This window comes from Marinomonas sp. MED121 (genome assembly GCF_000153025.1).
GTDB lineage: Bacteria > Pseudomonadota > Gammaproteobacteria > Pseudomonadales > Marinomonadaceae > Marinomonas.
This window is the reverse complement of sequence record NZ_CH672433.1, coordinates 57672-106978: the sequence shown is the minus strand read 5'-3', so window position 1 is coordinate 106978 and position 49307 is coordinate 57672. Positions and strand designations below refer to the sequence as shown.

Here is a 49307-nt window from a genome sequence, read left to right as displayed (position 1 = left end):
TGCTCAATTTGAAGATGCCAATGATGTGATGGTCTGGCTTGGTCCTGCGATAGGTGCGAATGCGTTTGAAGTGGGAGATGAAGTTAAACAGGCTTTTATTTTGCAAGATAAACAGGCTGAAAAAGCCTTTAAAGCCTCAAATAATGAAGGTAAATGGTTGGCAGATATTTATCAGTTAGCTCGACAAAGATTAGCTTCTTTAGGTGTAAGGCATATTTATGGGGGTGAATATTGCACCTATGAGGATGAGTCACACTTTTTCTCCTATCGACGAGATCACCAAACCGGTCGTATGGCCAGTGTGATTTGGATTGAGAGCTAAATTTATATAAAGAGCCGAGAGGCTCTTTTTTATTGGGTGTCAAAAAAATGACACTTAGCAATTGAAATTTAAAAAGCTGGACCTATCTAGAAAATATCAAAGGTATTTTTCGGATAATTAGGACTTTAATATGAGAATCGACCGATTAACCAGTAAATTACAAATCGCCTTATCAGACGCTCAATCTGTTGCGTTAGGCAGAGATCATACTTACATAGATGCGGTGCATTTATTAGTCGCCCTGTTTGATCAGCAAGGTGGCGGCATAAGACCCATTTTGCAGCAAGCTGGTGTACAGGTAGCAAAATTTCGTGACACCCTAAATAGCATTCTTGATAACCTGCCTGAGATGCAGGATCACGATGGTAATATTCAAATGTCACCTGAGCTAGGGCGCTTATTAAACCTAGCAGATAAAGAAGCACAAAAGCGTAAAGACCAATATATTTCATCAGAACTGATTTTATTAGCCATGTTTGATGGTAAAGATGAACTGGCTAAAGCGCTTAAAAAAACCGGTGTGACAAAAGCAGATATTGTCGCAGTGATTGATCAAGTTCGTGGTGGTGAGGGAGTGAATGACCCAAATGCAGAAGAAAGCCGTCAAGCATTAGATAAGTTCACCGTAGATCTAACCGCACGTGCCGCTGAAGGTCAGCTAGACCCAGTGATCGGCCGTGATGATGAAATCCGCCGTACGATTCAGGTATTGCAGCGCCGTCGTAAAAACAACCCAGTTTTGATTGGTGAGCCTGGTGTAGGTAAAACCGCTATTGCTGAGGGATTAGCCCAACGAATCGTCAATGGTGAAGTGCCTGAAGGGTTAAAGAATAAACGTGTTTTATCACTGGACATGGCCGCACTGATTGCCGGTGCTAAATATCGAGGTGAGTTTGAAGAAAGGCTGAAATCCTTATTAACTGAGCTTTCCAAGCAGGAAGGTCAGATCATTTTGTTCATTGATGAAATACATACCATGGTTGGTGCAGGTAAATCTGAAGGCTCCATGGATGCGGGGAATATGCTTAAACCTGCGCTTTCACGTGGTGAACTGCATTGTGTGGGGGCAACAACGCTAGATGAATATCGTCAATTTATAGAAAAAGATGCAGCCCTAGAGCGACGTTTCCAAAAGGTATTAGTAGAAGAGCCGAGTGTTGCTGATACCATTGCTATTCTTCGTGGCTTAAAAGAGCGTTATGAAATTCACCATGGAGTAGATATTACTGATTCGGCGATTATTGCCGCAGCGAAACTATCGCAACGCTATATAACCGACAGACAATTACCTGATAAAGCGATAGACCTTATTGATGAGGCGGGCAGCCGCATTCGTATGGAAATGGATTCTAAGCCCGAGGATATGGATAGGCTTGAGCGTCGTCTTATTCAATTGAAAATTGAAAAAGAAGCCCTGAAAAAAGAAAAGGATAGGGCATCTAAACAGCGACTTTCAAAATTAGAAGCTGATATTGCGATTGCCGAAAAACAGTTTAGTGATCTGGAAGAAATCTGGAACGCTGAGAAAGCACAATTACAAGGTGCGCAAAAGCTCAAAGAAGAATTAGAGTCAGTTCGTCAAGAGATGGAAGAGGCGCGTCGTGACGGTAATTTAGCAAAAATGTCTGAATTACAGTATGGGGTCATACCTATGCTTGAAGCTGAAATCGAAAAAGCCAGTATGGCGGAAGAGCTTGATCAAACTCAGCTACTGAGAAACCGAGTTTCAGAGGAAGAGGTGGCAACCGTTGTGTCTCGTTGGACTGGCATACCGGTGGATAAAATGCTGCAAGGCGAGCGAGAAAAGTTACTGACAATGGAAAATGAGTTACATGCATCAGTGATAGGTCAAGAAGAAGCGGTAACCGCTGTGGCGAATGCCGTACGTCGCTCTCGTTCTGGGCTTGCTGACCCGAATCGTCCAAATGGCTCCTTTCTTTTCCTTGGGCCAACAGGTGTGGGTAAAACTGAGTTATGTAAATCCCTTGCAACCTTCTTGTTTGATACCGAAGCCTCTATGGTGAGAGTCGACATGTCTGAGTTTATGGAGAAACATTCTGTCGCTCGTTTGATTGGCTCGCCTCCTGGTTATGTGGGTTATGAGGAAGGAGGCTATCTAACCGAAGCGGTTAGACGCAGACCTTATTCGGTTCTTTTGTTGGACGAGATAGAAAAAGCGCATCCGGATGTGTTTAATATACTGCTGCAGGTATTGGATGATGGTCGTTTGACTGATGGCCAAGGGCGTACAGTCGACTTTAGGAATACCGTGATAGTGATGACATCTAACCTAGGGTCTGATTTGATTCAGAATTATCGTTCTAATGAGCAATATGAAGAAATCAAACATGATGTTTTAGCGGTTGTTGGTAATCACTTTAGGCCTGAGTTTATTAACCGGATTGATGAAACTGTCGTATTTCATCCGCTTATGCAGAGTCAAATTCATGGTATTGCGCGCATTCAAATGACCCATTTAAATGGACGATTACAAGAAATGGGTATGACATTAGCCTTATCAGAACAAGCCTTGGATCGTCTTGCAGAGGTTGGTTATGACCCTGTTTATGGGGCGAGACCGCTTAAAAGAGCGATCCAGAATTGGTTAGAAAACCCTTTAGCAAATGAGTTGCTGGCAGGTAACTTTGCTGCTGGAGATCATATTCTTGCTGATCTAGATGATGGAAATATTTGCTTTAAAAAACAATAGATTTATTTAGAACGAATAAAGCCACCGCAGTACTTACTGCTGGTGGCTTTTTAGTTAGTTTATTTTCTATAGGGTGATTTGGGTGGCCGCACTGATTTTTTGCTGTTTCATATATTCTTTAAAGCGCATGGTATAACCACAGCTTAAATCTTGTTCAACCTGATTCATCAAGGTATGTTCAGTATGAATTTCTGCTTCATCATTAAAGCTAATAATATCAAAACAACTTGGCTGAAGTAGATGTATTAACTGGTTAAAAATGTTCACACTGTGTTGTTTTATATCAAGGTTTGTTTCAAAGCTAACATAAGAACTTTTTTCCTGAGGTGTGATATGCATGGTGGCATATTTATCCCCGAGAATGGCATTCATCGAATAGCCAAAAGGTTCAAAAACATATTCATCAATAGTAAAGCCAGGTAACAAGGTCTCAAGGCTTAACATGCTGCGAATAGTGCTTGCGTCCTGCCCCTCTTGCCTTAAGTAATCTGCTGTTTTACCTTCTATGTGATACATCAAGAGCTCAAATGTCTTATCAGATTGATTCGGCGTGTAGGGCTTATCAAGGTGATAAATATAGTTGTGATGACTATCAAGATTACCAAGTTGAAATGCCACCCCTTTAAGTCTTTTTTGTAGCCTAGCTATGTCTTGTTCAAATGATGTTATTTGTAGGTGTGACTGATACTCATTTTTACGTTGAAAAATGACGGATTCAATTAATTCTAATTGACCTTCAAAATGATTTTCAAGGTGGTCAAGGAATGCCTGTAAAGAATTGACTAGGGTTGTCGTACCACAGGTCAACATTAAGAAGTGATGATCCCAGACAAACAAGCTAGATTCAGATAAGAGGTAAGCATCACAGTGATCATTAGAAATGCTTGATAGAATTTCAGCGTCACATTGAGCCACTATGTTGGACCAAAAGTTGATACCAAGGCTTCTTAATGAGACAGCATCATGAGACATGACAAGCTCAACTTTTTTCTCTGAACCTTCAAAGAACATAGGACAATCCTCTATATACTGGTGCGCCCTGAAGTCTGGTTTAAGCTGCGAATCGCTGAACCTAATTCGGGGAGGTTTTACTGTTATTTATGAGACCTCTTAGCAATTTTATAATTGCTGAAATTTGAGTGCGGCTATTGTATCCATCTTAATAAAAAGCGAAAGAATAATTTTAATTATGTTTGAAATAATTCAGTTGAACAGGGGGGGAGGACGAAATTGAATGAAGTGAGGTACAAAAAAGAGCCCTTGAGGGCTCTTTGAAAACAGATGGCTTACTATGCGCTAAAAGCCGCCCCTTGAATACCCATAAAAGGAACTTGAGTATGGGGGGTGATTCGCTCGTTGCGAGGCGGTATACCAAAATATTCACGATAGCATTTACTAAAGTGAGGGGTAGAAACAAAACCACAGGCAATACCAATGTCGGTTATAGACATACTGGTTTGAGTGAGCAGTTTTCTAGCACGCACAAGACGAAGTTTTAGATAATAACGAGAAGGCGTGCAATTTAAGTGTTTCTGAAATTGTCGTTCAAGCTGACGTCTGGACATGCTCACAAAACTTGCCAATTCATCTAAAGAGATTGGTTCCTCAAGGTTGGCTTCCATTAATGATACGACTTCCATTAGCTTGGAGTGGCTAGGACCTAAGTAGGTTCTTAATGGGATTCTCTGTAAATCACTTTCGGTACGTATGCGTTCAGACATAAATTCCTCACCAATCGCCGCACTTAATTCGTGACTAAAGTGCTTACGTACCATGTTTAAGAACATATCTAGTGGGGCGGTGCCACCTGCGCAAGTAAAGCGGTCACGATCAAAAGAGAAGAGTTTTAAGTCAGTATAAGCATTAGGGAAGCGTTCGCAGAAAGTTGTCATATACTCCCAATGGACAGTACAACGATAACCATCCATTAAACCTGCCGCAGCAAGAATAAATGCACCGGTACAAATGGCACCCATTGCTGTGCCTTTCTTTTCTTGCTCTCTTAGCCAGTGTAGTAATTGAGGGTCGCAATTTTTTTCAACATTTACTCCTGAACACACTATGATGCCATCAAAGTTTGATAAGTCCTGTCTAAAATCGAGGTCCGCAGCAATCATGATATTGTCACTGGCTTTGGCTGGCTGCCCATCTTGAGTGATGGTAAACCACTCATATACATCATGTCCTAATAAATAGTTAGCCATGCGCATAACTTCAATTGCAGAAGTCATGGGAAGCATAGAAAAGTCTTCTACAAGTACAAAACCATAACGGTATTTCTTGGTTGGTGCTGACGTGCTCATCTCGACTACCTCTATATGTTGGGTGGGTGGGCTTTATAGCCGATCTATCAGCGACAATGACTTTCAGTTTTGATTTAGCGTAATCCTGAATCTGAACTTATGTATTGTTATTTTAAATCAGTCTTATATACAGCCATTTTGTTATTCTAGTGCCCAATTCGTACTGTGCCATGTCGGTTAGGAATACGGGTATTCCAATAACGACAATAAAGCATTCAAAAGCGGCAAAATCTAGCTTTTTAGTAAATTCTTTTTAGATGTATTGCTTCAAGACCTCTGCTTTTTGTCACGAAAACTTCTTTAAAGTCTTATTTTTAAAGGTATAAGTGTCATATTTGAGCAAAAAAACCATAGATTTGTTGTCTAAGGTCAATTGTCATCTAACGTTTATTCTTTATGCGACACTTCAAATAAGCAGGCATAGTCGCAATTTATCTGTCTAAACAGTCGAAATTGAGGTCATTTACCCTGAGAATCATTCTCTATTAGCCTTAATTGTGATGAGAAACCTATATTCGCCTTAACATCAGTAAGCTGTTTTAACTAATTTGGAGAGTTGGAGTATAAAAATGTCGTTTTTGAATAAACGAGTGAGAGCAGCTAAACACATACTCCGTTTTATTCAGACTCAAGCTAATATTTATTGTTAGCTAAATAAGAAAAGCATAAGAAGAAGATAAGAAGAGTAAAGTCGATGAATGATACTTTTTTAAACACAGTAAATACTCAAACATGGGCAAATGGCCGTCACCAAGTAAGGTGTGTAAACCGTATTTGGGAAACACCTGATGTGACTACATTTTGCTTTATGGCAGAACAGCCAATCATGTTCTTCTTCAAGCCAGGTCAGTTTGTGACCTTGGAGCTTATGATTGAAGGTGAGCAGGTAATGCGGAGCTATACCATCGCATCCTCACCTTCTGTGCCTTACAGCTTTTCAATTACAGTCAAACGTGTGCCTGGCGGACAAGTGTCTAACTGGTTACATGACAATCTGACTGAGGGTGATGAACTCGCTGTTCATGGACCTATGGGGGTATTTAACTGTATCGACTACCCTGCTGAAAAAGTGCTTTTATTATCGGGTGGTAGTGGTATCACACCAACTATGTCAATGGCACGTTGGCTTTATGATACTAATACCGGTGTGGATATGGTGTTTTGTCATAGTGCGCGAACACCGACTGATATTATTTTTAGGCGTGAATTGGAGTTAATGGATTCACGCGTTAATAATTTACAAGTTAACTTTATCTGTGAAACTCATGGTATTGGTGAAACTTGGGCGGGTTATCGTGGCTATTTAGATTTATTCAAACTACAGCTAATGGCCCCAGACTTTAAAGAGCGTACTGTTTTCTGTTGTGGACCTGCCCCTTATATGGCGGCGGTGAAGAAGATGCTTAAAGATGCAGACTTCCCGATGGAAAATTACTTTGAAGAAAGCTTTGGCGAGCCGCCAGCCGATGCTGACCTAGACATTCTGACAGAAGCGCAAGAAGAAGCGCTAGAAGATAGATCAGAAGGTGCCATGGTATCTTTTACCAACATAGGTAAAGGCATTAAGGTTAAAGCAGAAGAAACAGTTCATTCTGCCGCTACTCAACTTGGTATTCGTATTCCTAAAGCGTGTGGTATGGGAATTTGTGGAACCTGTCGTGTACTAAAAGTCTCCGGAGAAGTTGAAATGGAGCATAACGGCGGTATTACCGATGATGATGTTGCAGAAGGTTATATCCTTTCATGTTGTTCTAAGCCAAAAACGGACGTCGAAATAGAGGTTTAATTAAAAACTCTGTTTCCTATCGGAAACTTTATGTTCTAATAGGGAAAGTTTTAAACCTTTTCACATACTGGTTCATTTATATGAACTAGTAGGTATCTATCCATGAGGCGTTGTTATGGCAATTAGTTTATTCGATTTATTTAAAGTTGGCATTGGTCCATCCAGTTCTCACACTGTGGGGCCTATGGTGGCAGCTAATCAATTTGTGCATTTCTTAGAAGATGAAGCACTTTTACCTAATGTCACCCGAGTAATGTGTGAACTTTATGGCTCGCTAGGGGCGACAGGTAAAGGTCACGGTACAGGTAAAGCGGTACTGATGGGCCTAGAAGGTGAGCTTCCTGATTCTATAGACCCAGACACTGTTGATCCTAGGGTTGATGCGATTGAATCTAGTCATCAAATTAACTTGAACACTAAGCATAGTGTTGCTTTTGAACCCGCTACAGATTTGATTTATCACAGAATTGATCGTTTAGACTTCCATGCAAATGGTATGACCTTACGTGCTTATGACGATGCTCAAACTTTGATTTGTGAAAAAACCTACTACTCAGTTGGTGGCGGTTTTATTGTCAATGAAAATGATCAAGGTGAGGTTGAACTTGTCGAAGATTCAACTCAGCTTGCCTATGACTTTCACAGTAGTGAGGCCTTGCTGGAGCTATGTGCTGAACATGATTTAAGTATTGCTCAAATCATGCTGGAAAACGAAAAAGCATGGCGCAGTGAAGATGAGATAAAGGCCGGTATTTTAAGTATCTGGCATGTCATGAAAGCTTGCATTGATAAAGGAATTCAGACAGAAGGCATTTTGCCAGGTGGTCTTAAAGTAAAGCGTCGCGCTGCTAGTCTTTATCAAGATTTAAATAAGAAAAATAAGATGGATATGATTACCCCATCTTTAGGCGCTATGGACTGGGTTAATTTATATGCCTTAGCGGTCAATGAAGAAAATGCGGGCGGTGGGCGTATTGTAACAGCACCGACGAATGGAGCTGCTGGCATTATTCCGGCTGTACTTCATTACTATTGGGATTTTTGTCCTCGCTCAAATGAAGAGGGCATTGTCGACTTCTTTTTAACGGCTGCTGCGATTGGGCTTCTATTTAAAGAGAATGCCTCTATCTCTGGTGCCGAAGTAGGTTGCCAAGGTGAAGTCGGATCTGCCTGTGCGATGGCGGCGGCAGGTTTAGCTGCTGCAACCGGTGGTTCTCCAGGTCAAATTGAAAATGCCGCTGAAATTGGTATGGAGCACAACTTGGGACTGACCTGTGATCCTATTGGTGGATTGGTTCAAGTACCTTGTATTGAGCGTAATGCAATGGCCTCAGTTAAGGCAATTAACTCAGCGTCCATGGCACTTCGTGGTGATGGAACACACTATGTATCTCTGGATAAGGTAATTAAAACCATGCGAGATACTGGGCGTGATATGAATGATAAGTACAAAGAAACTTCGCGAGGGGGATTAGCCGTTAACGTGATTGAATGTTGACGACGACTTTCCTTTATTCCTAATAAAGTAGTTATTTAGTGGTTGATGGCAGTGAACAATATGGCAGCAATTTCTAGGGTGGTGATATGAAACGTTATTCAGTGTTTAGTCTTTTTAAGCATGCTCTAAGTCATCATGAAAATTGGCAGAGAGTTTGGCGTAATCCTAAACCGAAACAGGTTTATGATGTTGTCATTGTTGGTGGTGGTGGCCATGGTTTGGCCACAGCTTATTACCTAGCGAAAGAACATGGTATTACTAATGTTGCTGTCGTCGAGAAGGGCTATCTAGGTGGCGGTAATACCGCACGTAATACCACCATTGTTCGCTCTAACTACTTATGGGATGAAGCTGCAAACCTGTATGAACATGCAATGAAGTTATGGGAAGGACTTAGTCAAGACCTTAACTATAATGTGATGTTCTCACAACGCGGTGTATTAAACCTTGGGCATAATCTACAAGATATGCGTGATATCGAGCGTCGCGTAAATGCTAACCGTTTAAATGGTATTGACGGTAATGTGCTCAATGCCGCCCAAGTAAAAGAAATTTGTCCTTTGTTGGATTGCTCAGACAATGCGCGTTACCCAGTGTTAGGTGCGTCTTGGCAACCAAGAGCCGGTGTCGCTCGTCATGATGCCGTTGCTTGGGGATTTGCGCGTGCTGCTGATGCGCTAGGTGTTGATCTCATTCAACAGACAGAAGTGACAGGTATTCGTCGTCATGAAGGGGCTGTTTGTGGTGTTGAAACCAACAATGGTTTTATCGCTGCCAAAAAAGTAGCCTGTGTTGCTTCTGGCAACTCTTCTGAACTTGCTCGTATGGTGGGTTTAGAGCTTCCTCTAGAAAGTCACCCACTACAAGCCTGTGTATCTGAGCCGATCAAACCCATTATTGATACGGTTGTTATGTCGAATGCAGTACATGGTTATATGAGTCAATCAGACAAAGGTGACTTGGTTATTGGTGCGGGTATCGACTCATACAACGGTTATGGCCAACGTGGATCATTCCAAGGTATTGAACATACGTTAGCAGCCATTTGTGAGCTTTTCCCTGATGTTCGTCGTGTCCGTATGAACCGAGCTTGGGGTGGTATTGTTGATACGACACCGGATGCTTGCCCAATTATCAGTAAAACATCTGTGCCGGGTCTGTACTTCAACTGTGGTTGGGGCACCGGTGGTTTTAAAGCAACACCTGGTTCAGGTAATGTTTTTGCCCATACGATTGCACATGATGATCCTCATCCATTGGCAAAAGCCTTCACTATTGATCGCTTTAATTCTGGTTTCTTAATTGACGAACACGGCGCTGCCGGCGTTGCCCACTAGGAGGTATTCTTATGTTGCATATCTTTTGTCCTCATTGTCAAGAATATCGTGAGGAAGATGAATTTCATTATCGTGGACAAGCGCATATTGTGCGTCCTAAAGATCCAGAAGCCTTAACGGATGAAGAGTGGGGAAGCTACCTGTTTTTCAGAAAAAATCCAAAAGGAATTCATCACGAACTTTGGTATCACACCACAGGGTGTCGTCAATTTTTTAATGTTACCCGTGACACGGTTACTTACAAGATTCATGAAAGTTACAAAATAGGTGAGCAGCCTGCAGTTAAAAGTGAGGACGACTTAGCATGAGCCAGAACAAACGCTTAGACAGTGGCGGTCGTATTGACCGTAAAAAAGTCATTAACTTTAGTTTTGACGGCAAATCTTATAAAGGCTTTGACGGGGATACTCTCGCTTCAGCTTTACTTGCTAATGGCGTAGATATTATCGCCCGTAGTTTCAAATATTCTCGACCTCGTGGTATTACAGGTCATGGTAGCGAAGAGCCAAATGGTGTGATTCAGTTGGGCACTGGCGCGTCTACTATTCCTAATGTGAGAGCGACACAGCAAGAACTTTACGCGGGTTTAGTTGCTAATCCTGTTGCCGGTTGGCCAAGTGTCAACTTTGATTTGATGGCTACGCTTGGAAAAGCGGGTGCCATGATGCCACCAGGTTTTTACTACAAAACCTTTATGTACCCACAAAAATTGTGGATGACCTATGAGCACTTTATTCGTAAAGCGGCAGGTTTAGGTAAAGCGCCAACCGCTCCTGACCCAGATACTTACGATAAAGTTAACCATCACTGTGATGTCATGATTGTCGGAGCTGGCCCTGCTGGTCTTTCCGCTGCATTAGCGGCTGCGAAAACCGGTGCGCGAGTTATCATAGCAGATGAGCAAAATGAAATGGGTGGCAGCCTGCTTAGCACGACTCAAATGATTAATGGTGCACCTGCAAGTGCTTGGCTAAAAGATACGATAGAAGCCTTAGAAGATTATTCCAATGTGAATGTATTGCCACGCAGTACGGTAATGGGCTATTACGACCATAACTTCTTAGCTGTCATAGAGCGTCGTACTGATCATCTTGGTGAGATCTCTCCAAGAGGGGCACGTCAACGTATGCATCGTGTCCGTGCGAAACAAGTTATCTTGGCGCCAGGCGCACAAGAGCGACCTTTGATCTTTGCGAACAATGATATTCCTGGGGTGATGTTAGCCTCGTCTATCAGTGTTTATCTAAACCGTTATGCTGTTGCACCAGGTAATGCTTTGGTGGTATCAACTGCCAATGATTCAGGTTATCAAGCAGCAATTGATTGGCATAAAGCAGGTCGTAAAGTAATTGGTATTGCTGATAGTCGTGCGCAATCAAGCGGCGAGCTGGTTGAAGAAGCGAAAAAATTAGGGCTTAAAATCTGGTTCTCACATGCTGTTATTGAAGCAAAAGGTAGCCGTCGTGTTTATGCTGCGACTGTGGCACCTATTAATGCTGAAGGTACGCAAGTAACGGGTGCTAGTCAGAATTATGATTGCGACATTATTGCTACCTCTGGCGGCTGGAGCCCTGTTGTACATTTGAGTTGCCACACAGGTTCTCGTCCAGTATGGAATGACGACATTATTGGTTTCTTACCGGGTAAAACAGTACAGAAACAACATTGCGTTGGTTCGTTAATGGGTCAGCATCAGCTATCTGATAGCTTAGAGCAAGGTTTAGTTATCGGCGCTCAAGCTGCATGTGAGGCTGGGTTTGGTGATGGTTCTAACTCAATTAAAGTACCGAGTGTTGATCTTGTTAAAACAGGGCAAGCTCAGGCGCTCTTCTTAGTACCGCACTCTAAATCAGTAAGCCGTGCACCTAAGCAGTTTGTTGATATGCAAAACGATGTTACTGCGGCGGGTATTGAGTTGGCGACACGTGAAGGCTTCGAGTCGATTGAGCATGTTAAGCGTTATACCGCATTGGGCTTTGGTACTGACCAAGGTAAGTTGGGTAACATTAATGGTATGGCTGTTGCGGCTCAGTCTTTGAATAAGACAATTGCAGAAACAGGGACAACTATCTTCCGTCCTTCTTATACACCAACAACTTTTGGTGCGATTGCAGGACGTGATACAGACAGCTTGTTTGATCCTATTCGTTATACAGCTATGCAGTCTTGGCATGAAGCTAACGGCGCTTTGTTTGAGGATGTGGGCCAATGGAAACGTCCTTGGTACTTCCCTAAGCCTGGTGAAACCATGCAACAAACACTGGATCGTGAATGTTTAGCAACACGTAACAGTGTGGGCATATTGGATGCTTCTACACTTGGTAAGATTGATATCCAAGGTAAAGATGCACGTGAATTCTTAAACCGTGTTTATACCAATGCTTGGAGCAAGTTAGCCGTTGGTAAATGTCGTTATGGCCTTATGCTAAAAGAAGATGGCATGATCATGGATGACGGTGTGACTTCTTGTATTGCCGATGATCATTTCATTCTGACAACCACAACAGGTGGTGCAGCTAATGTACTTGAGTGGCTAGAGCTTTGGCATCAAACAGAGTGGCCTGAACTAGACGTTTATATGACTTCTGTGACAGACCATTGGTCAACCATGACAATCTCAGGCCCTAACTCTCGCAAAGTATTGGCGAAAGTGTGTGATGACATTGATCTTGATAAAGACAGCTTTAAGTTCATGGATTGGCGTAGCGGTACCGTAGCGGGTGTTAAATCTCGTGTCTTTCGTATCAGTTTCACTGGTGAGCTTTCTTACGAGATTAACGTACAAGCAAATCATGGTTTGCATGTCTGGGAAGCTATTATGGAAGCGGGTAAAGAGTTTGATATTACCCCTTATGGTACTGAGACGATGCACGTATTACGTGCGGAAAAAGGCTTTATCATTGTCGGTCAAGACACTGATGGATCAGTAACGCCACAAGATATGGATATGAGCTGGTGTATTGGTAAGAATAAAGAGTTTAGCTTTATCGGTAAGCGTTCCTTTACTCGACCTGATACCGCAAGAACAGATCGTAAACAGTTTGTTGGTCTTAAGCCGAAAGATGCCAATGTGATCTTGCCAGAAGGTGCGCAGGCGGTTCGTGATCCGAATGAAAGTATCCCAATGACCATGGTGGGTCATGTGACTTCAAGTTATTACAGTGCGGTACTTGGCCATAGTTTTGCTTTGGCTGTAATTAAAGATGGGCACAATCGTAAAGGCGAGTCTGTTTACTTCCCATTAGCAGATGGTCGTACGATTGAAGCTGAAATTACTGATTATGTCTTCTATGATGCCAAAGGGGAGAAACAACATGTCTAATGTAAACGCAAAGGTTAGGCCTGATACACCGCTGGCTAATATTCAGTTTCAGTCAGACAAAAAAGGCGGTGTTAAGTTTCAAGAATTAGGTTTTTATGGCCACCTGACGCTACGTGGTAATAGTGGTGATGCTGGATTCGTTTCTTCTGTTGAAGCCGTTTTAGGCTTAAGCCTGCCAGTGAAAGCGCTAAGTTCAGCGAGCAATGCTGATGTTTCTATTCATTGGATCAGTCCAAATGAGTGGCTAATTATCAGTGCGAAAGGTGATGAGGCTGAATTAGAAGCGAGTTTACGCGCTAAGTTAACAGGTCATTTCTCTGTCGTGGATGTTTCTGGAGGCCAAACGGTATTTGAGCTTTCAGGAGATGATGTGATTTCGCTAATGAAGAAAAGCTGCGGTTATGATATTGAAGCTGAATTGCCTCAAGGTAAGACTGTCACAACGCATTTTGCTAAAGCCAGCGTTGTCATGACGCGTGTGGATGAGCATTGCTTCAGGATGGTTGTTAGACGTAGCTTTGCAGATTATGTCTGGCGTTGGATCGAAGATGCGACGCAAGAGTTCGGACTTGTCATTAAACTGTAACAAAAAGTTCATATATTAGTCACACTTTTAAAACATTTGAAAAGTCCCTGACACTATATGATTGATTATAAAGATAATTTTATAGTCTAATTTAAAAAAGGGGCCAATTAGGCTCCTTTTTTTATGTCATATTCACTGTCATATATAGGAATTTTAAAGCTTTTTATCTGTTTTTTCTCAGTGTAGAATTGCCGCGGTTACATTTTCATGACGAATTTGTTTCAGTTCAATGAAAAATGCCAGAGAGCCAATATCGATTGCATGGAGTGCGACCTCATTAGTCGGTCGACAGATATTGTTGCATTAGTCTTTGGTACCAATTAAATCAAATAGAGAAGACCCAGAATGGATCTTGCAAAATCGAATTCTGTAACAAAAACACCATCACTTCTAGGAAGTGATCTTGTACGTTTAATCATTGCTGTTGCCTTTGTTGTGGCAACTGGCTTTTACGCTAGTATGAATGGAGAAAGTATTTCTAATGTCTCTATTCTAGCTATTGCCGCTGCTATTGGTGCTTATATGGCATTGAATATCGGCGCTAATGATGTTGCTAACAATGTTGGCCCAGCAGTAGGCTCACAAGCTCTAAGCATGACTGGCGCTATTTTGATTGCCGCTATTTTTGAAGCATCAGGTGCTTTGATCGCTGGTGGTAGTGTTGTGAGTACCATCAAAAAAGGGATTATTAACCCTAACGCGATTGCAGACAGCGCAACCTTTATTTGGGTCATGATGGCGGCGTTATTAGCTGGCGCAACATGGCTTAACTTAGCAACTTATCTAGGTGCGCCTGTTTCTACAACTCACTCTATTGTGGGTGGTGTATTAGGTGCTGGTATTGCTGCTGGTGGTTGGGACATCGCTAACTGGGGGCAAATGTCTATGATTGCTGCTAGTTGGGTTATTTCACCTGTATTAGGTGGATTGATTGCCGCTTCATTCCTTATTTATATAAAACGATCTGTTACATATCAAAACGATATGATTGCTGCTGCTCGTAAGGTCGTGCCTTTATTGGTTGCTTTGATGGTTTGGGCTTTCTCGACTTACCTAATCATGAAAGGCCTTAAGAAAATCTGGAAAACAGATATTGTTACTGCTGCAATGCTTGGTTTTGCGATTGCAACAGCTGCTTATTTATTTGTTCGTCCGATTGTGGCGAAAGCGTCTGCCAGCCTGAAGAATCATAAAGACAGTGTTAACAGCTTATTTACTATTCCTCTGATTATTTCTGCTGCACTACTCAGTTTTGCACACGGTGCTAACGATGTCGCTAATGCGATTGGGCCTCTGGCTGCTATTAATGATGCCCTTGTCTCTGGTGATATTTCGAGTAAAGCTTCGATTCCTCTATGGATTATGCTTGTAGGTGGTATTGGTATCGCATTTGGTTTAGCGCTTTACGGACCTAAACTAATACGTACCGTAGGCTCTGAAATCACTGAGTTAGATAAGACTCGTGCCTTTTGTATTGCTATGGCCGCTGCTATCACAGTAATTATCGCTTCTCAGCTTGGTTTGCCGGTTAGCTCAACGCACATTGCAGTTGGTGGTATCTTTGGTGTGGGCTTCTTACGTGAATATCTAAAACTATCTTACGCTAAGAAGTTAGAAGAAATCATTGAGCATTCAGAAGATGCAGGACATGATAAAGCTGAAACAGATATCTTTATTGAACGCTTTGAAGCCGCTGATGTAGAAGGTAAACGTGATATTTTACGCGAACTTAAGCAACTTCGCGGTGAGTCACCTATCTCTAAGAAAGAGCGTAAAGGCTTGAAAAAGGCAACTAAGCAAGAGCTAGTAAAGCGCTCTGCTTTGTTTAAGATTGCTGCAGCTTGGATCATTACCGTACCTGCATCAGGCTTTTTAGCCGCTATACTCTTTTATATGTTAGTTGGATTTAACCAAATAAATGGTTAATAGCCCTAAAAGTTAAAAAGAAGGCCAGCATATGCTGGCCTTTTTTGTGACGAATCTAATGGGAATGATATAAACTGAATTAAATTAGACTTACAAGTAAGCGCAAAAACTTAAGATGTCATTGAGTTAAGTTATTTATGGATAACCTGTTAATTGTAATAACTTTTATATTATTTATTTCGATTCTCATTATTGCCAGTCAACTGGCAAGGGTTATTAATGAGCGAAGAAGGGCGCAAATGATTGCGGATTCTCTGTTACAAAAGCGCTGCGATCGAATTGCTGGCGTTCTGCACCTTGTATCAGACCGCTATATGCCAACGCAAACAAAGATGGTTTTAGTTGAGTTTTTGATAAGTGGATTAACACGTCTACAAAAGATCAATAGGATGGATAGCCAAGAAGCCACTCTCTATGAAATGAAGGGGATCATAAGTGCTTTAAAAGAAGGTTCATACCAAGTTAACAAAGAAAGGGTATCCTCTAAAGTACATTTGGAAAAAGTGAATGAAAGTTTAATGGCTTTACCTGCTTTTTTAAAAGGTTTAAGTGCTCAAGGGCAACTTGATAAGGTTATTGCAAAGAGTCAAATGGAGCACATTCGTTTTATGAGGCAATTAGCTGCCACTGATCTACTTTCTTATGTCGCTCAACAGGACATAGATGCAGATAGGCTGAGTCAAGCAAGGGATAAATACCTTAATGGGTTGGCTGGTTTGGAGAAATTTACGGCGATAGAGCAATCTAAGGATGAAATAGAGCTGTTGCAGCATAAGGTCAGTCAGTTGGATCAAAAATTGCATACTAAGATGAAGTCACAAAAAAAAGAACAAACAACGCGATCAGATTCATAAATAGCTTGATCGGTTAACTAGAAGTGGTGAAAAATAAGATTATGGTGTTTTTATTGTCAGTCGTTAGAGGCTACTAATGTCTTCTTTTATTATTATTGGATTATTAGTTGTTGGTATTGGCTTTATTGCTTTTGTTGTTACCTTGCAAATGAAGGAGCAGGCTAGGTTAGAAAAGTTGAGAAAGGTTGCAATGCTTAATAACCAAACGCGTCAGGTGCGTCATTATTTAGATGATTTACCTGCACAGTATCAGCCAAAAGATATGCGTTTATGGCTGTATTCTCGTTTAGTGGGGATTCATGATGAGCTCATTAAACTCGCGCCAGATGAAAAGCTTGCGAAACGACGTCGACATGTTGTTGAAGAAATGGAGAAATTTCAAACAAGTAAGCAAAAGCGTAAAGCGAAAGCCATTAATGATGAATTACTCATTATTAATATCCGACGTTTGTTGGACTCCTTTTTTAGTTTTATTCAGCAATCTAAAGATGCCAAAAAACTTGATTCTGACGCTTGTCATAAATACAGCCAACTTATCAGTTTTTATCGTTATAAATTAAAAGCAGATCATAAGGCCTATCAGGCTAGACAATTCTTCTTAACTGGAAAGCTTCAAGAAGCTGTTGAGATGTATCGTAATGCTGCTGAAGAGTTAGACGAGATAAAAGAAACCCCCGAAGCAAAAGAAGCCATCATGAAATATAACTCAGCGGCAGATGAAATCGAGAGTGATTTGAAACTGCAGCAACAAGAAGCTGAAATGGAAGAGGAAGAGGAAGAAGATCAAGACGGGTTAGATGATGAGTGGAGTAAGTTTATGGAAAATGACGAATTCACTAAGAAAAAGACCTTTTAATATGCCATTTCTTAAGTCGCTAATAGGAAAGCTAGCGACTTAGCTAAATCCCTCACGTAATTTTTGCTAAATCTATTTCTCCCATATTGATTTCTCATTAATCACATGAGATCTTAGCCTGCTAACTTACTTACTCGAGGCGAATATGGAATTTGCATTACTGTCTGTTTTTATCCCTACTTTTTTCTTTGTCTCTTTGACTCCTGGTATGTGTATGACACTTGCTATGACGATGGGGATGACGATTGGGGTTAAGCGAGCTTTATGGATGATGCTAGGTGAGCTTGCAGGTGTCGCTTTGGTTGCCGCGTTAGCGGCTGTGGGTGTTGCTGCTTTATTATTAAATTATCCTAATTTCTTCTTAGCGTTTAAAATACTTGGTGGCCTTTACCTTGCTTATATTGGGATACAAATGTGGCGCTCAAAAGGCAAAATGGCCATTCAACTTGACCAAGAAAAATCACAAGCAAGTCGAAGAGAGTTGGCTATACAAGGTTTTGTAACAGCAATAGCAAATCCTAAAGGTTGGGCATTTTTCGTTGCACTTTTACCGCCATTTTTAAACCCAAATCAGCCTTTAACTGCACAGTTGATGACGCTTATCTGCGTTATTTTGACCTTAGAATTTATTTGCCTACTTATCTATGCAAGTGGCGGAAGAACATTAAGAACGCTTTTACTTCAATCGAGCAATGTTAAAGCAATGAACCGCTTTTCAGGAAGTCTGATGGTGGGGGTGGGTGCTTGGTTAGGCTTTAGTGGCTAGACCACATTATTAAGCTTTATTGATTAGCCTAAGACAATTAATATGTCTTAGGCTTTTTTGTATTTTTCGTACTGGTTTTGCGGTAGGCGCCTTTTTTCTTATAAGGTTTTTTAGTGGGCGAGGGTAAGGCAGAAAACAGTGATACATCCGTTGTTTTTGCCTGCTCAATTAATTGCTTTAAACCTGCTTTAAGCTCAGTCATAAAGCCCGCATACGATCCACTTCCTTGGCAAATATGATTGAGTTCTGCCTCCCACTTTGCCGTCATATCTGGGGTAATTAAGCTTTCAGGTAAGCTGTTGATTAAGGCTTTACCTGTGCTTGTAGATAAAATGCTCTTCCCTTGTCTGATTAAAAAGTTACGCCTAAAAAGCAACTCAATAATGCTAGCTCTAGTTGCCTCTGTGCCTAGGCCATCGGTTTCTTTTAAAATGGCTTTGATATCAGGCTGTTGTACATATCGACTTATGCCTGTCATGGCAGCAAGTAAGCTCGCATCAGTAAAGGCTGGTGGCGGTGTTGTGACTTTGGCAAGGATTTCTCCATGGTGGCAAAATAAGTTATCACCAATCGATACTTGGGGGAGTGGGTGGCTTTCATCATCATCCTGTTTTGCCTTTTTCTCAGGTAAAAGTAACTTCCAACCTGATTCAAGAGGAGTATGCCCTTTACTACGAAATAATCCGCCCGCAATAATGAGTTCAATAAAGGATTCTAAATACTCATAGTGAGGATAAAATTGCATTAAATACTGACGAGCGATGAGCTCATAAAGCTTTTGCTCAGATTGCGATAAACTGGCGATATTGGCCTGTTTGCTGGTTGGAATAATCGCGTGGTGTGCCTGTACTTCTTTATCATTCCAAGCTTTTGAGCGCTGACTTGTATTGGCCTTATTTAGCTTTTCCTGCCATTGAGGTAAGTTATTTTTTAAACTTTTAATAACAGCAGGGGCGTCTCTAAATTGTTCGTTAGGTAAGTAACGGCTGTCTGATCTTGGATAAGTAATCAGTTGATGTTTTTCATACAAGGACTGACACGTGTCTAAGACTTGTTGAGCTGACATGGAAAAGGCTTTAGCAGCATCAATCTGTAAGCTTGAAAGGTTATAGGGAAGAGGAGGCGCTTGACGCTTTTTCTTATATTGGGCTTGGCTTACTTTGGCATCTTGTCCTTTAATGCGCTGTATGACATTTTCTGCAAGGGCTTTATTTTGCACTCTGCCTTCACTGTCCATATGGGGGGCGCATGCGTCACTCGGAATCCATTTGGCTTTAAATTTCTCGTTATTGGGCGTTTCGATATTGGCCAGCACTTGATAGAAATCTTTAGCAATAAAATTCTCTCTTTCTAGATCCCTTTTTACCACTAGCCCTAAAATGGGAGTTTGTACTCTGCCAATAGAAAGCACACCTTGATAACCCCCTTGCTTCCCTTTAATCGTATAGGCTCGGGTAAGATTAATACCATGCAGCCAATCCGCTCTTGATCTGGCTAAGGCTGATCTTGAAAGCGCTGAAAACTCTTTATTTGATCTAAGTTGATTGAGTGATTTTTTTACTGCGGAGGGGGTCAGGTCATTAATGAGTAAACGTTGGATAGTGTCCTGTTTTGCTTTAGAGACTTTGCTGTAATGTATTACTTCGTCGACAAGTAGCTGTCCTTCTCTATCTGGGTCGCCAGCATGTACTAATTGACTGGCTTTTTTGATGAGTTTCTTAAGCACGCTTAATTGTTTACGTGTTTTGCTTTTTTCCTGCCACTGCCAAGTGTCTGGCACAATGGGTAAATGATCTAGTTGCCAGCTTTTATAGGCAGGGTTATAAGCATCAGGCTCGGCTTGTTCTAGTAGGTGGCCGATACACCAGCTCACACAATCCCCATTAGGCAGCCAGATACAGCCATCTTCTTTTTTCTGAGGCTTAGGAAAGGCTGAGGCAATCGCACGGGCGAGGCTAGGTTTTTCGGCAATATAAAGAATCATAAATCGCTACTGTGTTTTTATACAGTAGCAGTTTATCTAAGATGAATTTTAAAGGCCAGTAAATATCTGTGCTTACTTTATTGGATAAGACTAATTTATTGGCATGTTTGATCTAGATTACGTCTTGTCAGTGCCATTTCGACAAACTCTCTAATACCTTGTTGTTGGCTGCGGGTTTTTAGCCAGACAACATGCTCTGTAATATCCATGTCAGTGCCTGCAACGGGAACCAGGGTATAGCGCGGATCGGCACGAATATCATCACTTAAAGAGAAACCAACCCCTAGTCCTTCTACTACAGCGTTGCTGACGTGCTCAGAAATGCTCATCATCATTTCAAATTTTGGTTGTAAGTTCGCTTTACTAAAAACAGCTTTGACATAATCTTGGGTAAAGGAAGAATCTTTAAAGGCAATTAATGCATCTTGGATAAGGTCATGGGGCGAGACAGATTGCGCGCCGGCATGGCTATGATCGTTAGGTAAAATAGCAACCAATCCATGGCAATGAAAAGCCAAACGGGATAGGCCTGACAAAACATTTGGCATGGGAAATAAGCCTATATCTGCTTCTCTATCTAGCAGTAGTTGCTTGCATTCATGTGTGGTACCGGCAATGACTTGTACTAATGCGTTTGGATATTGCTTTTTAAAAGCCGCTATTAATGGCATAAAAATAATGGGGGAAGCCGTAGCCACTTTCATTCTAAAGTTTTCAGTACGAACTTCAGGTTTTAATAGTGCTGCTACGGCGAGATCTAAATCCAGATATTGACAGCTTAGGCGGTTAAGTTGCTTACCTAAACTTGTGGGTCGTACTTCTTTGCTAAAGCGCTCTAGCAGTGGGAATTCACAACGGGATTCCAGCTTACGAATTTGGGCTGTCACCGCAGGTTGGCTAACGCCGAGCAGCTGCGCTGCTTTAGTAAAGCTGCCGGTACGAACAACAGCATTAAAGGTTCGGATTTCATTTAGTGTTATATCCATTAAAGGCTCTTTAAGCGACATTTTTCATTATCTTGATTACCCAGCTTCCCATACATGATTCCTTTGATCTTGCGTTTGTGCAAGTGGCTTAGTCTTTTGTTTTATATCTGTATTGCTTTTTTTTTCTAGTAAAGGAATCGAAGCAATTAATTGCTGAGTGTAAGTTTCTTGGGGATCTAAAAAAATATCCCTCACATTGCCTTGCTCAATTAACTCACCATGTTTCATCACGCAGACCCAATCACATAGGTTGGCAATCACACTTAAGTCATGGGAAATGAATAATATGGTGATACCTAACTCTTCCCTTAGCTCTTTTAATAGTGCGAGGATTTCAGCTTGAATTGAAACATCTAATGCGGCGACAGATTCGTCTGCCACAATAAACTTAGGTTTACAGACTAAGGCCCTAGCAATACTGATTCTTTGTCTTTGCCCACCTGAAAAAGCATGGGGGAAGCGTCGTAAGTGTGCCACGTCAATATGACAACGCTTCGCAATGGCGATCACTTTTTTATCCGTTTCGTCTCTATTTTTAGTGAGCTTCATGGCTTCTAGCGGCTCGGCGATAATATCTCTAACTGTCATGCGTGGATTAAGTGAACTATAAGGGTCTTGAAAAACTAGCTGTGCTGTCTTGGCGAGCTTTTTACGGTTAACCGCTTTATCTGTGCCAAAATCGACCGGGTGTTTTTTGCGATTGTAATGGACGGTACCGCTGCTAATAGGGGCGGCACCTAGGAGAGCCTTGCCTAGCGAGGTTTTACCTGAGCCACTTTCGCCAACAAGACCAATAATCTGACCTTTAGGTAACTCTAATGAGATATTTTTTACCGCAGTAAAGCTTTCTTGCTTGCGGGCAGAGCCAGCCAGTTTATAAGTAACTGACAAGTCTTTTATTGAGACCAGTGACTTTGGTTCTTTAGGGGGAGCTTCAGGCAAATTATCAAGGTTAGGTAAGGCATCCAGTAAGCGCTTGGTATAGTCGTGTTCTGGAGAAAATAAAACGCGCTCCGTTGTGCCTGCTTCTACGACCTTGCCTTTTTTCATGACGGTGATGCGATCGGCAATTTTAGAAATGACGCCCAAGTCATGAGTGATAAAAAGCATCCCCATACCAAATTGTTCCCTTAGCTCAAGCATGAGCTCAAGTACTTGGGCTTGAATGGTGACATCTAATGCAGTGGTGGGCTCATCTGCAATCAAAAGTTTAGGTTTGGTTGATAGCGCCATGGCAATCATGGCCCTTTGGCGCATGCCGCCGGAGAGCTCAAATACATATTGATCAAAGCGTTTTTCCGGTTGCAGGATACCCACACGTTCAAACAGTTCTACCCCCGCTTTACGGGCTTCCTCTTTGGAAATGCCTAAATGGATTTGCATGGTTTGAATAATTTGATCACTGATGCGTATTGCTGGTGCAAAGCTTGCCATGGGTTCTTGAAATATCATGGAGACGGCATCACCACGCACTAGGCGCATCTCCTTACCTCGTAGCTTTAATACATTGATATCCTGTTCCTGGTGGCGTAATTGGATCGAACTGCTTGGCTGGATAATGGCGTTACTTGGGTTTAAACGCATAATGGTTTTGGCGGTGACAGACTTGCCTGAGCCGCTTTCTCCTACTAGGCCCATTACCTCGCCAGGTCGAATATTTAAACTCACATTATCAACAGCTCTGACAGGTCCTTCATCCGTATTAAAGTCTATGCTGAGATCTCGAATTTCTAATAAATTGTCGCAAGTTCGTTGTATGCTCATATTATTTTTTCTCCGCATAAGGGTCCGCAGCATCACGCAGGGCATCGCCGACAAAAACAAAGGCCATAATCAGGGCGACAAATACCGCGACGGGAAAGAATTGCCAAATCATGTTTTGTTGAATATCTGGGTCTTGGGCTTTTTGCAATAAGACGCCAAGGCTATTAACAGGCTCAGTTAGGCCTAATCCAAGAAAGCTCAAACTGGTCTCGGCAAGAATCACATAAGGGAAGTTAATTAAGGTATCAACAATAATGTAGCTGCCAAAACTGGGTACCAGATGACGCCATATAATGCGCCACGTGCTGGCCCCACAAAGTTGTGCTGCGAGCACGTAATCTTGATTACGCTCGGTAAGAATATGAGTACGTAAACGCCTCCCTAAGGTGGCAAAATCTAATGCTCCAATGACGACTGCGATGGCAAAGTACCTTTGAATTGAAGTTAAATCCATTTGCGATAAGGCAACTGCACAAGCGAGGTAAATCGGAATGGGAGGAATGACCCTAACGGCTTCGGTAATACTCATCATGATGGTATCCACTCGGCCGCCAAAATAACCACTGACCCCTCCAACAAATAAAGAGGTGATGAGTTTTACCACTAAGGCAACTATGGCAATGCTGATGGTGATCCAAATAGCGTGTAGTGTACGACTAAAGACATCTTTGCCATCTTCATCTGTGCCCATTAAATGAATTTGGCCTGTTTCAACACCAAATAAGTGTCTATCCCAGCGAAGATCTAAATCAAGTCCCGCCATGCTTAAATCAATTAAGCTGTATTCCCAACCTTTTACAAAGAAGGTGAGATAACGTCGTTTATCTTCATCGATTAAATATTTATTTTGACTAGAAGAAGTTAATGCACCGCTTGATGTTAAGGCATCTAATGCTGCTAATCCGCCGCCTGCTAAGGCACTCAGGTCTATCTTGGCTTTTTCTTTTTGATAGGTATAAGTAAAGGGGCGGAACGAAAAACCGTTCTGGTCCCAAAAATACACAACTTGTGGTGCGCCACGGCGATAGTCTTTATCTGCGCCAGAAATAGTGGGATCGACAGGTGAGAAAAAACCTGCGAAAAAGCCCATAAAAATGATGCTGCCTAATATCCAAGCGGCAATGACACCTGTGGTTTTTCGTTTAAAGCGAGCTTTAATGAGAGCCATTTGTCCTGCGGTGTAATAGGCATCACCTTCAAGGTTTGCTGACTTGCCTCTTAACTTAGAAAAAATACGTGTAATTATCATGATTAGTTCCCCAGTACGCTTTTTCGCACTCGCGGGTCAATCGCCGCAAGTACAATATCAGTGATAAAATTCATCGAAATCACCACTAAGGCGACAAGAAACAAAATACCAGCAGCGAGCTCTTGATCATTTGTTTGTGCTAACGCTTCTATTAAAAGCGCAGCAGCATCTGTCAGGCCTATCACCACAGCGACTATGGGTAAGTCATTAAAAATACGTTGAAAATCAAACCCTACGCTATTAAAAAGTGGGCTAATAGAATGTCGAACAGGGTAACCTGCCCACAAAGCCATACCGTCAACGCCACGGGCTCTTGCAGCATCCACATACAGCTTATTTGACTCATCGACGACAAGGGCGCGTACGGTTTGAAGTTGTAAGGCTGTTGCAGACCAACCAATAACAAAAATAGGCAACCAGATATGACCAAGGAAGTCTTGTAATTTGCCAAATTCAAATCCCGTTTCACCAAACCAAGGCACACTTTTCCATTGTTCAGAAAAAAGTCCTGTTGGTGTGGGTTCTCCTGCAAAGACGTATAAGAGAATAATGCTCAGAGCCAGTAAGAAATTAGGCAAGGCTAAGCCTAGGTAACTTATTATCCTAAGTTGTAAGTCCAGTAGCTTGTTAAAACTCAAACCTAATGTATTGATAATGCGCTCAGATTTAGTGTGCTGAGGGTTCTTATCTTGCCAGCCCTTATTAATGGTAAAAGCCGATAAAATGCCAAAAGGTACGGCAATCACATAGGCAAAAATAAGACCGACCATACAAAACATAAAGCTTAACCAGAAGCGATCACCCAGAGCGAGATTAACTGATTGTCGTTTGGCACAGCTAAAACCTAAATCACCTCTTAAGGTTAAGTCTGTGACCCAACTTGCCCAACGAACTGCCAAGGGTTGATCTAATCCCATGCGCGCACGTTCAGCAGCAATATCTGCTTGAGTAATGGTCTCGCCTTGGGTGTTTTTATAAGCGATGTATTTTTCAGCACAATCACCGGGCAAAACTTCCATTAAAGAGAAGACGATGCCGCTAACGATTAGCAAAGTGATAAGTGCCAATACATAACGGTTAAAGACATAGTTAAAATACTGGCTGCTTATCCCTTTCCAGAAGAGAAGGCCACCGATACTTAATAAGATCCAGAGTAGCCAGGTATCGGCTATAAAATTAGCAATCACATGCATATCCTCAAAACCTGTTATCAGTGCGTTTTCTTTTCTCTATAGACAGAAAAGGCATTGATAGCAGGTCTTTTATATTCAGTTAAAATAAGTCATTGAAACGAGTCGATTGAAAAGCAAACAAAGAGAGACAAAGTCTCTCTTTGTTTGTTTCTAATGGATGCTTAGAAAACTAGTTCTGAGACATGCCGTTTGCACCTAGATACCACTGAGTGGCTAGGTATGGGTACATGCGATAGAACTCATAAGATGAGGTTTTTGGTATTTCAAAGTTGCCTAATGAAAGACTACGGTATACCGGAGACACGGCTTTTACTGTGCCTAAAATGTATAAATCATCAACGACTTGCTGAGCAATCTTAGCGCCTAGTTTATTTGATGCATCTGAACCTGCTTGTAAGGTAACAAACTCGTCTGTCATCTTTTTCATTTTGGCGACTGTTGCTGGTGGTTTTACCCCTTCAGTACCTTTGGTATCACGATGTTGCGCCCATAACATGCCAGTACGCAAATCAAAAAAGCTACCGTAAGGAGGTAATAGGGTTTCCACGTTACTAGCAAGTGTTGCTAATGGACGACCCATTACCCAGCTCAATACGCTTAGGTCATTTGCGGTCTGAGAGTTGCGGTACTCATCTGAAGTGACTTCTTTAATGGTGGTTTTAATGCCCACTTGAGTCCAGTTGTTGGCAATGATTTCAACTAACTCAGTTGGTGTTCCCTGAGTCGCATACTGAATGTTTAGCTCAAAATTTTTACCTGAAGACAGGTCACGTAAACCATCATTGTTCTGATCAATAACACCTGCTTTATCCAGTAATTTAGCTGCCATTTTTGGATCGTATTGAATCCAACTGTTTTTCAGCTCATTGCTGATAAAAGGTGTGGTATCCGCATCAAATCCTGTGTACTGAGTCGGTTTACCTAGACCAAAATAAGCAATTTCATTAATTTGATCACGGTTCATAGCAACCGACATGGCACGACGGAAATTGATATTATTAAAGACAGCACGCTTCTCAATATTTTTGTCTGTTAAGTTAAAAGCAATGGTTGTTTGTGCAATGGTTGGACGTAATGCTAATTCGTAAGCGCCCTGTTCTTTGTTTTCTAATAGTACTGGGGCTTGGGGAAGGTTTACGGCTTGCGCTTTATAATCTACTTCGCCTGCAATAAGTTTAGCGGTTTGAATGTCTTCATCACCAATGAAAACTTCACTGATTTCATTAATGTAGGGTAGCTGGTTACCTGCTGTGTCCACTTGGAAGAAGTAAGGGTTAGCCACCAAACGACGACCTTCCAATGACTCTTCAACCACCAAATAAGATTCAAGGCTAGGGGCGATTGCTGTTAAGCCCGCTTTCACTAAACGCTCGGTTGCCGCTTTATCTTTGAGTAAAGGGGTAGGGACATCTTTCCAATCTGATTGTCCGTAATAAAAGTTAATCAGAGCATAACCATTATCAAAGCCTAGGGCTTGCGCCTTTTTATCTGCACCTTTCGTTAGCTCAGGGTGGAATTGTGCTAATAAATGCTTAGGCTGGAAGGGCTGCGCATAGTCTTGAGCAAAGTTATCCAAAAAGCCTGGCGTAGATTCATTCATAGTGAATTGCACAGTGGTATCGTTTAAGACTTCTACTTTTACTGGCTTACCGGCTGATAAGAATCGATCTTTTGGCTTTTTGATGACATTCGTATCCATCAATAAATTGTTGTACCAAAAAGCGATATCATGGGCGTTAAAGTCTTGTCCGTCAGACCATTTATGGCCCTTACGTAGATTTACCTTCAAGACGGTAAATGTATCATTCCATTGCCAAGATTTCGCAACATTAGGAACGATAGTGGCAAGGTCGTCACTAAAACGTACTAGGTTAACGTGACGTACTGATAATAAATCAGATGTGCCTGATTCAGTGGCTTTAGAGATGCCATTAAGGGTGCCGCCATACATGCCAATCTTGTTGTAAGGGGCTAGGATGAGCGGTTCACTTGGGAGGCGTTTGGCCAATGGCATTAGGTCTGGGTTACCCGCAATGCGATCATTCAAGGATTGTATGGCTGGGTTCTCTGCAAACGTGAGTGTACAGGATTGCTTTGCTTCGTATTCTGCACGCTCAAAAATGTGAGGGTATTTACCGCCTGCATCTTGGCCAGTAATTGCTGGACAGTTCGCCAATACATTGCTTGAGATTAGCGCCGTTGCGCCAGCGATTAACAACTTATTCATCATTCAGTTCCTGCTAAAAAATTAGTATGAATTCAAATTAGGCCGATGCTGCAAAGGCAGGTAATGGCCAACGAATCAGTTGCCAACCGCGAGATACGGCCAGCTTACTGAGTGATCTATCGGGATTTGTTGCGACAGGATGATCTACTAACTCAAGAAGTGGTAGATCATTCATTGAGTCGCTATAAAAGTAGGCTCCATCCATAGACTCTCCTTGCTCCTTCAGCCATGCCTTTAGCCGAATAATTTTGCCTTCCTTGAAACTGGCTACCCCGGCAATTTCACCGTTGTAGCAGGTTTGTGTATCTGCTGGATTGATACCTTCTTCCAGCTCGATTGCTAATACATCTGAAACGCCTAGCTCTTTAGCAATGGCTTTCACAATAAAGGCGGCAGTGGCAGAAATAAGAAGCAAGCGCTCGCCTTGATTTTTGTGTTTTGTTAAAAGATCCAAGGCTTCTTGGTAAATTCTGGGTTTTAAATATTGCTCGATAAAAGCGGGCATTAAGCGGTTAATGTCTTCTTTATTTAATTGGATGAGGGGTTGTAACTGAAAACGGACATAGGCCCTCATATCTAAGGTGCCTGCGCTGTATTGCTCTGAAAAAGCGTGATCTGCTATGAGAAATGACTCATCAGCAAGACCTTGATCAACCATAAAGCGGCAAAACAAAGAAGCACTATCACCAGCGATTAAGGTTTCATCTAGATCAAAAATTGCGAGTGCCATAGTTAAAGTGCTCCCGTAAAGTGTGTCTCTAGAAAGTCTTTAGGATAAGGTTTGTTATGACCTTTAATCCCCAGTAACTGACAAACCGCCCCACAGATGTCTAACTGTTGTGGTTGGGCGTCAGGGTCATGGGAAAAGCCATCTCCTAGCACATAAAGCGGCACCATACGTTCTTCGGTTAAGGTGCCACCATGGCTAAAATCATTGTTCATGCCGTGATCTGCAGTCACCAGTACTTGATAACCTTCAGCCAACCAGTCAGGTAGGTATTCAGAAAGTGCCATATCAGCATGGCGAGTGGTATTTCGATATTTACTGCTATCCCAGCCTGCTTTATGACCAGCATCGTCAATATTCATTGGATGTATGAGTAAAAAATCTGGATCATGATGACGGCGAAGTGCTTCAGCATCAGCAAACAAATGATCATCAGGATAGTGGTCTTGGTGATAAAAGCTGCCATATTGAATTGCTAGCTCACTATCCATGGTGTAGCGATCACGTTTTGCTTGAAAAGGGGTGCGGTTATAAAGCTCGCTGAACCAATGATAAGCCGCTGCGGCAGTGGTTAGGTTGGCACTACGGGCTAAACTAAAAATGCTTTCTTGGTTGGATAATCGCGTTACAGCGTTATGTACTATGCCACTATTAACAGGGGCAACGCCTGTTAAAATAGCTTCGTATAAAGGGCGTGACATAGAGGGTAATTCACATTGAAGCTTATAAAGGGTGGCTTTATTTTGCTCGCGCAATGCCTGTAAAAAGCCCATACATTGTTCGCCTGCACTGTATTCAAGGCCGTCTAGTACAATTAAAATTACTTTCTTCGACATAGTCACTTACTCAAAAATTAACCAATCAATTAGATTTCCAACCTAATTTTGCCATTTAAAATTGGCTTGGTTGAATTGCTAAAGCATGTAACTAGGTTAATTTGTGAATATGTATTTTATATAACAGTGTTGGGTATTTTTCGTGACATCTTTATCGATGTGCTTTTAGCTATAAGGTTTGTTTATAGTGAGTAATATATAAATAATATTTGAATGCACAATGACGTTGAGGAGGGGGAGAGTTTAAGCGTGAAATGAGGTTGATCAGTAAAGAGCAACCTCTATCTGTATGGTGAGAAGGCTATCTTAGTGGAATGACTAAAACAGGGACTTCACTTTGATGAATGACTTTATTCGCGGTAGAGCCAATAATCATTTGTCCAAGCTTACTATGGGTTCGGCTATTCATGACGATCATATCAATATCACGAGTTTCAATTGTATGTTTGATGGCACTGCTGGCATCTTCTTGAACGACTAAATATTCAGGCTTTTCTGGTAGCTCATTGTCATTTTTATGATTGTCGTAAAAGAGCGCTATTTGTGTCTCCATTGTATCTCTAACACTATTAACCGCTTCTTGTCTTAGTGCTTGTAGTTCTTCTATTGGTAGGTAGTTGTTGATCATGCTTTGAGCTTGATGGTTAATTGGCTCAATAGCATGCATAAAGATAACATTCGCGTTTTGGCTGGCTGCCAGTGACATAACAAGGCTTAAAGATTCTTGTGTTTTATCTTCTAGGTCACAGGCAAAAAGAATGGTTTTCACTTGAGGTAACATGGCTAAGCTCCGTTTGATGAATTAGCTATAGTCTATTCCTCGTGAGGTTAAAAACGCTGACTTACATCATAAGCTAGCGTTATTCTAAATTTATTTGTGACGCCTTTAGGGACTGGTAAAGGTTTGATTCAAGGTAACTGTCATAAATAAAGCTACTACTTGCAATGAATAGAATTAGACAAACAAAAATAAGATCCCAAGCAAGATTAGGCTCTTTTAAGTGAGTGTTATTATTTTGGTTTTGATCAAAGTCTGAAAGTTTCATGATAAGCGTCCATGGTGAATAAATTAATTATAAATGATAATCAATATCATTCAATATTTTTTTAATCAGTAGATGATTTTTGCGCTTCGGTTCTAATTAATGACTGTGATATGATGCCGCTTTGTTTATTTATTGAAGAGAGTAAAAAATTATGTCTGAACTATCGTTCGACTCTAAAGAAGCTAAAATTGGCTATGGTATCGGCCGTCAAATTGGTGATCAACTAGGTGGAAGTGACCTAGGTGATATTTCTCTACCTCACCTTTTTGCTGCGATTGAAGATTCTTTAAAAGGCGCTGAAATGCGTGTTTCTGGTGAAGACCTAGAAGCTGCTTTTGCTAGCCTACAAGAAGAAATGGAAGCTAAAACATTGGCTGCTTCTGAAGAGACGATTGCTGCAGGCGCTGCTTTCTTAGAAGAAAACAAAGCAAAAGAAGGTGTTCAAATTACTGAAAGTGGTCTTCAGTTCCACGTGATTGAAGAAGGTACTGGCGCGACTCCTACTACTGAGTCTACAGTACGCGTTCACTATGAAGGTCGTTTAGTTGACGGTCAGGTTTTTGATAGCTCTATCGCACGTGGCGAGCCAATTGAATTCCCAGTAACTGGCGTAATTGCTGGTTGGACTGAAGCACTTCAGTTGATGAAAGAAGGCGCTAAGTACCGTCTTACTATTCCAGCTGAACTAGCTTACGGTGCTCAAGGCGCTGGTGCTATGATCAAGCCTCACTCTGTGTTGGTATTTGATGTTGAATTGATTGCTGTTGTGTAATTAATTTGAACATAAAAAAAGCGAGCTTTAAGCTCGCTTTTTTTATGTCTGCTCATTTTAAAGATAAGCGGTTTGCACTAAATATCTCTTTCCATCAGTACATGCAAAATACCAGACTCTAAAAAAATCTTACCATCTGTTTTAAAGCCGTGTCTTTCGTAAAAAACTTGAGATTCAGTTTGAGCATGTAAAAAGATACGTTTTAAATCCATTTCTCTTGCAACCTGAATCGCTTTTCTTAATAGCATGGTGGCGTAGCCTTGACTGCGATAAGCCGGTAGCACACTAAGACGGCCTACCTGTCCTTCTGGCGTTAATCTGCATACACCCGTTGGAACAGCTGTGGTGCCAAACGAAACAAAATGCACAGCGTCTTCATCTAAGTTATCCCACTCATCTCTCTCATCAATGCCTTGTTCTATGATAAAGACTTGCTTTCTGACGAAACTAAGTTGAGCCTTGCTACTGTCCCAGTCTGTTGTTAAAACTTTCATACCAAAATCCCTACTCTTCTGCTGGCAGATGAACCACACCTTGTTTGCTGATTAAGAAGCTTAACATAGGTAAAATGTCTTTGTGTTTATCCGTTTCAAGGGTGCTGAAATCAAATTCAACTTGATCACAAATTGCATGAACTAGCGGCTCTAATTCTTTAGCAATTTCTATTTTAGCGCCGTTACAATAAAGCTGTATCAGTTTATTTTCTGCATTTGCATGATAGCAAATACGGGCATCACCAGGTCTAAAGAAAGGCACACCTTTAAGGGCATCTTTAAGACTGGTTTGCGTGTCTTCTTGATTAAGGTCTCCATGAAACTCAGGATACTTTACCTCGCTCATGTAAGTTCCCAGCCAATCTGCAAGCATCTCTGGTTGATCAAGCATGGCTTTTAGTTCTTGCTGTAAATAGCTAATGTCAGAGTGATGTATTTCTGCATGATGAGGTTCTTCATGATCAGAAGGTGAGCTAAATCTGTGCTTCTCATTATCTATCTCACAGATTTGATCACGAATGCCTGTTAGCACTTCTTGCATGCTAGGTGCTCTAAAACCAATTGAGTAGGTCATACAGTCATCATCGAGGGCACGACCATTATGAGCAAAATTAGGAGGAAGATAGAGGATGTCACCGGCTTCGAGTTCCCAGTCTTGCTCTGGATCAGAATTGAATTCAGAGAGAATGTGTAGGTCTATGTCTTGAATTGCTTGATCTTGATAAGCGTCAGGAGCAAGAACCTGCCAGCGTCTTTTACCACTCACTTGTACAAGAAAGACATCATATTGATCATAGTGAGGTCCAACACTACCGCCTTTGGTTGCATAACTCACCATAACATCATCTAAACGCCAACTTGGTAAGAAGCGAAAGCGTTCTTTTAGTTCTTGTACTTCAGGCACCCAGTGGTCAACAGCTTGAATGAGAAGGGTCCATTCCTGTTCTGGCAGTTGTGCAAATGTTTCTTCTGTAAAGGGCCCTTTTATTGTCTGCCAAGGTGTCTTGCCTTGTTCTATCACAATACGAGATTCAACCTCACTTTCCATCGCCATGCCTGCAAGCTCATCTGCTTCCAGCGGAGGTTCATAATCGACTAACCCCGCGCGAATCAGTAGCGGTTTCTTTTGCCAATAATCGCGTAAAAAAGTATTTGCGCTCATGCCACCTAGAATGGAAAGGGGAGTATCAAGTGTTGTCATAAAAATATGTTATTTCGCTAAGGTTATGAATGAGAAAAAGCCGAGTAAGTCACTTACTCGGCTTTTCAAAGTGTTAATTATATAAGGAGTTAACCTTAATAATTAGTTTTTTATTGCTTTTGCTTGCGCTACCGCATTACCAATATAAGTTGCAGGAGTCAGTTTTTTCAACTCTGTTTTAGCATCTTCTGGCATTTCTAATGTATCAACAAAGGCTTCGATGGTCGCTTGGTCGATAGCACGGCCACGGGTTAGCTCTTTTAGTTTTTCGTATGGAGATTCAATGCCGTAACGGCGCATCACAGTTTGAATTGGCTCAGCTAATACTTCCCAAGCGGCATCCAAATCTTGTTCAAGGCGTTCTTTATTGATTTCTAGTTTACTAATACCTTTTAAGCTCGCTTGGTAAGCAATCAAGCTGTGAGCGAGACCAACACCTAGGTTACGAAGCACTGTTGAGTCGGTAAGGTCACGTTGCCAGCGAGAAACTGGAAGCTTGGCACTTAGGTGGCCCATAATCGCATTCGCAATACCCAAGTTACCTTCAGAGTTTTCGAAGTCGATTGGGTTAACTTTGTGCGGCATGGTTGAAGAGCCAATTTCACCTGCGATGGTTTTTTGTTTGAAGAAGCCCATAGAAATATAAGCCCAAACATCGCGGTCGAAGTCTAATAGAATGGTATTGAAACGACTGATGGCATCGTAAAGCTCTGCAATGTAATCGTGAGGTTCAATTTGTGTCGTGTAAGGGTTCCAGCTAAGGCCCAAAGAGGTTACAAATTTCTCTGCATGTGCTTGCCAATCTATGTTTGGATAAGCTGAAAGGTGAGCGTTGTAGTTACCAACGGCACCGTTAATTTTTCCTAAAAACTCAACCGCTTGAATTTGTTTGAACTGGCGAGAAAGACGAGCTGCCACGTTTGCCATCTCTTTACCCATGGTAGATGGGGAAGCTGTTTGACCATGTGTACGAGACAGCATTGGCTGCTCAGCATGCTCAAGAGCTAGGCCTTGAATCGCTTCGATCACATTGGTTAGTTCAGGCTTGATTACATCTTCCAATGCTTCACGCAGCATAAGGGCATGAGACAGATTGTTAATGTCCTCAGAGGTACAAGCAAAATGTACGAACTCAGATACATTATCTAGTTCAGCAAGCCCTTTCATCTTATCTTTGATGAAATATTCTACCGCTTTCACGTCGTGGTTCGTTGTTCTTTCAATGTCTTTGATCGCTTGCGCATCTTCTTCGCTGAAGTTTTCTGCAAGTTGATCTAAGAAGTGAGTTGCTTCTTGACTAAGTGCAGGTACTTCTTGAATTTGTTCGTGAGCAGCAAGGGCTTGTAACCATCTTACTTCGACTAGAACACGCATTCTTAATAAACCATATTCACTAACAGAGCGACCTAGTGAACGGGTTTTTGAACCATAACGACCATCTATTGGGGAAATAGCATTTAAGCTAGTTAATTGCATTGAAATAACGCCTCGACCGTGGATTACTGAGTGGTTTTCAGGGAAGCGCTATTATAGGCAAAAGCCCAGAGGTATGCTATCGCTAGGTTTTTAATATGGCCTAATCTAGGCTGTTTTTTAGTGTTTTTTCAGGATGTGACGTGAGAAAAGAGTAAGGCTGAAATATAGGTTTCAGCCTTACTGATATTGTTAGTTTTGTAGCAATTTAATTGATGAATAAACCCATTATTTAAAGTTATCTAAGGCCGTCAAAATAGGTTTACGTTTAAACACTAGATGCCAGCGTCTTCCACCCAATTGGCGCCATAGCATCGCTGCTCTCACTCCGGCAAATAGGCTTGCCCTGACTTGATCTGAAACTTGGCTTTGTTGCAAATAGCGACTATCACCATGCACTTGGATACGGAAGTTGAGCTTGCTTAAGTTATCTTGGTAAATACCTGAAACAGCTGCAATCATATTTGGGTGCATCATATCGTCATAATGCTCTTTTTGACGAACGAGCTGGCCAATTCTTTGGCCTAAATTGGATAGCATTTGAGGTTGCTTCGCGAGTTTAGACTCTAAATGCAATATGCTTAAAGCATAACGAATGGTATCTGGGTTGACGCTGGTTTTATCTTTGCCAATGGTTTTCTGGCAAATTTGATTACCTAGTTGCAAATTATCAAAAAGCTGCCAGTTGCCACCGTAAATCTCATCAGTGCTATCAACATTAGTTTTAAGCAAACTCTCTAATAAAGGTCTTAACGAGGCTTCTGGTGCGGTACCATTTTTAGCTAATTGTGAGACAAGTTCTGCCGCTTGAAATAGTGCGCTTAACGCAATAGCTTGATCGTTTACTTGTGTGCTCATTCTTTCAATAACCTGATTTTTACTTATTAAATGCGCGATTAATTATGCCGCCACCGAGGCATTCTTCATCAAGGTAAAATACCACGGACTGACCTGGTGTAATGGCTCTTTGTGCTTCAACAAAACTTACTTCGATTGAACCATCAGGATTTGCTGAAATGGTGCAGTCTTGATCGGCTTGGCGGTAACGGCATTTTGCTTTGCATGTTAGTGGCAGTTCAGGCGCAACTCTTGCTACCCAATCCATGTTGCTCGCATTTAAGTGGGTTTTATATAAAGGCTTATCGTCACTGCTTTGGGTCACTAATAAAACATTGTTATCTAAATCTTTTTCAACCACATACCAAGGTTCGTCCGAGTAGTTTGCTAGACCCCCTATGCCTAAGCCTTGGCGTTGGCCTATAGTGTGGTACATAAGGCCAGAGTGGCGACCTATGGTATCACCTTCTAAGGTTTTAATATCGCCAGGTTGTGCAGGTAAATATTGCTCTAAGAAATCCTTAAAGCGACGTTCGCCAATAAAACAAATCCCGGTACTGTCTTTTTTGTTGTGCGTGATAAGGTCGTGCTCTTGTGCTAGACGACGAACCTCTGGTTTTTCTAGCTCACCAACAGGGAACAAGCTTTTGGCAATTTCATCTTTACCGACAGCATAAAGGAAGTAGCTTTGATCTTTATTGTTATCAAGGCCCTTCAATAGCTTGGCTTGGTTATCATCATGAGTGCGTCTGACATAGTGACCGGTTGCGATATAGTCAGCACCTAAAGCATTGGCGTACTCTAAAAAGGCTTTAAATTTAATCTCTTTATTACATAGGATGTCTGGGTTCGGTGTTCGACCTGCTTTGTACTCTTCCAAAAAGTGTTCGAAGACATTGTCCCAATATTCTGCGGCAAAGTTAGCCGTATGTAATTTGATTCCTAATTTGTCACACACACTTTGTGCATCAGCAAGATCGTCTTTTGCTGTGCAGTACTCAGTGCCATCGTCTTCATCCCAGTTCTTCATGAATAAGCCTTCAACCTGATAACCTTGCTGAATCAAAAGCAGGGCAGAGACAGAAGAATCAACGCCGCCAGACATACCAACAATGACCTTGGTGTTTTTGATGGAATGAATTGTGTTTTCAGGAGTATTCGTTTCGGTAATCATTTAGCTAAGTGCGCTCATTGGGTGAATAAATGTCGGTTAATTGTAACTCATTACGCTTAAAGGTGACTATCGCAGATGAGAGATAAAGGGTATATGGTGCCAGTAAGGTAATCTTCAAGGCACTTTTTTACCAAAGGGCTACGAAGTGAATGATTTAAAATTTCTGTTTCATTTAACCAGGCAGCTTCTTCAATATCGTCATCTAGGGTTTGGTTAACTTTTTTAATCGGTGAGCAGACAAAGCAAGCTCTATGATAAGTGTCATCATTTACACTAGGCGTAAAGCTATAAAGACCTAATAGATGTTCAACCTTTACCAGCCAACCTGTTTCTTCAAGTACTTCACGAGTAATGGCTTGAATTAGGCTTTCATTATTTTCAACGTGTCCTGCGGGTTGGTTGAGTACCAGCTTGCCCTGTTTTTTTTCTTTGACCATTAGAAACTGGGGATCTAGATAGTTTGTTTTTTGCGGAATGACTGCGGCGACGGTTATTCGAGGAAGTGCCCCTCGGTTTTTGTCTTGCTCTATTTTTTTCAAATTTTTCAAGCTCCATGGCTAGCATTTCATCGATTGGCTTTTCTAACCAATGCCCTAACTCAATATCTGTTAAGGAGTAAGGACCAATTTGGGTTCTAATAAGGCGTAATGTAGGAAAGCCAACAGCGGCAGTCATACGCCTTACTTGACGGTTTTTTCCTTCAGTAATTGTCAGCTCTAACCAGCTGGTAGGGATGTTTTTTCGTTCTCGAATGGGAGGATGTCTAGGCCAAGGTTCAAAGTCTGATGCAATTTTTGCTTCGGCTGGTTTGGTTAACCCGTCTTTTAGCTCAACTCCAACTCGTAATTGCTCAACAGCTTCTTTAGTTAACTCACCCTCAACTTGGACAAGGTAGGTTTTTGGCATTTTATGTTGGGGTGAAGCGATAAGATGTTGTAGGGCACCATGATCGGTTAATAGTAATAAGCCTTCTGAGTCATAATCTAAACGTCCCGCAGGATAAAAGTTTGCTTTATCTATAAAGGAGGAAAGAGTGGCTTTTTCTTCATCTGTGGTGAATTGGCTTAAAACTTGGAATGGTTTGTTGAAAACGATAATAGAAGGCATGGTCTTTCATTTAAAAAGCCCACCATATGTTATTGAATCCACAGAGTCAAAGTTGAATGTTGGGGTTGTTGTATAGGAATTTTACTAATCAATTGGTCTGATTAGTAAGGTGGATAGATAGGAGGTTAATCACTAACAGTCCATCTTACTAATCACAGTCTTTCTTCTCATTCAAGTGTAACTACTTTATATGTCGTGCATTATTGGTTAATTAATTAGGCATTTACTGATATTTTGGGAGATGCTGTCGCCTCATTGTTAACGTGTTGATGAAGGGTCTTGTCTTCATCTATTTCAGGCATGATATCAACGGCATGAAGCCCTTGTTTACCTGGAGAGGTTTTGAAGCTGACAGACTGTCCTGCTTTAAGGGTTTTGTATCCATCAATTAAAATGGATGAGTAGTGAATAAATAGATCTTCTTCAAAGCTTTCTGAAACGATGAATCCATATCCTTTGGCATTATTGAACCACTTTACTGTTCCATGGTGCATACATCACTCCGTTTAAGATAATTTTTAACCTTTTAAAAATCTTTGTTTTCAGCCTTCTCTTTATAAAGCTTGGCCTTTATTAACATGCCGCTATATGCGGACTAAATACCATCTATAATTAGCTTACTTTTTAATTTAAAGTTTTATTTCCTCAGCGCATGACTTTCGTTAAAGAAAAGCGTAGAAGTAGATAATGGCTTTGTAAAATGAAAGGGAAAACTTTGTTTTTTCTTAGGAGAACTTGTTTGTATTAAAGAAGTCTCCATATAGATAATTAGCTAATTAAATTTTAATTTTTGTAATTCAGAGACCTGGAATGAATCTAAACCAACAAATTCGACTAACCTTAGATAACGAGCAAGGAGATATAGGTGTAGTACTTGCTCCTGAGGAGACTGAGTTAAAACCACCTTCAATGTACCAAGTGGTGTTATTGAATGATGATTTCACACCAATGGACTTTGTAGTTTTCGTATTACAAAAGTTCTTTTATATGGATGGTGAGAAAGCACAGAAGGTAATGCTTGAAGTTCACAATAAAGGTAAGGGTGTATGTGGGGTATACCCATTTGATATTGCAGAAACAAAAGTCGCAATGGTTCAGCAGTTTGTAGAACAAAATGAACACCCCTTGATGTGCGATTTGCAAAAAGTCGACTGATTTTAGAGAGAGGGTACACCTATGTTAGATAAAGAATTAGAGCAAACCCTAAACAGTGCATTTAAACTAGCACGAGATAAACGTCACGAGTTTATGACAGTAGAACATCTGTTGTTGGCTCTTACAGAAAATGATGCCGCGTCAGTTGTGCTGAGTTCATGCGGTGTTAATTTAGATATGCTAAGACAAGAATTAATTGAGTTTGTTGATAGTACTACGCCACTTATTCCTGAAGATGATGCCGAAAGAGAAGTGCAGCCAACTTTAGGTTTTCAGCGAGTATTACAACGTGCTGTTTTTCATGTTCAGTCTTCTGGCAAGAGAGAGGTAACGGGCGCGAATGTCTTGGTTGCTATTTTTAGTGAGCAAGAGAGTCAGGCTGTTTATTTATTGAAGCGTCAAGGCGTTGCTCGTATTGATGTGGTTAATTATGTTGCTCACGGCATCTCTAAAGTAGGTGATCAGCCTACTCAAGATTCGGTGGAGCATGAGGAAGAAGGAGATGACAACGGTGCTCCTTTGCAAAAATATGCCCTTAACTTAAATGAAGAAGCAAAATCAGGGAACATAGATAATTTAATTGGTCGAGATTACGAAGTGTCAAGGGTTGTACAAACTTTATCTCGACGTCGTAAAAATAACCCTCTATTGGTGGGTGAGTCTGGTGTAGGTAAAACTGCCATAGCAGAAGGGCTCGCTAAACGTATTGTTGATGGCGATGTGCCTGATGTGATTAAAGATGGTGTGGTTTACTCTTTAGATTTAGGGGCCTTGCTAGCTGGTACTAAATATCGAGGTGACTTTGAAAAACGATTAAAGCATTTACTGGGTGAGTTAAAAAAACAACCAAATGCCATTTTATTTATTGATGAAATTCATACAATAATTGGTGCAGGAGCCGCTTCCGGTGGTGTGATGGATGCATCTAACCTGTTAAAACCTGTATTAGGTGCGGGTGGGCTTAGATGTATTGGCTCGACGACATTTCAAGAGTTTCGTGGTGTTTTTGAAAAAGATCATGCTTTAGCAAGACGTTTTCAAAAAATTGATGTAAATGAACCTAGCATTGACGATACCTATCAGATATTAAAAGGGATTTCGGGGGCATTTGAAGCTCATCATGAAATTAAATATGAAGAGCCTGCTTTATTAGCTGCTGCTGAACTTGCTTCTAAATATATTACTGACCGTCATATGCCAGATAAGGCGATTGATGTGATTGACGAGGCCGGTGCTTTTCAGCGACTGCAGAAGGATGACAGTCGTAAAGATGTAATCACGGTAGAAGATATCGAAGATATTGTTTCTAAAATTGCACGTGTGCCAGTGAAGTCGGTTAATACTGATGATAGAAAAGTACTTGAGAACTTAGAGCGCAATTTAAAAATGGTTGTATTTGGTCAAGATCAAGCCATTGAGTCTCTTGCTGATGCAATTAAGCTTTCTCGTGCGGGGTTAAAAGCGGATCAAAAACCAATTGGTTCATTCTTAATGGCAGGACCAACCGGTGTTGGTAAAACAGAGGTAACAAGACAGCTGGCTAAGCAGCTAGGAGTTGAGTTGATCCGTTTTGATATGTCTGAGTACATGGAAAGACATGCTGTTTCTCGCTTGATTGGCGCGCCTCCAGGTTATGTGGGTTTTGATCAGGGTGGTTTGCTGACAGAAGCGGTGACTAAACAGCCTCACAGTGTTGTGCTACTTGATGAGATTGAGAAAGCACACCCTGAAGTCTTTAATCTGCTATTACAAGTTATGGATCATGGTACTTTAACGGATAATAATGGCCGTAAAGCCGATTTTAGAAATGTTATTTTAGTAATGACATCAAATGCTGGGGCTGAAGTGTTAGCCAAGCGTTCGATTGGCTTCTCTAATCAAGATAATTCGACTGACGGTATGGAAGTCATTAATAAGACTTTTACCCCCGAATTTAGAAACCGTCTTGATGCTGTGATTCAGTTTAATCAATTAGATGAAAAAGTTATTTTTAATGTGGTTGATAAGTTCTTGGTTGAATTACAGGCTCAGCTTGATCCTAAAGGTGTTCTAATGGACGTTTCAGACGAAGCTAGGGGATGGTTAGCAAGTAAAGGTTATGATAGACAAATGGGAGCAAGGCCAATGGCTCGGGTGATTCAGGAACACCTGAAGAAGCCGTTAGCAGATAAGATTCTTTTTGGTGATCTTCATACAGGAGGGAATGTTATTGTGAAGCTAGATGAAGAGCTTGATGAATTAGCTTTTGAAATAGAAAAAGAAGCGGTTGTCTGATCGCTTCTTTAGACATAAAAAAACCGAACTAAGTTCGGTTTTTTTATGTCTTGCTGGCTTGAAATTAGCGAGAACGATAAACGATACGACCTTTAGATAGATCGTAAGGTGTTAGTTCTACTTTTACTTTATCGCCAGTAAGAATACGAATGTAGTTCTTTCTCATTTTTCCAGAGATATGAGCTGTCACTACGTGTCCGTTTTCAAGTTCTACGCGAAACATGGTATTAGGCAGTGTATCAATGATAGTGCCTTCCATTTCTATGCTTTCTTCTTTTGCCACAATATGTGTCCTATGGTGTTATAAGTTTTTTAGTTCGTCCAAGCTTAAAGTCATTAATCATGCACTTTTGCAGAACGACTACAGGTCTGAACTTTTGATGTCTCACCTGTTTAGGCGAAGTTTAATTCGACAGTATTTGCTTAGTTTAAATAAATACTAGGAAATACGCCTAAAATAAATCGCGCATATTTTGCCTAAAAATTGCCAATTAGGCAAACGCTTCTCTAAAACAAGCAATAAAATAAATATTTAAACCGATTTTTTAATCGAATTATTCAACTTTGAAGTTTAATTGGTCGATTTTTAGGAGCTCTGTATTTTTACACTTGGTAGGTATTGCTTGTTTTAATTGCTGGATAAAGTCATTTCGGGGAATTAACCTAGCACCTAAAGACATTAGGTGATCTGATTCTACTTGGCAGTCAATATATTTAATACCGAGAATATCTGCGTTTAGACAGAGGCTATGAAGGGCAAGCTTGGACGCATTAGCCTCTAGAGAAAACATCGATTCACCAAAAAAGAACTCACCCAAGGCAATTCCGTATAGGCCTCCAATTAAGCTTTCGTCTTTCCAGACCTCAATTGAGTGGGCGAATCCTAGTTTGTGAAGAAGTGTAAAGGCTTGCTGAATATCATTAGAGATCCAAGTGCCTTCCATTTCCTGTCGTTGTTGTCGGCAGTATTGGATTGTTTCATGAAAGGCCGTGTTGATTTTTATCGATCCAGAAAACCTTTTCGTGTGTTTTTTTAAAGATTTGGATAAATGAAATTCATAGGGTAGTAGTTGACATCTTTGAGCTGGGTGCCACCATAAAATTGGGTCAGCATCACTGTACCAAGGAAAAAATCCATGTTGATATAGATGAATTAGGCGCTCAGTTGTTAAGTCACCTCCAATAGCAGAAAGTCCCTCTGGGTCATCTAGTGCAAGTTGAGGATTTGGAAGCTCATAAATGTCTTCAGATAAAATTAAAAGCTGCTTTTCTAGGCTCATTATCAGGCTATTTTCTGTTTGATTGTTAATTTTTGTTTTCTTGATTGAAATTTTAATTTATTCATTTTTTATCGGCAAAATAGAGAAAATCTTGAGGATTTTTTAGCTTAAGTCGAATAAAACATAAAAAATGCAAAAAATAAGAAAAAAATGTTGATGAATGCTTGACCTACAAAGGAAAACTTGGTTTTAATCAACCCAGTCTTAAATGGCGTCAAATTCGAGTTAAGGGAATTTACCTTGGCGAGATGACGGTTGACTTTTTTGAACTAACTGTCATAAAAATGACACTGACGGGTTTTAGTATTTCAGAGTCGTTGATTTTTCAGCGTTTCTTCGATAGGTTATTTAAAGCCTTTCGAAAGGTCTAAAAGCCAAAAATATAATATAAAGGGGAATCTTGAATGAAAGCGATTAAACTTGCTTCTATCTTTGCAGTATCTGCTGTTGCAGCTGCTGTTTCTACAACGACTTTTGCAGCAGAACCAGTTTTTTCTGGTGAAGCTGGTGTTTCTTACACCGTTTATGGTGACGAAGATGAAAATGCTGCTGATACAGCTAGTGGTACTGATCCGGCTGAACTTGAGCTAGCGATCGATACTGGTGTAGTTTACATTGAAATTGAAATGGCTGGCGATGCTAATTCTGATGAAACTGTAAACATCGGTTTAGAAAAAGCATATGTAACACAAGGTGCTGTTCAGTTTGGTCGTTTTGACGGTACATTGTCTGATGCTGCTGCCCTAGGTGTAAATGAGAACTCTGGTATCGATATTATTGATACAACAGATACTGATGATACAGCAATTCGTTATTCAATTACTGATGAACTTACAGTAGCTATTGAAGCAACTGAAGGTCAAGATGGTACTGATGAAGAAGCAGCAACTGACACTTCACTTGCAGTTGAAGCATCAGACGCAATAGATTCTGAAGTTGGTGTTACATTGTCTTACATTGCAGATTTGGGTGCTGGAACATTCGGTATTTCAGGTGGTTCTGTAGGTGATGCAAATGCAATTAACGTTGGCTACTCAATGGATGTTGGTAGCACTACTTTTGCTGTTACTTATGGTACAGGTGAGACTGGAGCTGAGCTTGAAGAAGAAGCAGTAGCTGTAAGTGTTGAAATGACACCTACAGATGCAACTACTTTGAACATTGAATACACTTCTTACGAGTCAGAAACAGATGGTGTTGTTGATGAAGAGCTAGATGGTTTATATGTATATGCTTCATATACTGCTGGTGATCTAGAGTATTATGTCGAGCATTATGGTAAAGACTGGGGTGATAGCACTGCAGTAGGTGCTAAAGCTTCTTTCTAAGACCTACTTACTATAAGTAATTCTTAGTAAAGAAATCCAAAAAGCCAACCCTTCGGGTTGGCTTTTTTTATGTTAAGCTAGTCCTTTCTTAAATACCTACAATTTTTATTTCATTGTTTAGTCTTTTAAAATCCTGCCGATAACATTCTGAATATGAGATTATTTGAATGGGTTTATGTAATTAAAATCTTTTAGAATGGATAACGAGTATGAGTGAGTCGGTACGATCACCTGTTATAACTGCTTTTACAAAACAGGGTGTTGTTATAATCGCCTTGTTGCTATTTACCTTTTTTTGTTTTGCTACTTTTTCTTATGATGCTAATGATGCCGGTTGGTTTTATTCTGGCACTGGCGCACCTGTTCAAAACTCAATGGGAGCAATAGGTGCCACTTTAGCGGATCTGCTTTCAGCTTTTTTTGGTTCCCTTTTTGTATCTTTTCCTTTTATTTTCCTTCTAAGTGCTTTTGTTTGGTGGCGTAATTCAAACCATTTTCAGGCAATTACCAATGCTTCTTTGATGACAGTTGGGTGGTTGTTGTATTTATGTGCTGGTGCCGCGCTTTGTTTTTTACATTCTATTGGATATGACAATCTTCAATATGGTCATGGTGGCATTTTAGGTAAGGCTTTAGGGGGGCTTTTATTTCGTTGGATTGGCTATGATGGCACGACATTAGTGAGTTTGGCTTTATTTGTACTGTCTTTTACATTAATTAGCCAAGCACATTGGCCTGTGATTTTTGAAAGTCTAGGGGCTTTTACTCTTAAGCGATTAAATGCAATTAGTCGCAAAGCAAAGCATTTTAAAAATAAAGCTAGTATTGATGAAGTTTTTGAGCTGCAAGAGGAAGATGAGTTTGAAGAGCCTGCCTATAAACGAAAACAAAAGAAAATCAAACTTAATTTCAATGAATCTGATCAGGAAACGTCCTCATTAGCTAAGACATCAAAGCATTCACTGGATGAAAGTGAAGAACAAGATGATTTGCCAGAGCGCCCACCTTCAAAACTTAGTAAGTTAAAGTTGGCTTTGACTTCGCCTTTTCAAAAGTTACAGGCAAATGAACCCACTGGTGAAGGTAAGCAAGAGCTTGCTTCAACAGGCGCAATAAAAGCACCGGCGAATAAACAAAAAGAAGAGCCTAGTTTTGACTCGTTTGATGATATTGCCGTTGATAATGTTGATTTGGCGTTTAGTGACACCTTATATATTGAGGATGAGCCAAATTTAACTTCAGATTCGGGTGTTGATAAGGCCTCTAAACCTAGCTCTTTGGCTGATTCACCTAGTCGCCCCTTAAGTGATGATTTTTCTGATAGTAAAGAAGCTGAAGTGCAGAAAGTTGATGCACAAGAAAAGTTTGATTTAGGGTCTCAGGAAAGTCAGCTTTTATCTGCTGTACAAAAAAATACACTTAGTAAATCCCCTGTTGAAGGTTCTCTGGATTCACTTTCAGAATTAAATCATAGTAAACCTGCTGTAAAGACCTTATCAGAGGCAAAACAGCTCGATAAGCTAGCTAGTCAGGATCCAACAAGTCAGCATAAAGAGCCAATTGTTGAATACTCATTACCTGATAGGAGTGTGCTCACTCAGCCGCAACCTAAAAAAGGAGGTTATTCTGAAGAGCAGCTGCTTTCACTATCTGCACTCTTAGAGCAGCGATTGGCTGATTTTGGTGTAAAGGTTGAGGTAGTTGAAGTTAATCCTGGCCCTGTCATAACTCGCTTTGAAATACAGCCTGCGCCTGGGGTTAAAGTATCTCGTATCACTAATCTTGCGAAAGATTTGGCACGCTCTTTAAGTGTTATGAGTGTTAGGGTGGTTGAGGTTATTGCTGGTAAATCGACCATAGGGATAGAAATTCCTAATGATGTAAGGGATATCGTTTACTTCAGTGAGGTGATTAATTGTGATATTTACGATAATGCCACATCACCTTTAACAATCTCTTTGGGACATGATATTTCTGGCGAGCCTGTTGTGGTTGATTTGGCTAAAATGCCGCACTTGCTTGTCGCTGGTACAACGGGTTCTGGTAAGTCGGTAGGGGTTAATTCTATGATTATGAGTATGTTGCTCAAATCATCGCCCGATCAGGTCAGAATGATCATGGTTGATCCTAAAATGCTTGAGCTTTCAATTTATGAAGGGATCCCTCATTTACTTACACCTGTTATAACGGATATGAAAGATGCTGCGAATGGGCTTAGGTGGTCTGTCGATGAAATGGAGCGGCGCTACAAACTCATGTCTAAGTTAGGGGTAAGAAACTTAGCTGGCTTTAACAAAAAAGTTAGGGAAGCGATTGATGCTGGCCAACCTCTTGAGGACCCATTATGGCAGCCTGAGCATGATGCCATGTTCTCGCAAGAAGGGGTTGCCCGAAGTGTACCTTTGCTAGAGCCTTTACCTTATATTGTCATCGTGGTGGATGAATTTGCCGACATGATGATGATAGTGGGTAAAAAAGTGGAAGAGCTAATTGCTCGAATTGCACAAAAGGCGAGAGCGGCAGGGATTCATTTAATATTAGCAACACAAAGGCCTTCGGTTGATGTGATAACCGGTTTAATTAAGGCGAATGTGCCCACACGTATGGCATTCCAGGTGTCTTCAAAAATAGACTCTAGAACTATTTTGGATCAAGGTGGGGCTGATCAGTTATTAGGGCAAGGAGATATGCTTTATTTGCCTGCTGGTTTGCCAACACCAATTCGTGTGCATGGCGCCTTTGTATCGGATGAAGAAGTGCATGCTGTGGTTGAAGAATGGAAAAAGCGCGGAGAACCTCAATATATTTCTGATGTAGTGGTTAATCCAGAAGACTTAATGTCGGATGCTGGTTCTGAAGATAAGGATGCGCTTTATGATGAAGCAGTCGCCATAGTGATAGAAACACGTAAAGCGTCGATTTCATCGATTCAACGACGGTTGAAAATAGGTTATAACAGAGCAGCTAACTTGGTTGAAGCAATGGAGGCTGCTGGTCTGGTAAGTTCAATGGGAACTAATGGGCAAAGAGAAGTTCTCATACCAGAATAAGGTTTAATAGGTTTAAGTAGAAGATTAAATGATGCAAAAAATAGTGGTGTTATTAGCGATCCTTTTTTCAATAAATAGTATGGCTGCAACTGAATTGTTAACTCAATTATTAGAAACGAACCGTAATATTGAGGGTGAATTTAGACAAGTGACCTATGATGAGCAGGGCGAGCAACTGCAAGCAAACGAAGGTGTTTTTTTATTGGCAGAACCCAATCGATTTGTCTGGGATACAATTACCCCGTTTCCACAACGTATCATATCCAATGGTGAGTGGATTACAATATGGGATGTTGACCTTGAGCAAGCAACTCAAAAGCCTTTAGAAGGGGCTTTGGGGAATTCTCCTGCAGCACTTCTAGGTCAGCCTGCTAATGAAGTCTTGCCCCATTACAATATCTCTCAACTGGGAGAGCAGAGGTTTCGACTTGAACCAAAGGAAGAGGTTGACTTATTTTCGACACTTACCCTGTCCTTTAGACAAAATGCCATTGAAGCGATGAGTATTCAAGATAGCTTAGGGCAGACGACTGTGATTGAGTTTAAAAATGTGGAATCACACGATGGTGTTGCTGATGGTAATTTTCAAGTGGACTTACCTGCTGAAGTGGATCTGATTGTTGAGTCTGGCCTAATAAAAGAAGGTGCTTAATGCAGGATTTATTTGAGAGTCAATGGGATCTTTATGAGCCGTTAGCGGCTCGTATGCGCCCAAGGCAACTTTCAGATTATCTTGGTCAAGAGCACCTTGTAGGTGAAGGTAAACCGCTTAAACGCATGATAGAAACGGGGCGTTGTCATTCCTTTATACTCTGGGGGGCACCTGGGGTTGGTAAAACAACGTTTGCCAAATTATTATCTCATCAGTTACAGGCTCATTTTTTAGAGTTATCGGCGGTGATGTCTGGTGTCAAAGACATTAGAGCAGCGGTAGAGCAAGCCAAGCAGCATAAAATGATGAATGCTGGGCAAACGGTGCTTTTTGTTGATGAGGTGCATAGGTTTAATAAGTCTCAGCAAGATGCGTTTTTACCTTTTATTGAAGATGGCACTTTTTTATTTATTGGTGCAACAACTGAAAACCCTGCCTTTGAATTAAATTCAGCCTTACTCTCAAGAGCTAGGGTTTATAGTTTAAAAAAACCATCGCAAGACATTATTCGAACGGGTTTAGAGCGTGCCTTAAATGATTCTGAGCATGGTTATGGCAAAGAAAATATCCAAATCGAAGCGCGTTTTATTGATGCCATTGCCCATGCCGCCGACGGTGATGTGAGACGCTCACTCAATCTGCTTGAAGTCTTGGTTGATATGTCCTCTCAAGAAGGTGACTTTCAGCAGGTGACCGAAGCACAGTTAATTGATGTGCTAGGTCAGTCTTATCGTGCTTTTGATAAAGGGGGGGATGCTTTTTATGATCAAATTTCTGCTTTTCATAAATCTGTTCGAGGATCTTCGGCAGATGGCGCTCTTTATTGGATGGCTCGCATGTTGGATGGCGGTTGTGATCCCCTTTACATTGCTAGGCGTTTATTGGCTATCGCTTCAGAAGATGTTGGCAATGCAGACCCGAGAGCCCTTCAAATTGCTTTAAATGCATGGGATGTGTTTCATCGAGTTGGTCCTGGTGAGGGGAATAGGGCGATTGCTCAAGCGGCAGTTTACTTGGCTTGTGCGCCCAAAAGTAATGCGGTTTATTTAGCCTTTAATCAAGCGATGTCCAGTGTGGCTGATCAGCCAAGTTACGATGTTCCTAACCATTTAAGGAATGCACCAACGAAATTGGCAAAAGAAATGGGCCATGGAGAAGATTACCGATACGCTCATAATGAAGATAATGCCTTTGCTGCCGGTGAATCATATTTACCCCCTGAATTAGAAGGGCATACTTTTTATCAGCCTACTGATAGAGGACTTGAGAAAAAAATCTCAGAAAAAATGGCTTGGTTAGAGGCGCAGAATCAAGCGAGTACTAAGAAGCGATATGATGATCATTGAATGCTCCTTTGCTCTAAACGTTCGCTCCTTATGCTGAAGAGTGATACAGCTCAACCAATATTGAAACATAGCTAGTAAGGTATCAAAATAAATATGAGTGTATATTTAATGGTTGCTTTGGGCGGAGCATTGGGTGCAATGGGTCGCTTTTCTATCAGTAAATACTTCGCTCAATATAATCAAGGAGCTCTTCCTTGGGCGACGTTTTCCATTAACATTATTGGTTGTTTTTTTATCGGCGTTTTATTTGTCATGATGGCTGAGCGTTTGCATTTTCTAGAAGCATATCGGCCATTATTGGTTGTTGGCTTCTTAGGTGCGTTTACCACTTTTTCAACATTTTCATTAGAGATCGTTGTATTACTTAACCAGCAAGCCTGGTTGAGTGCCTTTAGTTATTTATTTTTAAGCTGTTTTTGTGGTGTTATGGCAAGCTTAATTGGAATTTTTGTGGCGAGATTGATTTAATTAGTGAATATCAGAAATCTTCTTGCTCAATTTCAAGTTTTTCGTAGTAATATACTCCCCCTAAAAGTATTTATTCATAGTTGATCTAATAAAGAGTGGGTAAACCTACCCATAATAGTTGGACATATAGAGGAAAGAGTTGCAGAAATGTTGGACATTAAAGCATTAAGAGCGGACCCAGAAGCGGTTGCTCTACGTCTCAAGAAAAAAGGTTTTGAACTAGACGTAGCCACATTTATTGGCTTAGAAGAGCGTCGTAAATCCATTCAGGTCGAAACTGAAAATCTGCAACAGTCCCGTAACTCTGTGTCCAAAGAAATTGGCATGGCAATGAAGAGTGGTGATAAGGACAAAGCGGCTGAGTTAAAAGCTCAAACAGCAAGTCTTGGTGATGACCTTGCTAATGCTAAGGAGCAAT

Annotated in this window: 43 protein-coding genes (1 of these 43 only partly in view); 21 read left to right on the top strand and 22 right to left on the bottom strand. The window is 41.1% G+C overall.

The window, feature by feature from the left end:
* Together MED121_RS24470 and clpB are read left to right on the top strand one after the other, a co-directional pair.
* The coding region (locus MED121_RS24470) for a laccase domain-containing protein (RefSeq protein WP_009835370.1) at positions 1 to 322 on the top strand (322 nt) is incomplete at its 5' end.
* 130 nt (positions 323 to 452) lie between these two features.
* On the top strand, positions 453 to 3032 hold the full coding sequence (gene clpB, locus MED121_RS18910) for an ATP-dependent chaperone ClpB (protein ID WP_009835369.1): 2580 nt from the start codon (positions 453 to 455) through the stop codon (positions 3030 to 3032).
* A 66-nt stretch (positions 3033 to 3098) separates the two neighbouring features.
* Here the strand turns inward: clpB and MED121_RS18905 are convergent, their stop codons facing one another.
* Both MED121_RS18905 and MED121_RS18900 read right to left on the bottom strand, forming a co-directional pair.
* Entirely contained in the window at positions 3099 to 4043 is a 945-nt protein-coding gene (locus MED121_RS18905; protein ID WP_009835368.1) for an adenosylmethionine decarboxylase, read from the bottom strand.
* 278 nt (positions 4044 to 4321) lie between these two features.
* Positions 4322 to 5335: a GlxA family transcriptional regulator gene (locus MED121_RS18900; protein ID WP_009835367.1), complete on the bottom strand. Its 1014-nt coding sequence runs from the start codon at positions 5333 to 5335 to the stop codon at positions 4322 to 4324.
* A gap of 694 nt (positions 5336 to 6029) precedes the next feature.
* On the opposite strand from MED121_RS18900, the gene MED121_RS18895 reads away from it, so the two are divergent.
* The 10 genes from MED121_RS18895 (at position 6030) to MED121_RS18850 (ending at position 18266) form a co-directional block, all read left to right on the top strand.
* Positions 6030 to 7121, top strand: a complete 1092-nt coding sequence (locus tag MED121_RS18895; protein WP_009835366.1) for a hybrid-cluster NAD(P)-dependent oxidoreductase — start codon at positions 6030 to 6032, stop codon at positions 7119 to 7121.
* 115 nt (positions 7122 to 7236) lie between these two features.
* The gene (locus MED121_RS18890) at positions 7237 to 8619 is read left to right on the top strand and encodes an L-serine ammonia-lyase (RefSeq protein ID WP_009835365.1); all 1383 of its coding nucleotides are present in this window, start codon (positions 7237 to 7239) and stop codon (positions 8617 to 8619) included.
* Between the two features lie 86 nt (positions 8620 to 8705).
* Complete coding sequence (locus MED121_RS18885) at positions 8706 to 9956, top strand: sarcosine oxidase subunit beta family protein (RefSeq protein ID WP_009835364.1); 1251 nt, start codon at positions 8706 to 8708, stop codon at positions 9954 to 9956.
* A gap of 11 nt (positions 9957 to 9967) precedes the next feature.
* Entirely contained in the window at positions 9968 to 10264 is a 297-nt protein-coding gene (locus MED121_RS18880) for a sarcosine oxidase subunit delta (RefSeq protein WP_009835363.1), read from the top strand.
* Complete coding sequence (locus MED121_RS18875; RefSeq protein WP_009835362.1) at positions 10261 to 13278, top strand: sarcosine oxidase subunit alpha; 3018 nt, start codon at positions 10261 to 10263, stop codon at positions 13276 to 13278. The genes MED121_RS18880 and MED121_RS18875 overlap by 4 nt, the downstream gene beginning before the upstream one ends.
* Positions 13271 to 13864: a sarcosine oxidase subunit gamma family protein gene (locus MED121_RS18870; RefSeq protein WP_009835361.1), complete on the top strand. Its 594-nt coding sequence runs from the start codon at positions 13271 to 13273 to the stop codon at positions 13862 to 13864. Before MED121_RS18875 ends, MED121_RS18870 begins: the two co-directional genes overlap by 8 nt.
* Before the next feature lie 345 nt (positions 13865 to 14209).
* The gene (locus MED121_RS18865) at positions 14210 to 15790 is read left to right on the top strand and encodes an inorganic phosphate transporter (RefSeq protein WP_009835360.1); all 1581 of its coding nucleotides are present in this window, start codon (positions 14210 to 14212) and stop codon (positions 15788 to 15790) included.
* Positions 15791 to 16029: 239 nt separating this feature from the next.
* Positions 16030 to 16644 carry a hypothetical protein gene (locus MED121_RS18860; protein ID WP_131471005.1) on the top strand — a complete coding sequence of 205 codons (615 nt, stop codon included), beginning with the start codon at positions 16030 to 16032 and terminating at the stop codon, positions 16642 to 16644.
* Positions 16645 to 16720: 76 nt separating this feature from the next.
* Positions 16721 to 17500, top strand: coding sequence for a hypothetical protein (locus MED121_RS18855; RefSeq protein WP_009835358.1), 780 nt, complete (start codon positions 16721 to 16723; stop codon positions 17498 to 17500).
* Positions 17501 to 17645: 145 nt separating this feature from the next.
* Positions 17646 to 18266: a LysE family translocator gene (locus MED121_RS18850; protein ID WP_009835357.1), complete on the top strand. Its 621-nt coding sequence runs from the start codon at positions 17646 to 17648 to the stop codon at positions 18264 to 18266.
* Positions 18267 to 18303: 37 nt separating this feature from the next.
* Here MED121_RS18850 and MED121_RS18845 read toward each other — a convergent pair whose 3' ends face one another.
* The 10 genes from MED121_RS18845 to MED121_RS18800 all read right to left on the bottom strand — a co-directional run bounded on the left by MED121_RS18845 (position 18304) and on the right by MED121_RS18800 (position 30278).
* Entirely contained in the window at positions 18304 to 20250 is a 1947-nt protein-coding gene (locus tag MED121_RS18845; RefSeq protein WP_009835356.1) for a DNA topoisomerase III, read from the bottom strand.
* 95 nt (positions 20251 to 20345) lie between these two features.
* Complete coding sequence (locus MED121_RS18840; RefSeq protein WP_036181228.1) at positions 20346 to 21236, bottom strand: LysR family transcriptional regulator; 891 nt, start codon at positions 21234 to 21236, stop codon at positions 20346 to 20348.
* Between the two features lie 36 nt (positions 21237 to 21272).
* Positions 21273 to 23000, bottom strand: a complete 1728-nt coding sequence (locus tag MED121_RS18835) for an ABC transporter ATP-binding protein (protein WP_009835354.1) — start codon at positions 22998 to 23000, stop codon at positions 21273 to 21275.
* Between the two features lies 1 nt (position 23001).
* Positions 23002 to 24249, bottom strand: a complete 1248-nt coding sequence (locus MED121_RS18830; protein ID WP_009835353.1) for an ABC transporter permease — start codon at positions 24247 to 24249, stop codon at positions 23002 to 23004.
* Between the two features lie 2 nt (positions 24250 to 24251).
* A complete protein-coding gene (locus MED121_RS18825; RefSeq protein ID WP_242603226.1) occupies positions 24252 to 25436 on the bottom strand; it encodes an ABC transporter permease in 1185 nt (394 codons plus the stop codon).
* A 175-nt stretch (positions 25437 to 25611) separates the two neighbouring features.
* Positions 25612 to 27672, bottom strand: a complete 2061-nt coding sequence (locus MED121_RS18820) for an ABC transporter substrate-binding protein (RefSeq protein WP_009835351.1) — start codon at positions 27670 to 27672, stop codon at positions 25612 to 25614.
* A gap of 34 nt (positions 27673 to 27706) precedes the next feature.
* A complete protein-coding gene (locus tag MED121_RS18815; protein WP_009835350.1) occupies positions 27707 to 28399 on the bottom strand; it encodes an HAD family hydrolase in 693 nt (230 codons plus the stop codon).
* 2 nt (positions 28400 to 28401) lie between these two features.
* A complete protein-coding gene (locus MED121_RS18810; RefSeq protein ID WP_009835349.1) occupies positions 28402 to 29232 on the bottom strand; it encodes an alkaline phosphatase family protein in 831 nt (276 codons plus the stop codon).
* 301 nt (positions 29233 to 29533) lie between these two features.
* Positions 29534 to 30013 (bottom strand): universal stress protein, encoded by a 480-nt coding sequence (locus MED121_RS18805; RefSeq protein ID WP_009835348.1) that lies wholly within the window; start codon positions 30011 to 30013, stop codon positions 29534 to 29536.
* 79 nt (positions 30014 to 30092) lie between these two features.
* Positions 30093 to 30278, bottom strand: a complete 186-nt coding sequence (locus MED121_RS18800) for a hypothetical protein (RefSeq protein WP_009835347.1) — start codon at positions 30276 to 30278, stop codon at positions 30093 to 30095.
* 151 nt (positions 30279 to 30429) lie between these two features.
* Between MED121_RS18800 and MED121_RS18795 the strand changes: the two genes are divergently transcribed.
* Positions 30430 to 31050: an FKBP-type peptidyl-prolyl cis-trans isomerase gene (locus tag MED121_RS18795; RefSeq protein WP_009835346.1), complete on the top strand. Its 621-nt coding sequence runs from the start codon at positions 30430 to 30432 to the stop codon at positions 31048 to 31050.
* 77 nt (positions 31051 to 31127) lie between these two features.
* Here MED121_RS18795 and MED121_RS18790 read toward each other — a convergent pair whose 3' ends face one another.
* The 8 genes from MED121_RS18790 to MED121_RS18755 all read right to left on the bottom strand — a co-directional run bounded on the left by MED121_RS18790 (position 31128) and on the right by MED121_RS18755 (position 37830).
* Positions 31128 to 31544, bottom strand: a complete 417-nt coding sequence (locus MED121_RS18790; protein WP_009835345.1) for a GNAT family N-acetyltransferase — start codon at positions 31542 to 31544, stop codon at positions 31128 to 31130.
* A gap of 10 nt (positions 31545 to 31554) precedes the next feature.
* Positions 31555 to 32745, bottom strand: a complete 1191-nt coding sequence (locus MED121_RS18785) for a cupin domain-containing protein (protein ID WP_009835344.1) — start codon at positions 32743 to 32745, stop codon at positions 31555 to 31557.
* A gap of 102 nt (positions 32746 to 32847) precedes the next feature.
* Positions 32848 to 34221 (bottom strand): adenylosuccinate lyase, encoded by a 1374-nt coding sequence (gene purB / locus MED121_RS18780; RefSeq protein ID WP_009835343.1) that lies wholly within the window; start codon positions 34219 to 34221, stop codon positions 32848 to 32850.
* Positions 34222 to 34446: 225 nt separating this feature from the next.
* Positions 34447 to 35076, bottom strand: coding sequence for a high frequency lysogenization protein HflD (hflD, locus tag MED121_RS18775; RefSeq protein ID WP_009835342.1), 630 nt, complete (start codon positions 35074 to 35076; stop codon positions 34447 to 34449).
* A 19-nt stretch (positions 35077 to 35095) separates the two neighbouring features.
* Positions 35096 to 36229 carry a tRNA 2-thiouridine(34) synthase MnmA gene (gene mnmA / locus MED121_RS18770; RefSeq protein WP_009835341.1) on the bottom strand — a complete coding sequence of 378 codons (1134 nt, stop codon included), beginning with the start codon at positions 36227 to 36229 and terminating at the stop codon, positions 35096 to 35098.
* Between the two features lie 56 nt (positions 36230 to 36285).
* Positions 36286 to 36666 (bottom strand): NUDIX domain-containing protein, encoded by a 381-nt coding sequence (locus MED121_RS18765; RefSeq protein WP_009835340.1) that lies wholly within the window; start codon positions 36664 to 36666, stop codon positions 36286 to 36288.
* Entirely contained in the window at positions 36608 to 37336 is a 729-nt protein-coding gene (locus MED121_RS18760; RefSeq protein WP_009835339.1) for a pseudouridine synthase, read from the bottom strand. The genes MED121_RS18765 and MED121_RS18760 overlap by 59 nt, the downstream gene beginning before the upstream one ends.
* A 215-nt stretch (positions 37337 to 37551) precedes the next feature.
* Complete coding sequence (locus MED121_RS18755) at positions 37552 to 37830, bottom strand: cold shock domain-containing protein (RefSeq protein ID WP_009835338.1); 279 nt, start codon at positions 37828 to 37830, stop codon at positions 37552 to 37554.
* A 316-nt stretch (positions 37831 to 38146) separates the two neighbouring features.
* Between MED121_RS18755 and clpS the strand changes: the two genes are divergently transcribed.
* Complete coding sequence (clpS, locus tag MED121_RS18750) at positions 38147 to 38491, top strand: ATP-dependent Clp protease adapter ClpS (RefSeq protein WP_009835337.1); 345 nt, start codon at positions 38147 to 38149, stop codon at positions 38489 to 38491.
* A gap of 21 nt (positions 38492 to 38512) precedes the next feature.
* Positions 38513 to 40765, top strand: a complete 2253-nt coding sequence (gene clpA / locus MED121_RS18745; RefSeq protein ID WP_009835336.1) for an ATP-dependent Clp protease ATP-binding subunit ClpA — start codon at positions 38513 to 38515, stop codon at positions 40763 to 40765.
* A gap of 64 nt (positions 40766 to 40829) precedes the next feature.
* On the opposite strand, the gene infA is transcribed toward clpA, so the two are convergent.
* Complete coding sequence (gene infA, locus MED121_RS18740) at positions 40830 to 41048, bottom strand: translation initiation factor IF-1 (RefSeq protein ID WP_009835335.1); 219 nt, start codon at positions 41046 to 41048, stop codon at positions 40830 to 40832.
* A 271-nt stretch (positions 41049 to 41319) separates the two neighbouring features.
* Positions 41320 to 42045 (bottom strand): leucyl/phenylalanyl-tRNA--protein transferase, encoded by a 726-nt coding sequence (gene aat / locus MED121_RS18735; protein WP_009835334.1) that lies wholly within the window; start codon positions 42043 to 42045, stop codon positions 41320 to 41322.
* A gap of 404 nt (positions 42046 to 42449) precedes the next feature.
* On the opposite strand from aat, the gene MED121_RS18730 reads away from it, so the two are divergent.
* The 6 genes from MED121_RS18730 to serS form a co-directional block, all read left to right on the top strand.
* Positions 42450 to 43373 (top strand): hypothetical protein, encoded by a 924-nt coding sequence (locus tag MED121_RS18730; RefSeq protein ID WP_009835332.1) that lies wholly within the window; start codon positions 42450 to 42452, stop codon positions 43371 to 43373.
* A gap of 209 nt (positions 43374 to 43582) precedes the next feature.
* A complete protein-coding gene (locus MED121_RS18725) occupies positions 43583 to 46423 on the top strand; it encodes a DNA translocase FtsK (protein ID WP_009835331.1) in 2841 nt (946 codons plus the stop codon).
* Between the two features lie 28 nt (positions 46424 to 46451).
* Positions 46452 to 47075 (top strand): outer membrane lipoprotein chaperone LolA, encoded by a 624-nt coding sequence (gene lolA, locus MED121_RS18720; RefSeq protein WP_009835330.1) that lies wholly within the window; start codon positions 46452 to 46454, stop codon positions 47073 to 47075.
* The gene (locus MED121_RS18715) at positions 47075 to 48421 is read left to right on the top strand and encodes a replication-associated recombination protein A (RefSeq protein ID WP_009835329.1); all 1347 of its coding nucleotides are present in this window, start codon (positions 47075 to 47077) and stop codon (positions 48419 to 48421) included. Before lolA ends, MED121_RS18715 begins: the two co-directional genes overlap by 1 nt.
* 93 nt (positions 48422 to 48514) lie before the next feature.
* Positions 48515 to 48889, top strand: a complete 375-nt coding sequence (gene crcB / locus MED121_RS18710) for a fluoride efflux transporter CrcB (RefSeq protein WP_116371671.1) — start codon at positions 48515 to 48517, stop codon at positions 48887 to 48889.
* A gap of 147 nt (positions 48890 to 49036) precedes the next feature.
* Positions 49037 to 49307 carry the 5' portion of a serine--tRNA ligase gene (gene serS / locus MED121_RS18705; RefSeq protein WP_009835327.1) on the top strand. The gene runs 1037 nt beyond the window's last position, so 271 of the gene's 1308 nt are visible here — the first part of the coding sequence; its start codon is at positions 49037 to 49039; its stop codon lies beyond the right edge, outside the window.

Bases quoted from the DNA above. Each gene is read 5' to 3' on its own strand.
- MED121_RS18725 (WP_009835331.1), top strand. From the start codon at position 43,583: ATGAGTGAGTCGGTACGATCACCTGTTATAACTGCTTTTACAAAACAG.
- MED121_RS18890 (WP_009835365.1), top strand. From the start codon at position 7,237: ATGGCAATTAGTTTATTCGATTTATTTAAAGTTGGCATTGGTCCATCC.
- MED121_RS18755 (WP_009835338.1), bottom strand. From the start codon at position 37,830: ATGCACCATGGAACAGTAAAGTGGTTCAATAATGCCAAAGGATATGGA.
- MED121_RS18765 (WP_009835340.1), bottom strand. From the start codon at position 36,666: ATGGTCAAAGAAAAAAAACAGGGCAAGCTGGTACTCAACCAACCCGCA.
- MED121_RS18820 (WP_009835351.1), bottom strand. From the start codon at position 27,672: ATGATGAATAAGTTGTTAATCGCTGGCGCAACGGCGCTAATCTCAAGC.
- crcB (WP_116371671.1), top strand. From the start codon at position 48,515: ATGAGTGTATATTTAATGGTTGCTTTGGGCGGAGCATTGGGTGCAATG.
- MED121_RS18905 (WP_009835368.1), bottom strand. From the start codon at position 4,043: ATGTTCTTTGAAGGTTCAGAGAAAAAAGTTGAGCTTGTCATGTCTCAT.
- clpB (WP_009835369.1), top strand. From the start codon at position 453: ATGAGAATCGACCGATTAACCAGTAAATTACAAATCGCCTTATCAGAC.
- MED121_RS18785 (WP_009835344.1), bottom strand. From the start codon at position 32,745: ATGACAACACTTGATACTCCCCTTTCCATTCTAGGTGGCATGAGCGCA.
- MED121_RS18870 (WP_009835361.1), top strand. From the start codon at position 13,271: ATGTCTAATGTAAACGCAAAGGTTAGGCCTGATACACCGCTGGCTAAT.
- MED121_RS18885 (WP_009835364.1), top strand. From the start codon at position 8,706: ATGAAACGTTATTCAGTGTTTAGTCTTTTTAAGCATGCTCTAAGTCAT.
- MED121_RS18815 (WP_009835350.1), bottom strand. From the start codon at position 28,399: ATGGCACTCGCAATTTTTGATCTAGATGAAACCTTAATCGCTGGTGAT.
- MED121_RS18860 (WP_131471005.1), top strand. From the start codon at position 16,030: ATGATTGCGGATTCTCTGTTACAAAAGCGCTGCGATCGAATTGCTGGC.
- clpS (WP_009835337.1), top strand. From the start codon at position 38,147: ATGAATCTAAACCAACAAATTCGACTAACCTTAGATAACGAGCAAGGA.
- MED121_RS18800 (WP_009835347.1), bottom strand. From the start codon at position 30,278: ATGAAACTTTCAGACTTTGATCAAAACCAAAATAATAACACTCACTTA.
- MED121_RS18805 (WP_009835348.1), bottom strand. From the start codon at position 30,013: ATGTTACCTCAAGTGAAAACCATTCTTTTTGCCTGTGACCTAGAAGAT.
- MED121_RS18895 (WP_009835366.1), top strand. From the start codon at position 6,030: ATGAATGATACTTTTTTAAACACAGTAAATACTCAAACATGGGCAAAT.
- MED121_RS18865 (WP_009835360.1), top strand. From the start codon at position 14,210: ATGGATCTTGCAAAATCGAATTCTGTAACAAAAACACCATCACTTCTA.
- MED121_RS18875 (WP_009835362.1), top strand. From the start codon at position 10,261: ATGAGCCAGAACAAACGCTTAGACAGTGGCGGTCGTATTGACCGTAAA.
- MED121_RS18880 (WP_009835363.1), top strand. From the start codon at position 9,968: ATGTTGCATATCTTTTGTCCTCATTGTCAAGAATATCGTGAGGAAGAT.
- MED121_RS18900 (WP_009835367.1), bottom strand. From the start codon at position 5,335: ATGAGCACGTCAGCACCAACCAAGAAATACCGTTATGGTTTTGTACTT.
- MED121_RS18810 (WP_009835349.1), bottom strand. From the start codon at position 29,232: ATGTCGAAGAAAGTAATTTTAATTGTACTAGACGGCCTTGAATACAGT.
- MED121_RS18795 (WP_009835346.1), top strand. From the start codon at position 30,430: ATGTCTGAACTATCGTTCGACTCTAAAGAAGCTAAAATTGGCTATGGT.
- MED121_RS18835 (WP_009835354.1), bottom strand. From the start codon at position 23,000: ATGAGCATACAACGAACTTGCGACAATTTATTAGAAATTCGAGATCTC.
- aat (WP_009835334.1), bottom strand. From the start codon at position 42,045: ATGAGCCTAGAAAAGCAGCTTTTAATTTTATCTGAAGACATTTATGAG.
- MED121_RS18715 (WP_009835329.1), top strand. From the start codon at position 47,075: ATGCAGGATTTATTTGAGAGTCAATGGGATCTTTATGAGCCGTTAGCG.
- MED121_RS18790 (WP_009835345.1), bottom strand. From the start codon at position 31,544: ATGAAAGTTTTAACAACAGACTGGGACAGTAGCAAGGCTCAACTTAGT.
- MED121_RS18730 (WP_009835332.1), top strand. From the start codon at position 42,450: ATGAAAGCGATTAAACTTGCTTCTATCTTTGCAGTATCTGCTGTTGCA.
- MED121_RS18850 (WP_009835357.1), top strand. From the start codon at position 17,646: ATGGAATTTGCATTACTGTCTGTTTTTATCCCTACTTTTTTCTTTGTC.
- hflD (WP_009835342.1), bottom strand. From the start codon at position 35,076: ATGAGCACACAAGTAAACGATCAAGCTATTGCGTTAAGCGCACTATTT.
- lolA (WP_009835330.1), top strand. From the start codon at position 46,452: ATGATGCAAAAAATAGTGGTGTTATTAGCGATCCTTTTTTCAATAAAT.
- MED121_RS18855 (WP_009835358.1), top strand. From the start codon at position 16,721: ATGTCTTCTTTTATTATTATTGGATTATTAGTTGTTGGTATTGGCTTT.
- MED121_RS18760 (WP_009835339.1), bottom strand. From the start codon at position 37,336: ATGCCTTCTATTATCGTTTTCAACAAACCATTCCAAGTTTTAAGCCAA.
- clpA (WP_009835336.1), top strand. From the start codon at position 38,513: ATGTTAGATAAAGAATTAGAGCAAACCCTAAACAGTGCATTTAAACTA.
- MED121_RS18845 (WP_009835356.1), bottom strand. From the start codon at position 20,250: ATGATTCTTTATATTGCCGAAAAACCTAGCCTCGCCCGTGCGATTGCC.
- mnmA (WP_009835341.1), bottom strand. From the start codon at position 36,229: ATGATTACCGAAACGAATACTCCTGAAAACACAATTCATTCCATCAAA.
- MED121_RS18830 (WP_009835353.1), bottom strand. From the start codon at position 24,249: ATGATAATTACACGTATTTTTTCTAAGTTAAGAGGCAAGTCAGCAAAC.
- purB (WP_009835343.1), bottom strand. From the start codon at position 34,221: ATGCAATTAACTAGCTTAAATGCTATTTCCCCAATAGATGGTCGTTAT.
- MED121_RS18840 (WP_036181228.1), bottom strand. From the start codon at position 21,236: ATGGATATAACACTAAATGAAATCCGAACCTTTAATGCTGTTGTTCGT.